Genomic DNA, 56196 nt, shown 5'->3' with positions numbered 1-56196 from the left:
GGCTGGACGGCAGTGTGATGTCACGCGGACGCATGGATGCAGGGGTCCGCAACTCTATCAAGACCGGGATCGGGTATCTCGGTGTGGCGATTGCCGGCCTTATCGGCGTATCGGCGGCCGGTATAGATATGTCCAACCTCGCGCTCGTGGCGGGCGCGCTGTCGCTGGGCATCGGTTTCGGATTGCAGAACATCGTCAGCAATTTCGTGTCCGGGCTGATCCTGCTGGTTGAACGGCCTTTCAAGGTTGGTGACTGGGTCTCGACCAGCACGACCGAAGGGTTTGTTAAAAAGATCTCGGTGCGGGCAACGGAGATCGAGACCTTCACCCGGCAGTCGATCATTGTGCCGAATTCCGAGTTGATCAATTCTCCGGTGGGCAACTGGACCCACCGCAACAAGCTTGGCCGCGTCGATGTGCCGATCGGGGTGAGCTACGATACCGATGCACGGAAGCTCATCGAGATCCTGACTGAAATCGCGCAGGGGCATGATTTGGTCTTGCGGGTGCCGGAACCGGTCGTTCACTTCTCGGGCTTCGGCGAATCCTCGCTCGATTTCGTGCTCAAATGTCACATTTCCGACGTGCTCAACGGAATCACGGTCCGCACGGAACTCAGTCTGCGCATTCTGGAGCGTCTGAACGCCGAAAACATCGAGATTCCGTTCCCGCAACGCGACCTGAACATCAAGCTCGGCGAAGACGGCGAAGTTCTTGCCGTCTTGAAGGAAAAGACCGGTGGAGGCCCCGCTGCGGCTGTGAAGGCTTCGAGGGCAAAATCAGCATCCAAACTGGTGCCGGCGCCTGAAACGCAGGCCGGGACCCAGCGCCGCAGGCGTCCTTCAAAAGCAAAAGCGGACAGCATGGATGTCGACGATGGTGGCGGCGAGGGGGAAAAGTAGTGCCATCTGTTCAGCCGCCATTCAGTTTCGCAGTGCTAGACATCAATCCAAGCCGGGCCATCATGTGTCCGGGTTCGCGTCAACAAGGAGCGGCGGTTTAACCGCCGAAGGCTGATGAAAACACCAGTTCTGACACTTGCCGCCAGTTTAACGATGCTCGGTGTGTGCTCTGCGGCCACCGTCACCAACAAGGATGGCCAGTCGCATATTCTCATCGTGACAGAGGGAAGCGACAAGGTTGAACTCGTGGTCGAGGCTGGAGCGACGAGTGTCTTCTGCCCGTCCGGTTGTTTTGTGACCATGCCTTCCGGTGACCGGGAAACCCTGTCGGGTGACGAGACCATCGAGATCGTCAACGGAAGTGCGATTATCAAATAGTTGATTGACATATCCGCCGCGGAGCACCCGACCCGGGATTGGCCGCTCCGTGGTGATTTTGTTGGTACCAACGGCAGCTCAATGTCAGGCATTCCACGAATGGACAAGATTCTCGTCAGTGCATGTCTGCTGGGGCGTCCGGTGCGCTACAATGGCTCCGACAAGCTGGTTGAAAGCGGGTTGATTGCCCTCTGGCGCAAACAAGGGCGCATCGTGGCCCTTTGTCCCGAGGTTGCGGCCGGGTTTCCGACACCACGACCTCCCGCTGAAATCGAACCGGGAAAACAGGGGCATGATGTGCTGACCGGCACAGCGCGGATCTTTGAGCAGACAGGCGCAGATGTGACAAGCCAGTTTTGTTCGGGGGCCCACATCGCTCTTGAAACGGCACGTTCCCATGATTGCCGGTTTGCACTTCTGACCGATGGAAGCCCGTCCTGCGGAACCTCCTATGTCTACAGCGGGGAGTTCGACGGGGTCTCGCGGACAGGCCAAGGCGTGGTCGCCGCGCTGCTGTCGGAAAACGGCATAGCCGTCTTCGCTGAAAACCAGATCGAATTGCTTGCCGAGGCCCTTGACCGTGATGGATGAGTGATCTCTGGTGCTGCTATCCGCGGCTGGTTCCGCCTCTTCTGGTGCAAAACAACTGCCCAAGCCAATGCGGTTGCATCGCTTTCCAGCGGTTCCCCGCGAGGCCGAAACCCTGTGGTCATTGAAGCCCGAAAACGCTGTCTGCCTGTGCTGCTGGTCGTGCAGCATGGCGATAATGTCGTAGACAGGCTCTAGTTTTGATGTGGCAGCTTCTAAATTCTGCGCAAAGCGCAATCAGGGCAGACTAAAATGGCAGAGTTTCCGAAGCAGGCTAAGGTCGTCATCATTGGCGTGGGGGGCATTGTTGGTGCGTCCATCGCGCATCATCTGATCGAACGCGGATGGGACGATATTGTCGGCATCGACAAGTCGGGCGTGCCGACCGATATCGGCTCGACGGCGCATGCGTCTGACTTCTGCTACACCACCAGCCACGACTACCTGTCGGTCTGGACGACGCAGTATTCGATCGATTTCTTCGAAAAGATGGGCCACTACGCCCGCATCGGCGGCCTTGAGATTGTTCGCGCCGGTGACGAGGCCTGGATGGAAGAGGTCAAGCGCAAGATCTCGTCCGGCAAGGCTTTCGGGACGCGCGCCAGCTTTATCGGTCCTGCCGAGGTGAAGGAAAAATTCCCGCTTGTCGAAGAGGAAATGGTTGCAGGCGCCTTGTGGGATCCGGATGCAGGTCTGGTGATCCCGCGCTCGCAGACGGTTGCCGGCAAGCTGGTCGATCTCGGTGAGAAGTCCGGCAAACTCAAAGCCTTTGCCAACACACCCGCACAGTCGCTGATTGTTGAAGGCGGCCGCATCAAGGGCGTTGTCACCCATCGCGGCACGATCATGGCGGATCATGTGGTGGTCTGCGCCGGATTGTGGGGGCGCCTGATTGCGGAGATGGTCGGCGAAGACCTGCCGGTGATGCCGGTCGATCACCCGCTGACCTTCTTCGGGCCGTATAACGAGTTTGAAGGAACCGGCAAGGACATCGGCTTTCCGCTGATGCGGGATCAGGGCAACTCGGCCTATATGCGCGACACCGGTGATCCGAAAACCGCCGAAGGCGGCCAGATCGAATGGGGCTACTACGAAACCGACGAACCGCGGCTTTGCCATCCGCGCGACATTCTGGAGAAGAATGAAGCCCGTCTCTCGCCCTCGCAGCGCGACCTCGAGATGGAGCAGATCCTCGAGCCGCTGGAACGCGCCATGGAACTGACCCCGATCCTCGGCGAGATCGGCTACAATGAAAGCTATTCCTTCAACGGGCTGTTGCAGGTGTCCGCCGGCGGCGGCGCGTCCTGCGGTGAAAGCCAGAAGGTCCGCGGTCTGTGGTACTGCGTCGCCATCTGGGTCAAGGATGGTCCCGGTTACGGCAAGCTGATCGCCGACTGGATGACCGACGGGCGCACCGAAATCGATCACAACTCGATCGATTACGCGCGGTTCTACCCGCACCAGATGACCGAGGAATTCATTGAAAACCGCTGCTACGAGGCGGCACAGAAAATCTATTTCCCGGCAATCCATCCGCGCGAGCCCTATGCAACCAGCCGCGGCATCAAGCATTCGCCGTTTTATGAACGCGAAGTCGAGCTTGGAGGTCACTTCATGGAACTGGGCGGCTGGGAGCGGGCGCATGGCTATGCGTCCAATGCGCATCTGCTCGAGAAGTTCGGCGACCGCATTCCTGTTCGTGAGAACGAGTGGGATAACCGCCATTTCTGGCGGGTCTCAAATGCCGAGCATCTGCAGCTTTCCGAAGATTGCGGCATCATCAACCTGTCGCATTTCCACATGGTCGACATCGAGGGTCCCGACCATGTTGCCATGATGGAATGGCTGTGTGCCGCCAAGATCGGCGGCGACAACATGATCGGCAAGGGCATCTACACCCACTTCCTCGATGACGAGGGCATGGTCCGCGCTGACTTCACCGTCATCCGCATGGAAGACCGCTGCCGGCTGATCAACGGCGCCGACGCCGGCCCGCGCGATTTCCACTACATGCGCCGCGTCGCCGAGGACAAGGGTTACGACGTCACCATCACCGATGTGACCGAGGCCTTCACCACCATCGGCATCTGGGGCCCGAATGCCCGCGAGACGCTGAAGAAGGTGGTTGCCGATCCAGCGGGCCTCGACATCGAGAACTTCCCCTTTGCCGCGATCAAGCCGATCAAGATCGCCGGCAAGACGGTTTCCGCGTTCCGGCTCTCCTATGTCGGAGAGCAGGGCTGGGAGCTGCACATGAAGTACGAGGACGGCCTGGCCGTCTGGGACGCGCTGAGGTCGACTGGGGTGACGCCGGTCGGTGTCGAGACCTACGCCAACTCCCGTCGCATGGAAAAGAGCCTGCGGCTGCAGAACGCCGATCTTTTAACCCAGTACAATTTGATTGAAAGCGATCTGGCGCGTCCGAAGGTCAAGGAAGCCGATTTCCGCGGCAAGGAAAAACACCTGGAGTACAAGGCGCGCGAGCACCAGCCCGCCATGCTGTGCACGCTGGTGATGACTGACAATGTCGATGCCAAGGGCGTGGCGCGCTATCCTGTCGGCATCCTGCCGGTGATGGATCCCGAAACCGGCGAGACGCTTGTCGATGAACTCGGCCGCCGGTCCTACACGACGTCAATCGCTTATGGTCCGACCATCGGCAAGAACATCGCGCTGGCCTATCTGCCATGGGCGTATTGCCAGCTGGGGCGGAAGCTGACCGTCGAGTATTTCAGCGAAACCTATCCGGTTGAAGTGGCAGCCGTCGGCTATACGCCGCTATACGATCCGGAGAACCTCAAGCCGCGGAGCTGATCAGGCTTAAAAGGACTGGTTTGATCTGTTTCATCTGGGCTTTGGGCATAGGTCATACTGGATCTGGTTCTTTGCCGGTTTGATTGATAAGTTCTGCTGCTGTTCGCAGCATGCTAGACTGCGGCATGGCGGAATGGATTCGTACTCTCTTCGTAGCTCTTGGCCTGGCACTCTTTGTCACGCCCGCACAAGCGCGGGAACCGGTCGATGTGGCGCTTGTCCTGGCGGTTGATGTGTCGCGGTCAATGTCGCCGCGCGAGCTGGAAATCCAGCGTGACGGTTACGCTGCGGCGCTTGCCCATCCCGATGTCATCCGTGCAATCGCACAGGGGGCCTATGGCCGGATTGCGGTGACCATGTTCGAATGGGCCGGCAACGGCTCGGTTCGCCTCGTGCTTGACTGGACCCTGGTCGAGAGTGCGGCGGATGCCCAGCGGGTGGCTGACACTGTGGGGCGTTCACAGCCGTTTCCGCAACGCCGGACCTCGATTTCAGGCGCGATCGAACATGCGCTGGCAAGGCTTGAAGCGGTGCCCTATGAGGGGTTCCGCAAGGTGATCGACATATCCGGTGACGGGCCCAACAACCAGGGCGGCCCAGTGCTTGAGGCTCGTGCCAAGGCGCTCGAGCGTCGTATTGTCATCAACGGCTTGCCACTGATGACCCGCGAAGGGCCCGGCGGCGGCTTCAACATTGACGATCTGGATGTCTATTATGCCAATTGCGTGATTGGCGGTCCTGGCAGTTTCCTGGTTCCGGTCACGCATTGGGATCAGTTCCCGGAAGCGATCCGGCGCAAACTCATTCTCGAGATCGGCGGAATTGTGCCATTGCAGCCCAATGTCCGTCTCGCCCAGGCCTTTGGGGCGCAGGGGCTGAGGTCCGCAACCGAGCCCTATGATTGCCTGGTCGGCGAGAAGATCTGGCAACAGCGGCAGTGGATGTTCGATGACAGGTAGCGAGGATCTTGTGCTGCCTGTTTCGGTGCTGAAGCAATCCGCTTTTCGGCCAATGCCGCACTGCCGGCAGACCCGATGACGCGATGTTGCCCCGGCGCTTTCGCCAAGACTTCTACCTGCAAAATCTGATCCAAGGTTTTACGGGTATTTTCTCAAGTTTTTCCAAAACCACTGTTAACCGAAATTCAATTCAGTGATTGCTAAGTTAAGGCGACTAAAAAAGGGGCGCTCATGTTTATTGGAATTTCGGGTATGCAGTACTCCGGTGGGTCTCTCGCAGATCATCGGATTGTGGTGGTTGAAGACTCGAATGTCTTCACCTCGATGATTGGCCAGAAGCTTAAGGAAGAATTCGACATTGACATCGAAGTTTGCCGCAACTTTGAAGAGCTGCAGCTTGCCTTCGAATATGCCGAAAAACCCATCACGCTGGCAATCTCGAACGTGAACCTGCCCGGTGCGGAAAACGGTGAAGCACTGAGCTATCTGGCCGAGCTTTCGATTCCGATCATCGTGTTCACGGGGACATTCCACGAAAAGACGCGTGAAGGCATTCTGGCCCGCGACATTGTGGATTATGTGATCAAGGACAATATCCTGGCTATCGATCTGCTGGCGGAATCTGTTTGCCGGTTTTTAACCAACCATCGCCACCATGTACTCATTGTTGATGACAGCGCCACGGCGCGCGCTTTGTTGCGTGGCCGGCTGGAGCGCTTCAACTTCCGGGTCAGCGTGGCCGAGAATGGTGCCCAGGCTCTCGAGATCCTGAAAAAGACGCCGGATATCGGACTGATCATCACCGATTACAATATGCCCGACATTGACGGTTTTGAGTTGACGCGACGTTTGCGGGCCGTGCGCGGCAGCCATGAGTTACGGATCATCGGTGTGTCATCTTCGGACAATCGGCTACTTTCTGCCCGTTTTCTTAAAGCTGGTGGTAACGACTTTATGTTAAGACCGTTTGTGGACGAGGAGTTCTACTGCCGGGTTAATCAAAATCTTGATACACTTGACCAGATCAAAACGGCACGTCGGATGTACGCCGGCCAGAAGAAGCCAAAAGTCGCGTAGCGGCGCAGACCACATCTGTGGTGAAGCGGGTTGATGCGCATATCGTTGGAGTGAGTGAAATGCTTGGACATTCGACCACACTCGGGAAGCACAGCAACACGCTGCCAATGGCCGAACGCCTGCGGGTTCTGCTGGTTGAAGATTCCAGGATGTTCACATCCGCCCTCAAGTACCGGTTCGAAGCGGAACTCGGTGTGGATGTCGTGACCTGCAGCTCGCTTGCCGAAATGCGTGGGTTGGCCGGTGACGAAAATCATGGCTTTTTCCTCGCGGTCACAGATCTCAACCTTCCGGATTCACCGCATTGTGAAGCTCTCGATTATGCTTTGGAAATAGATCTCCCGGCGATTGTTTTCACCGGGAAATTCGATTTCAACATGCGCGAAAAGATCCTGAAAAAGAATGTGCTCGACTATGTGATCAAGGACACTGACAGGGCCTTTGATGAGATCGTTCAGGCCGTCAGGCGGATCGTCACTAACCGTAACTACCGGATTCTGGTGGTCGATGACACCAAGACACAGCGCAGCATTTTGTGTTCTATGTTGCGGGCGCAGAAATTTGATGTGATCGAGGCTTCTTCCGGCGCCGAAGCGTTGGAAATGATTGACCTCAACCCGGATATCCAGCTGGTTCTGACCGATTACCACATGGGTGACATGGACGGCTATCAGCTTACCCGCAAGCTTCGTCGCAGTTATTCCGATGATGTCCTGCGTGTTATTGGGATTTCCAATTCGGCCGATCCGCAGCTTTCGGCAAGTTTTCTCAAGGCCGGCGCGAGTGATTTTCTCTACCGTCCCTTTGTTCAGGAAGAGTTTCAGTGCCGGATCGCACAGAACATCGCAATTTTGAACAAGTTGGATGAACTGAAAAAGGCCGCTTATCCCGCTGCTGCGGTCGTTGCGAACGCGTAGCTGATCGCGCGGCGGTTCATTCAATCCTGCGATTAAAAGCCTGTAGCCCGTGGAGCAAATCTGCGGGCTTTTCGCTTGTTCGGCCAGGGTGAAAGCGATCCGTGGTTTGGGACCTGGACAGTGAGATCACGCAGCGGTCTGGTACTGTTTGCGGTCTGCCCGCTCCTGCTGTGGTGAGCGGTCGTAGAGTTCGCGATAGCATTTGGAGAAATGCGAAGCGGAGACAAATCCGCAGGCGACCGCCACCTCAACCACCGGCATCGGCGACTGGATGAGCAGGTGCCGGGCCCGATCCAGCCGGATTTCAAGATAATAGCGCGCCGGCGAGCGGCCCATTTCCTGCCGGAACAGGCGCTCGATCTGACGCCGCGACAGGCCGGCGCTGTCGGCGATTTCGATCAGAGACAGCGGTTCGGCAAGATGGGCTTCCATCAGTTCGATGATCGAGAGCACCTTGGCGTTCTGGACTCCGAGGCGGGCGCGCAGAGGCAGCCGCTGACGGTCATGGGCATTGCGGACCCGATCGGTGAGCGCCATTTCGCAGATCCGGTTGACCAGCGTGTCGTCGTGATCCTCGCCGATCAGGCTCAGCATCATGTCGAGTGCTGCGGTGCCGCCGGCGCAGGTATGGACCGTGCCGTCGATTTCATAGAGGTCGGCGAAGACATTGGCCTTGGGAAAGGCCTCGGCAAACCCGGGAAGGTTTTCCCAGTGGATGGCGCAGCGGCGACCGGAAAGCAGTCCCGCCTTGGCCAGAATATAGGCGCCGGTACAAAGTCCGCCGACGGCGACCCCGCGATTGTGCTCTTCGCGCAGCCAGGCGAGAACCGACTTGTTGTTGTAGCCCTCGACATTGATCCCCGAGCAGACAAACACCATGGTCGGACGGCCTTCGCCGGACAGGTTGCGGCGCTCGTCGGCGAGTGACGTGGTGGCTGATATCTCAACCCCGTTGGACGCGGTAACGGGGGTTCCCTCGTAGGAGCTGACACGCCAGGTGTAGCATTCGTAGCCCAGCATGAGATTGGCCAGCCGCAAGGGTTCCACCGCCATCGCGAACGCGATCATGGAGAATTCCGGAACCAGGAAGAAGACGATCGAACGCTTTTGTTTGTTATGTGAGGGCATGCCCGAACCCTGTTGCGAACCACCGATGGCCCATGTCGTGATGAGGCCATAAAAAATCTGATTTGTCACTGCGGACAAGTTCATTTTTTTGGAATCTGCGACATGGGCCAAAAGAGGTTACAGGACCGGACGGGCATTGATCTCGCGTTGCAGTCTCGCCGCCTTGCGGCTGGCATTATCGGCTGGCCAGCCAATGTCCTTCTGTAGTTCGATGGGAAGATCGAGAAAGGTCCGCTCCATCAGGGCGCGTTTGTGATTTTCCTGCACGCGGCGGACGTAGCGAGCGAAGCGAAGAATACCGAACATCATGGTGTCTCCTGTTTCCATGTTGACCAGCCTTGCTGGATTGACAACATCATCGTTCCAAGGCATTGTTCAATCAAACGAAATGAATTGATATCTAAGATAAGCGAAATTGATTGATATGAACGCACCGGTCAACCATCCCCTGATCATGCTGGACCCGGATGTCCTGCGCAGTTTCGTGGCCATTGCCGAAACCGGCAGCTTCACGGCCGCCGCGGCGCGGATCTACCGCACGCCGTCAGCTGTCTCGATGCAGATCAAGCGGCTGGAAGAGCAATTGGGCGTATCGGTTTTCCTGCGCGATGCCCGCAATGTTGCGCTGACTCATGATGGCGAAGTGCTGCTTGGTTATGCGCGGCGGTTGATTGCACTGAACCGCGAAACAATTTCGCGGTTTGTGACCTCTGAGGTTTCCGGGGTGGTGCGGATTGGTTCTCCCTCGGACTATGGCGAAGCGGTGCTGCCGGGTGTGCTCAAGCGGTTTGCCAAGTCGCATCCTTCCGTGGTGGTCGATGTTGTTATCGACCAATCCTCCAGCCTGTTGAAGCGGTTTGGATCCGGACATCTCGACATTGCCCTTGTCAGCTGCATGCGCGGGTCCACGTCCGACGCAGGCGAGGTGGTGATGACCGACGATATCGTCTGGGCGGGAGCAAAAGGCGGTCAGGCATGCCTGATGGACCCGCTTCCCGTCTCCATGTGGGACGAAGGTTGCGTCTGGCGCGAAAGCGCGCTTGCGGCACTCGAGAAGGTCGGGAGGTCCTACCGGGTGGCGTTCATGACCTCGCACATGGCCGGGCAGCGGGCCGCGATCCTTGCGGACCTTGCGATCGCTCCGATGGGGCGGCATTTTGTCGGGCCCGATATCCAGATTCTGGACGAGAACTGCGGCCTGCCTGCACCGGGTCAATATCAGCTGCAGCTCAAGGTCGGTTCAGATCCGTCGCCACAGGTTTCCGCGCTCAGCGATCATTTCAGGGCAGGCTTTGAGCGGTTCAATGAAACCGGGTCGTTCGATCTGTAGGTGACTTTGTGCAGGTTGCTCATACCGGCGCGTTCAACAAGGTGCTGGCGAAGCCCGTCATATCTGAGGAGACCAAATCCCAGTCCTGTGAAGGTTCAAGATCGGTCTTCTGCGCCGCGCCGTACTCCTGAGCGCGTGGGAAGAACCCCGTTCTGAGGCCCGCAGCAGCAGCAGCTTCGAGATCGTCATTGTGGGCTGCCACCATCATGACCCGGGAAGGCTCGAGCCCGAGCGCCGCACAGGACGCGAGATAGACTTGGGCGCGTGGCTTGTAGTCCCGCGCAATCTCCGCGCCGAGGATGGCATCCCAGGGCAGGCCGCCGAATTTTGCCAGACGGGTCATCAAGGCGATCGAGCCATTCGAACAGGGGGCGATGATGAAGCGCTGCTTGAGGATTTGAAGCGCTGCGACACTGTCGGCCCAGGGCGGCAATTGCTCCCAGGCATGGTTCAGCGTGTCGCGCTCAGCTGCGTTGAAACGGGGCGCGAGGCCGGTCTTGTCGAGAACACGATCAAGGTTTTCCCGGTGCAGAATGTCCAGCGCCACATAGCCGCGGCCGCCTGAGCGGATGCGCTCCATGGCCGGCTGATACTCGTCGCGCCACAAGTCTGCAAAGCGGTGAGGGTCGTGGTCGATCTGTTTGCGCTCGAAGGCTTCTTTGCAGGCCGCCGCAATCCCGCTGCGCCAGTCGACGATGGTGCCGAACACGTCAAAGATCAGGGCTTCGGGTTGAGCGCTCATGGACGCAGAGTAGAGCCGATCTTTTTCAAATGGAACAAGTTTGACGGGAGAGGCTGTTCCCGCCAGAGACAAGAGTCCCGCAGCCAGACCGGTTTCAGGCAGCGGATCTCTTCTTGCGCATCTGCGCCAGGAACAGATGTGTGGCGATCGCCGCGCTGTAGCTGATGATGATGAACAGCGGCAGCCCGATGCCGTCTCCCAATGCCAGGATTGCCAGCGCGATGGGTGTTCCGATGCCATTGCCGATGTTGCCCATCTGCGCCAGGCCACCATTGGCCAGTGCCCGTTCCGCCAGTCCGGGATTGAGCTGGGGCACGGCTGCGAAGCTTGCGCCCTGGACAAGGCCGAGGCTTGCAAACAGGGCAATGGCCAGCCAGGCGGCGACACCAAATGTCATCAGCACAACAGCCAGCCCGATGGCCAGGACAAAGCCGATGATGATGATGGTGACGGCGGACATCCTGCGCAGCAGCCAGGTGCCGAGCGTGAGTGAGGAGGCGATGCTGGCAAGCGGCATGGCGGCGGTGACCATTGCACGTTGGGCAGGGTCGATCATTGGCGGCAGGATCGCCAGCAGCGAGACGAAGGTCAGCGTGTAGAACAGCCAGCCAAGCGCGGGGGCTGCGATGAAGGGTGATGAATACACGCTGACATGGCGCCGTGCGATGTTGGCGAGGGAGGGCCAGGCCGGTGCGTCGTTGCGGTCCACACGCGGCAACAGGGCGGCCAAGACCATTGCAATACATGCCATGTAAATCGCGTGGGCCAGCGCCAGCGAGCCAATTCCGTAGGCTGCAATCAGTGTTGGCGCGAACAGGGCGACCGTGGCAAAGGCGACGCCGAAGAATGTGCCCCAAAGGGTCAGCGCCGCGCCCTGGTACTTGCCGGTCGACAATTGCGCAATCAACGTCGGGGCCGCCACCACGATGGCGAGGTGCGAAAGGCCCTCGATGAAGCGGCTGAGCATCATCGCCTCGAAGCCGGGCATTGTCGCCTGCCAGGCGGAGATCGCCGCGCCAAGGCTCAGGCCGAGGATCAAAAGCCGCCGCAATCCGATCTGGATGGCAATCACGCCGGCCACCAGCCCCAGCGCCATGCCGACAAACGAGATCAGGGTGACAAGATAGCCCGATGCGGCGCCGGTCTCGCCGTAATAGGCCTGCAGTTCCGGGAATATGACGACGATCTTGGCAAATTGCGCGGCCGCCCCCAGACCGGCGGTCCAGAGCGTGAGTACCAAAAACAGCGGTGAGCGAAAGAGTGAGGTCACCACGAAGCCCTAGTCGCCCAGCCGATTCGGGTAAAGGTCAGTTTTTGCAGTTCCGTTTAGGAGATCTCAACTGCGGTTGCGCCGTCCGCCGCGGCGTCTGGCAGCGCCCGGCTCGACACCATCGGCGGCTGCGGTGTCCATCGAGCGTTCGGGGAGCTTCACCACTTCGGCGAGCCGGGGGAAGGCGTCGATCTTGTTGGGCAGCGCCATGGCGTTGACGAAATGATCCTGGAACTTGCTCTCAAGTGCGGTTTCGATCTTCTCGATACGGGTGACGGTGGCCTCGATCTCGCGGCGATGGCTGCGGTTGAGCAGCGCCATGCGTGCCCCGGTGCCCGCGGCGTTGCCCACGGCCTTGACCCGCTCGAGATCGCAATCGGGCACCAGACCGAGCACCAGCGCATATTTGGGGTCGATGAAGGAGCCGAAGGCCCCGGCGAGGCCGATGCGGTCGACGTGATCGATGCCCTGCTTGTCCATCAACAGCTTGATGCCGGCATAGAGCGCGGCCTTGGCGAGCTGGATGGCGCGGACATCGTTCTGGGTGACCATGAGCCGCTGTTCACCATCGCGCAGCAGATAGGAGAAGGTGCGGCCATTGCCGATGATGCGCGGGCTTCTTGCCGCGAGGTCGCCATTGATCACGCCATCTTCGGTGATAATGCCTGCGAGATACATCTCGGCGATGATCTCGATGATGCCGGAGCCGCAGACGCCGGTGACGCCGACCTTGGCGGCGGCCTCGTCAAAACCGGGTTCATCCGACCAGGGCTCGATACCGATGACACGGTAGCGTGGCTCCAGTGTTTCGGGGTTGATGCGAATGCGCTCGATCGCGCCGGGGGCGGCGCGCTGGCCGCAGGAGATTTCAGCCCCCTCGAAGGCCGGGCCGGTTGGCGAGGAGGCGGCGACGGTACGCGACGAGTTGCCGAGCACGATCTCGGCATTGGTGCCGACATCGACCAGCAGCATCATCTCGTCCTGGCGGTGCGGACCTTCGGTGAGTGTCGCTGCGGCCGCGTCTGCGCCGACATGGCCTGCGATGCAGGGCAGCATATAGACCCGCGCGCCGGGATTGAGCGGCAGGCCGATCTCGGATGATTTGACATTGACCGCGCCGGAGACGGCGAGCGCGAAGGGGGCGCCGCCCAGTTCGGTCGGATCGATGCCAAGAAACAGATGATGCATGATCGGGTTGCCGACGAAGACTGCATCGAGAATGTCGGCACGGTCGACTTCACCCTGGGCACAGACCTTGTCGATCAGCTCGTTGAGCGCCTCGCGCACGGCCTTGGTCATGCCCTCGCGGCCATCGGGGTTCATCATCACGTAGGAGACCCGGCTCATCAGGTCTTCGCCGAAGCGGATCTGCGGATTGGATGCGCCCGAGGAGGCCAGCGTGCGGCCCGACAGCAGCGACGACAGATGCATGGCGATGGTGGTCGAGCCGATGTCGCAGGCAATCCCGTAGGCTTCGTTCTTGAGACCGGGATAGAGTGCCACCAGTGTGGCCGGCCCGCCATGGAGAGGTTCGTGGATTGCGGCGGTGACCTTCCAGTTGCCCTTGCGCAGGATCTGCTGCACCTGGCCGTAGAGATAGGCGTCGACGGTGACGTTCTTGAAGCCCCAGTCGGCCTCGACAGCCTGAAGCAACCGGTCGAGATCGCCGAGCGGCTTGTGCATGTCAGGCTCTTCGACCTCGACATAGCACATCTGGATTGCCGGGTTGCGCTCGATGACGCGGCCATCGGAATCCTTGCGCACCACCTGCGCATTGACCACGGCGTCCTGCGGGATATCGATGACCAGGTCGCCGAGGATTTTTGCCGAGCAGGACAGCCTGCGGCCGGCTTTCAGGTCCCGTTTTTCGGCGTAACGGGTCTCGTTGCCGCCAAAGGCGGAAATGTGCTCGTTGGACGAGGTGATGCCGTGCTTGGCAAAGACGCCCTCCTGAACCTCGACCTGGCAACGGCCACATATGCCACGCCCGCCGCAGACGCTTTCGACATGCACGCCCAGTTGCCGCGCGGCTTCAAGCACCGGCGTGTCGGTGGCAAAGCGGCCGCGCTTGCCCGATGGCATGAACAGGACGAGGTGGTCGGTGGCATCGGTCATTGGGTCACCATTTTGCAATCGAGGTGCGGCGTTTTATACTGTCCCTCATCCTGAGGTGCGAGCTCCGAAGGGGCGAGCCTCGAAGGGCGAGGGGCAGGGCAGGATGGTCGAGGCAACTGTTTACATTCTTCGCTGTGCGGATGGCAGCTATTATACTGGATTGACCAAGCAGGCGGTTGAGGCCCGAGTATGGGAGCATAACAATCTGCCGAGCGAGACCAGCTATACGGCCAAGCGACGACCGGTCGAACTGGTGTTTTCCGAGACCTACGATCTTATTGTCGACGCAATCGCCCGCGAGCGGCAGATCAAGGGGTGGTCGAGGCGCAAAAAGGAAGCCCTGATCGCTCAGAATTATGAAGGATTGCCGGAGCTTTCGCGCCGCGGGCATCTTGTCCCAAAAACATAGCCTGAAGTGGCCCACACCCTCGCCCTTCGAGGCTCGCCCCTTCGGAGCTCGCACCTCAGGGTGAGGGAGTGGGAGCGACCTTGTCTCAATCGCCGTTTGGAAACAATGGTTTGCCAGATTCATGATCCAATGGTTTGGCTTACGCCCCGCCCGATCTTCCGGCGCGACCGCCGCGGCGGCGTCCGCCATCGCCGCCGGAGGGGGCTGTGGACTGCGGGGCGGGGGCGGAGCCGGCCACATGGGGCTGGTAGTCCTTGTAGGTCTTGATCCAGTTCATGCAATTGGGGTCGGTGCCGTTCAAGACATTGGCGGCGCGCACGGCTTCCATTTCCTGCGGGCGGCAGGGGTTCATGATCGCCGACGTCATGCCGGCGCCGATCACCATGGGGATGAAACCGGCGTTGATGCCGTGGCGGTGGGGCAGGCCAAAGGAGACGTTGGAAAGGCCGCAGGTGGTGTTGACCTTGAGCTCATGGCGCAGACGGTGCAGCAGTGCGAAGACCTGCTGGCCGGCGGTGCCCATCGCGCCAATCGGCATGACCAGCGGATCAACCACGATGTCGTAAGGCTTGATGCCGAAATCGGCGGCGCGTTCGACAATCTTCTTGGCAACGGCGAAACGCACGTCCGGGTCTTCAGAGATGCCGGTTTCGTCGTTGGAGATTGCCACCACCGGGACGTCGTATTTCTTGCAAAGCGGCAGGATGGCTTCGAGTTTTTCCTCTTCGCCGGTGACGGAATTGACCAGCGGCCGGCCCTTGGCGACCTTCAGCGCGGCTTCGATCGCAGCGGTGACCGAGCTGTCGATCGAAAGTGGTACGTCGACCAGATCCTGAACGATTTCAAGTGTTTGGACCAGAAGCCCGGGCTCGGTCTCGTTCGGGTTGACCGAGGTCACGCCGGCATTGACGTCGAGCATGGTTGCGCCTGCGGCAACCTGGGCCAGGGCATCCTTGATGACCGTTTCGAAATTGCCTTCCACCATTTCGGCTGCCAGTTTCTTGCGGCCGGTCGGGTTGATGCGTTCGCCGATCACGCAGAAGGGCTGATCAAAACCGATGATCACTTCTTTAGTGGCGGAGGCGACGATGGTGCGGGTCATGTTTGATCCTTGCAGTGAAGACATAAAGAATTGTTTATGTGGTTATACGAATTTCCGCGGCGATGCAAGTCACGGTGCTATTCCTGCGTGTCCGGCTCGCTTGCGGCACCGGCCATTTCATGGAGCAGATGCTTGGGCTCTTCAAGGATTTCCTCCATCCGTGCCGCGACCATTTCATCCATGGATGTGGGCTCCTTGGTCCAGGGCCGCCGACCCTTGAGCACACCTGACTCGTGGACGATCTCGGCAACGAATTCCTCCTGCCGGTAGGCCATGACATGGATCCCGGACACGCCTTCGATTTCCTTGACCTCATTGATGATGTCAATGCAGATGCGCTTGCCTTCGGCCTTCTGGTCCTTGGCGCCTTCGAGGCGCTCGATGATCGTGTCGGGGATGTGAACACCGGGAACATTCGAGCGCATCCAGCGCGCGGTGCGGGCCGAGGCGAGCGGACCGACGCCACACAGAATGAAGCATTCCTTGTCGAGGCCCATGTCGCGCACCTGCTGCATGTAGTTCCTGATGTTCCCATGTTCAGGAACTACCTGCTGCATGTAGTTCCTGAACATGGGAACATCGTAGCAATATTGGCTTTGCACGAACTGCGCGCCGGCGGCGATCTTCTTGGCGAGGCGATGAACACGGAAATCCTGGGGGGGCGCAAATGGATTGATGGCAGCACCCAGAAACACCGTCGGTGGGCTGGTCAGTTTACGGCCCGAAAGGAATTTCGAATTGTCGCGCATAATGCGGATGGTTTCGAGCAGCGACATGCAGTCGAGATCGAACACCGGCTTGGCGCCAGGTTGGTCACCGGCCTGCACACCGTCGCCGGTCAAGCACAGGATGTTCTGCACGCCCATGGCCGAGGCCCCAAGAACGTCACCCTGAATGGCGATGCGGTTCTTGTCGCGGCAGGAAATCTGCATGATCGGGGCGTAGCCCATGCGGGTCAGCAATGCACAGATGCCGACCGAGGACATGTGCGCGTTGGCACCGGAGGCATCGACGGCGTTGATACCGTCAACCCAGCCATCAAAAATCGCCGCGCGTTCGTAGACATCCTGCGGGTTGGCGCTGTCGGGCGGATTGAGTTCGGCGGTGACAGCGAATTCGCCACGGCGCAGAATCCGTTCCAGGCGTCCGAGGGACGAATGTCCCGGCAAAGGTTCGAGCAGGGCACTGGGATCGTTGGGGTTGGTGTCCGCCTGATTCATTGGACTGTTTCCGGCTGGGCAACTGCGTCGCGCTCAGCTGCGGCGTTGGCGGTGACACGCAGCCAGGACGAGGTTTCGCGCAGCGACTGATCGACAGGCTTCTGTACGGCCAGGATCTTGTCGCGCCCTTCCATCTTCTGGGCGCCGGACCAGGCCTGCACCCAGACGCAGGGCATATCAGGCTCGACTTCGCAATTGCCATTGGCACGAACCCCGCCGCAGGGGCCGTTGCGCAACTGCTTGGGGCAGTTCATCGGACACGACATGCCGGTCGAGGACAGCACGCACTGGCCGCACATCCGGCAATCGAACAGGAAGCCCTTGACGTGCTTCTCGATGAATTTGACCGGCGCTTCGGCGCGCTGGTAGCCGACCGCTTTCCACATCGGGTGCAGCATCAGAAAGACATTGGCAAAGCGCTCGTAGAACCATTCGAGCGCACGCGATTGCCGCACGGCCCAAAGCCGCACTGCAAATCTGCGCGAATTTCGGCCGGTGGCGGACACCCCGGAGGGTTTGTAGGCCGTCTTCGGTGCGGTTTTCCGGTTGAGTACGGCCTGGGTAAACCGTGGTGGAACGTCAGTCATCGCTCTCCTTGCCGCCACCCTTGACCAGGGCAACGAGGCGCTCCTTGTCATAGGTTGCTTCCAATTCGGCTGCGGCCTTCTCGGCCTCGCCCTCCAGGTCATCGGAGACTTCCACCGGATCGGCCCGGCGCCAGTCGTCCAGGTAGTCATCGGTTTCGGCGGCGCCGGTCCGCATGGCGCACATGTCGATCGCTTCGGTGAAGCGCAAGGACAGTTCGCGCTTTGCTGTCGCGCGTCCTTTCTTGACGATCACCTGAGCGGGAATGTCGCGCCAATAGACGATGATGAGGTTGGCCATGAAGTTCTCCTTGGAAGATACAATGCGCATGGTGATTTCCGGCCGCTTCGCTCACGACGACGCGCGGCGCGTCAAAAGCGACCTGACTTGAACCCCGAAGGGTATGGCGATGATATAGCGTGTTTGAGATGAGCTGTGCGGGCTACCAGATGCGTTTGGTCAGCCCGGTCCACAGGTAAGTCCAGATTGGCGGGTGAAACCGCTGAACCGATGGCAGCTCGCTGTTCCTCGGGGCGAGCTTGCCGCCAAGAGCGTCTTCGACCGCCTGGACGGCGATCTCGCGGGAACCGGCGGCCATCGCCATGGCGTCGCTCAGCAAGGTGTCACGCTGATCCGGCTTGAGGAAGGCCTGATAGAGAATGTCACCGGTGTCGACACCTGCGTCGACCAGATGCACGGTGGTGCCGTAATTGGCGTCGTCGCCGCTGGCGCGGGCCCACCAGCCGCCGGCAAGGCCGCGATATTTGGGGTTGATGCCCGAATGGTAGTTCAGCACCGGGCAGGTGATGGCTGCAAGTGTCTTGCGGCCGAGCATGCGGCAACTGGCCAGGAACACCACATCGGGCTTGGTTTCAGCAATCAGGGCCAGGCAATCCTCCCCATTGGCGGAGGAGATCTCTGTGAGCTTCACATCCTTTGACGGTTTGGTCTCCAGCTTGTGAGCGGAGATGAGCTCGGCCTCGCGGGCGCGGACAAAGCGTTTGCCGAAGCGGGACACTGTCATGGTGAGAAACTGACCGCCGGTCTGCCACCAGCCGATCTTGCGTGCGCGTCGCTTGAGGAACAGCGCCTTGGATTCGGGCTGTTCAAGGGCCACTTCGACGCCGCCGAAATGTGCCGACAAAGCGTTGATGATGATCCAGGGGTAGGGGCCACCTGCGGTGATCACGAGAATTCGGGGGGGCTTTGCCATTCGAGCTCCTTGCGGTTCAAGCGCCTACTGTAAGCGTGAGCCGGTTAAGAAGCGGCTATTGCCTCGTCAAAACAGCATTGTGAGCAAGGCGCCTGTGGCGGTGATGACCAGTGTCGCCACCGCAATGGACACGAACCCGATCAGCACGCCGACCGCCAGGCAATTGCCGTCGCGCTCTGTATGGGCGACGCCCAAGACTGCAACGGCGAAGGCGGGGAGCCAGTTGCCAAAGGGGATCGGCAGAACGCAGATGATTGCGAGAAGCAGGGCAAAAATGCCGAAGAGGCGTTCGCGCACCGCACCATCCAGCGGCCAGTTGCGTGGTCTGACCCAGTTTTCCGCGCTGCGCAGCCATGGGGAAACCTTTGCCACCATGCGCTGGAACGTGGCGCGGTCAATGGCGTAATCGGCAATGGCGCGCGGCAGCCAGACTTTCTGGTAGCCGATCACCACCTGCCAGGCGACGAAGATCATCGGAAGGCCGAGCACCATGGTGGCACCGGGCGGCAGGGGGATCAGATTGGGAAGCGCAAAGACCAGCAGAAATGCGCCGAAAGAGCGGTCATCCAGTGCCGTGGCGATCTCGCGCATGGTGATCCGCTCCTGCGACTCGCGTGCCAGACGCTCAAGCAGTTCGGAGAGCTTTTCGGGATGCTTGGTGCCGCTGGCGGCGACTGACGGAACGGCGGATGCGGTGGATTGCGGACTCACTGAGAAATACCCTAGCTGCGACTGGATCTTATCTAAGCACGGATTGCTGAAAATTTATGGCAGGCTGGGATTATATTTTCTGGGTGGCTCCTAGCTGACGTCTTCGTCGGCCAAGATCGGAGTCAAAGCTCCGAAAGCGCGATGGCCAGATCTCCATAGCCCGTCAGGCGGCGCTCATAGGGCAAGCCCAACCGGTTGGCGGCATCCCGGGCCTTATGTTCAAGCTCCGGATCGTCGGTCTGGGCGAGATAGAGCGCGCGTTCATAATGTCCGAAATAGGTGTCGCGCAGTTCAGGAAAACGATCAAGGCCCAATGGTCTGATCAGGAACGCCTCGAAATGCCGGGCCAGGAAATCGGTGATGAAGAAGGTGGTCATCATTGCATCGCCTTCAGCTTTGAAAGCTTCGTTGCCGACATAGAATGAAAAGCAATGGGGGCCCTCGATCCGCTCGACCCCATGGTCCTTGCAGACCCGGTCGAGTGCGCCGCCCGTGCCGCAATCGGCATAGCCGATAAAGATGTTGTCAAAACCCTCCTGCCTGGCCTGAAGAATGGCGCGTTCGACCGCGGGGGCAATTCGCTCCGGATGATGATGAAAATTCGCATCGACGCATTTGAGATCGATGTGGTCCTGGCCGAGCTGGGCGTTCACAGCCAGAACCTCGCGCGCGATCATGCCACAGGCGATGACCCGCACTCGCCGGGAGGATCTGGCACGTTTCGGGGCTTGCTGCTTCATGGGTGCAACCCTTCGCAGTCCGCAATGACACCGGTCGCGCCTGCGCTCGCAATCTCAGCGAGCAAGCGCAGGCGGTAATCGGCTTGACCGGCCGGTCTGTTGATCAGGCGCCGGCCGCGAGCTGGTTGTGACGGCGCTTGATCAGGTCCTTGGCGGTTTCCACAGCAACGGCGGCATCGCGGCAATAGGCATCTGCACCGACGGCCTTGCCGAATTCCTCATTGAGCGGCGCGCCGCCCACGAGAACGATATAATCGTCGCGGATGCCCTTTTCCTTCATGGTGTCGATGACGACCTTCATGTAGGGCATGGTGGTGGTCAGAAGCGCCGACATGCCGAGAATATCGGGCTTTTCGCGCTCGATCGCCTCGATGTAGTTTTCGACCGGATTGTTGATCCCCAGATCGATCACGTCGAAGCCAGCGCCTTCCATCATCATGCCGACAAGGTTCTTGCCGATGTCGTGGATGTCGCCCTTGACAGTGCCGATGACCATCTTGCCAAGCTTTGGTGCGCCGGTTTCGGCGAGCAGCGGACGCAGGATGAACATGCCGGCCTTCATCGCGTTGGCGCTCATCAGCACCTCGGGGACAAAGAGGATACCGTCGCGGAAGTCTTCGCCGACAATGCGCATTCCTTCGACCAGCGCCTGGGTCAGGACCTCGTAGGGCGTCCAGCCGCGCTCGAGAAGAATTTTCGTGCCTTCCTCGATTTCTTCCTTGAGCCCGTCATACAGATCATCGTGCATCTGTTGGACAAGTTCATCATCGGAAAGCTCGGAAAGGATGATTTCATCGTCAGACATGGGTTTCTCCCTCGTTATCCTGACCAGCCGTCCAGCGCACCAGACCTAGTCTGCATAGCGATATAGACGTTTGTTTGCAAAAAGTTCCTTGATAGCGACGTGCGAAACATAAATTGCGACGGGGACGACATGCCGGGTATTCCTTGAGCGCCAAGGCTTGGCGCATAGAGGCAGGTGCGTCGATTGGTTTTGGATAGCATGTCGTTATGGGCGCGATTGGGCGCAAAACCAGATCATGCAGGCATTTCATGGAAGATTCAGACACGATGTCCCTCACCGAATCAGCCCCGGAAGCACAGCCGGAGGCCACTTCCGGGCGGCGTGGCCGCGGCGCCGCGGCACGGCGCGCGCAGCGTTCAGGCGGCGGTCCTGGCATTTCGATGCCATTCATCACGCGCAAGCTGGGCGTCTACGAGGTTCTTGACGAGGAAGGGCTCAGCCTGATCGAGCGCAATGCCGACAAGATCCTCGAGGAGATCGGCATCGAGTTTCGCGACGATGCGGAAGCGCTGGCCCTGTGGCGCGAGGCGGGTGCGGATGTGAAGGGTGAGCGGGTGCGCTTTCCCAAGGGCCTGTGCCGCGAGCTGCTCAAGACCGCGCCCGAGGTGTTCACCCAGCATGCGCGAAATCCGGCACGCTCGGTGCAGATCGGCGGCAAGGCGACCGTGTTCGCGCCGGTCTATGGTCCGCCCTTCGTTCGCGATCTTGACGGCGAGCGCCGCTACGCGACGATCGAGGATTTCCGCAATTTCGTGAAGCTGGCCTATATGGCGCCGTCGCTGCATCACTCGGGCGGCACCGTGTGCGAGCCGGTCGATGTGCCAGTCAACAAGCGCCACTTCGATATGGTCTACAGCCATATGAAATACAGCGACAAGCCGTTCATGGGATCCGTGACCGCGCCCGAGCGGGCCGAAGATACGATCGAGATGTGCAAGATCCTGTTCGGTGCGGATTTTGTTGACCAGAACTGCGTGACGCTCAACCTGATCAATGCCAACTCGCCGATGGTGTTTGACGAAACCATGGTGGGCGCGCTCAAGGTCTATGCGCGCAACAACCAGGCCTGCGTCGTGTCGCCGTTCATCCTGGCCGGTGCGATGAGCCCGGTGACCGTGACCGGCACACTGACACAGATTCTGGCGGAAGTGCTGGCGGGGGCTGCGTTCACGCAGTTGATCCGGCCCGGTGCGCCGGTGCTGTTCGGCACCTTTGCCGCCTCGATTTCAATGCAGTCGGGTGCGCCGACCTTCGGAACTCCCGAGCCTGCGCTGGTGTCTTACGGCGCTGCGCAACTGGCGCGGCGGCTGAAGATTCCGTTCCGGACCGGCGGATCGCTCTGCGGCTCCAAGGTGCCTGACGCACAGGCCGCGCATGAGAGTGCGTCTACGATCAGCATGACGCTTCTGGCAGGCACGAACTTCGCGCTGCATTCGGCCGGCTGGCTCGAAGGCGGGCTGGTCAGCTCCTATGAGAAGTTCATGATCGATGTCGATCAGCTGGGCATGCAGCAGCGCTTTGCCGAAGGCATTGATCTTTCGGAAACCGGCCAGGCGCTGGATGCCATTGCCGAAGTGGGCCCGGGCAATCACTATCTCGGCTGCGCCCATACCCAGGCCAACTTTCAACAGGCGTTTTACCGGTCCGCGCTGGCGGACAACAATTCCTACGAACAATGGCTTGCGGAAGGTGAAAAGCGGATCGAGGAACGCGCACGTGCGCTTTGCCGGTCCTGGCTCGACAGCTATGTCGCCCCGGAACTCGATCCGGCGATTGACGAGGCATTGCTTGCCTATATCACTGAACGCAAGGACTCGATGCCCGACGCATTCACCTGAACACAGCCCGATAAAGCCAGGGAGACAGGCGCACGGGACCAGGTAGCGGGCCTCATCCACAAAGAGGTCTGGCGCTCTGCGTTTCGTGACGGGGGCAAGAGTGGATAGGCCGCATCCGGGCGCCGCTGTTGCGGCTGCGCTGGAACCAAGCGGGCTGGTGCTGCGCGGATGGCTGGTTGCCGAGGCCGGCGCTGAACCTCTGCTGGCAAATGGAAAGCCTGCAAAGGCGATCTGTCTCATCGGCCATTTGGGCGGCGGGTTCTGGCCTGTTTTCTCGGCGTGGTGGCGCGAGCACCCGCGAGTTTCTGACCCGCTGGATAGCTGGTCCAAGGCGGTCATCGAACCGGTCGCCGCAGAGGCAGGCGGGCAGGCGGTGTTCCCGTCGGACCGGCCATGGCATCCGTTTCAGGCCTGGGCTATGAAGGCGGAGGCGCTGCGGTCCTCACCGCTTGGATTGCTCATTCATCCCGAGTTTGGCCTGTGGCACGGGTATCGCGGTGCGATCCTGTTTGCGGAGTCAGCGCTTGGGGATCGCGTCAGCGCCAAGAGCGCGATGGTGGGCCAAGCTTTCGTTCATCCCTGCGATGTCTGCTCAGACAAGCCTTGCTTGTCGGCATGCCCGGTCGGCGCGTTCAGTCCGGACGGGTTTGCTGTCAGCAACTGCCGCTCATACCTCAGGACAGAGGATGGGCAACAAGGCTGTATGGCATCGGGATGCCTTGCGCGTGAGGCCTGTCCTGTCGGGCGGTCGCACCGCTACAGTTCAGCCCAGCTTCAGTTCCATATGGCATCTTATTCATAATTTTGTGGCACAGCACCCAAGGATTGGCGGAGTTGTGCCGTCAAAGTTTCTATGATGGAGACGCGTGCCTGCATGAAACCACGGACCGGGACCGAAGAGCCGACGGATCAGGATTTGGCCGACCGAGCGTCTATTGGCGATCGGAATGCCTTTGCAATGCTGGTTGAGCGCCACTACGATTTTATTCATGGCGTGGCGTGGAAATGGTGCCGCGACCGGTCTGCTGCGGAAGATATTGCGCAGGATGTCTGTCTCAGACTTGGATTTGCGATCCGCACATGGCGCAAGGAGAGCGCGTTCACAACGTGGCTCTATCGCCTGATCATCAATGCGGCTCATGACCATGCCCGGTTCCTTGCCCGTGAGTTGCGCAAAGCGCAGGCTCTGGCGGTTCATGCCAATGCTCTGGGAGAGGAACTCGAGACCTATCAGCCCAGCCATAGCGATGCCGTCTGGGCAGCGGTCGGCACTTTGCCCGAGAAGCAGCGCGATGCGATGCTGCTGGTCTATGGCGAGGAGTTGAACCACGCCGATGCTGCCGCTGTCATGGGCTGCGCTGAATCCACGGTATCCTACCATCTGCACACTGCGCGGAAGCGGTTGAAAACGCTGCTGCAAACGTCTGGAGACGAGCAATGATGGACGACGATCTCAAAAGACTGGCGCGCAGTGCGCCACCCCCGCTGGAAGACGCAAAGCGCCAAGCGCTGCAAGCTGCGCTTCAGGCCTATGACAAATCAGGCGCAGAAAAAGCAATGGCGCCCAAAGGATCGCAAGCAGGCGGACGTCTCACTTCTATTGCAACCTCGATATGGAGTGGACTTATGAAACAGCGCTATATGGCGGGCACGGCCCTTGCCACGTTGATGATCCTGCCTGCGGCAGCCTATTTAACCTGGCAGTTTGCCCAGGATCAGAACGGCTTTGAGCCCAAGCTTCTGGCGCCTCTGGACTCAAGCAGATCCACCGATCCTGAATTGGCAATGGACAAACCATTGCCGCTCGCACCGCAGCAGGAGGAGCAGGAGCTGGTGGCGGCAGCGCCATTGCCCGAGGTTGCTGTTTCGCCGGCGCTGAAGTCTTCCCGCCAAGCCAATGACGCAGCGCGGCAGCGCTTTACCGGCCAGCCTGTTGGCGGTCTTGCGGGGCAGGGCCTGGCAGGACAGATCGATGGAGAATCCCTTCGTGGTGCGGACGGCGCCAATCCCGCGCCGGGGGCCGAAGCTGAGCGCGACCGGGTGGAGGGTTTCGACAGCAACGGCGTCAGGTCGGTGGCTGAATACCCGGTTTCCACCTTTTCCGCCGATGTCGACACGGCGTCCTACGCGATGGTGCGCCGGGCGCTTAAGCAGGGTGTGATGCCCGATCCGCGGACGGTCCGGATCGAGGAAATGGTCAATTACTTCAACTATGATTACCCTGCTCCGGAGAGTGTGGAGACGCCGTTCCGGGCAACTGTAACGGTTACGCCGACGCCGTGGAATGCCAACACCAGGCTTTTGCATATCGGTGTCAAAGGCTACGATGTTAAGCCCGCCGCGCGTCCGCAGGCCAATCTGGTGTTGCTTGTCGATGTTTCCGGTTCGATGCAGGAAACCGACAAGCTGCCCTTGCTCAAATCGGCGTTCCGGCTGCTGATCCAGAAGCTCGAGCCGGAAGACACCGTCTCAATCGTGACCTATGCAGGCGACGCGGGCACCGTGCTTGAGCCGACACCGGCCTCTGACAAGGCCAAGATCCTTGATGCGCTGGATGATCTGCGTCCCGGCGGGTCGACGGCAGGAGCTGCCGGAATCGAGGAGGCCTACCGGCTGGCTGAAAAGGCCCGCGTGAATGGTGGAGTCAACCGTGTGCTGCTTGCCACCGATGGCGATTTCAATGTCGGCGCCAGCGATGATGATGCGCTCAAAAGCCTGATCGAAGAGAAACGCGAGAGTGGGGTGTTCCTGTCGATCTTCGGCTTTGGGCAGGGCAACTACAATGATCAGCTGATGCAGACGCTGGCCCAGAACGGCAATGGCGTTGCCGCCTATATCGATACCCTGGCTGAAGCCGAGAAAACACTCGCGCAGGAAGCCACGGCGTCGCTGTTTCCGATTGCGTCGGATGTGAAGTTCCAGATCGAGTTCAATCCCGAGACAATCGCCGAATATCGCCAGATTGGGTTTGAGACGCGTGCGCTCTCCCGCGAGGATTTCAACAATGACCAGGTCGACGCCGGTGAGATCGGGTCTGGTCACACCGTGACCGCGATTTATGAGGTCACGCCGGTTGGCAGTCCCGCGATCCTCAACAGCGATCTGCGTTATGGTGCTGAGACGCCTGTTTCGGACGTGGCGCATGGCGACGAATTTGCGTTTCTCAAGATCAGAGCCAAGGTGCCCGGAGAAGAGGAAAGTTCGCTCACCGAAATCCCGGTGATGAAAGATGCCGAATTGACAAGTTTCTCCGCTGCGCCCCAGGATGTGCGGTTTTCCATCGCTGTTGCCGCTTTCGCACAGAAATTGCGCCGAATTCAGCAGGTCAACGGCTTCGGGTTCGATGCCATCGAAAGCATCGCATCGGATGCGCGCGGCGAGGATCCCTTCGGCTACCGCTCAGAGTTCCTGCAACTGGTGCGGCTGGCCAATGGTCTTGGCCGCTGATACATGCCGCGCTCTATTGGATGTGAGGCGCAGAAGATAGAAAAAGGCCGGAGCGTGAGCCCCGGCCATTTTCGATGTCTGCAGATTTCAAGCAATCAGCCCCGGCGGCCGCGACGCTCGCGCTTGGGGGCTGCGTTGTCGGTGGCAACCGTATTGCGCATCGGGCCGATGCGTTCGACGATTTCCTCAACTGTCGGGCGCGAAGCCTTTGAGTGGCTGTCGATGGCCTGGCGCATGGCGGCCAGATGTTCGCATGAGGTGCCGCAACAGCCGCCGATGATCTTGGCACCGCTGTCCATGGCCAGTCTCGCATAGTCAGCCATCAGCGGCGGTGTGCCGGAATAATGGATCTCGGTGCCGCGGAATTCGGGGATGCCGCAATTGCCCTTGACGATGACTATGGCTTCGGGATCGGCAGTGGTCATGTCGAGCAGCGAAGAGAGAATGTCGGACGCGCCGACGCCGCAATTGGCCCCGACCGCGAAGGGTCCCTGTTCAAGGTCCTTGGTGACGCCGTGAATGTCGCGCGGATGCAGGCCCATCATGGTCTTGCCAGCGGTGTCAAATGAGCCGGTGTAGGTGTAGGGCATGCCAATGCGGGTCGCGGCCTCTGCGGCTGCGCGGATTTCATCGACGGCGGACATGGTTTCAATCCAGATCACATCGACGCCGCCGGCCTTCAGGCCTTCGATCTGCTCAACAAAGGACGAAATGGCTTCGTCATAGGTGAGGGCGCCGAGAGGCACCAGAAGATCGCCGGTCGGGCCAACCGAGCCGGCGACGATCACCTTGCGCGGCGCCTTGTCGGCGACGGCGCGGGCGATTTCGCCTGCCTTCTTGTTGAGTTCGTGAACCCGGTCCTGTGCGTGATGCAGCTTGAGCCGGTTGCGGGTGCCGCCGAAGCTGTTGGTCAGGATGATGTCGGAGCCGGCATCGACAAAATCCTGATGCAGCTTGGTGATCTTGTGCTGTGCGCTCTCGTTCCAAAGTTCCGGCGCGTCGCCGGATTCGAGCCCCATGGCGAACAGGTTGGTGCCGGTGGCGCCATCGGCGAGAAGGACGCCTTTTTCTGCAAGCAGGTCGGCAAGCGGATTTGAAACGGACATGGAGTTCTCCTGTTGGTTGGCGAACGTATAAAGATATCTTTATATCAATGCAACAGGCATGAGGGATCAGCGTTAAAAAAGCCCCGCGGACGAAGGGATCGCTCGCGGGGCTTGTTGATGTCTTTGGTCCGCCGAAAACGGACCGGAGCACTGATCTAGGCCGCTGCTGATTCGTGATCGACCGGGGTCACCATGGCAGCGATCACTTCATTGATCGCCAATGTGCCAATCGGCTTGCCATTGTCATCGAGCACATGGGCTTCCGCCGCATTGCTGTCCGTCATGGTCCGGGCCGCAACTTCAAGCACTGTTCCTGAGGGAATCGGCATGCCCTTCGGTTCACCCTTGAGTTCGGTCATCACCATATCGACCGAGATGACCCGGCCGCGGTTGACCTCGCGCACGAAGCTCGAGATGTACTCGTCAGCGGGATGTAGCACGATTTCCTGCTTGGTGCCCTGCTGGACAACCTCGCCATCACGCAGAATGGCGATGCGGTCGCCCAGGCGCAGCGCCTCATCGAGATCGTGGGTGATGAAGACCACGGTCTTGCGGATTTCCTTCTGCAGATCCAGGAGCACCGACTGCATGTCCATGCGGATCAGCGGATCGAGCGCCGAGAAGGCTTCATCCATCAACAGGATCGGCGCGTCATTGGTCAGTGCGCGGGCAAGGCCGACGCGCTGCTGCATGCCGCCGGACAGCTGGTTGGGGTAGTTGTCCTCAAACCCATCCAGACCAACACGCGAAATCCACCGCCTGGCCTGTTTTTCCTGTTCTTCGCGGGGCACGCCCTGGATCTCCAGTCCGTAGACCGAGTTTTCGAGCACCGTGCGGTGGGGCAGAAGCGCGAACTTCTGAAACACCATCGCGGTCTTGTGGCGACGGAACTCGCGGAGTTCGATTTCGTTCATCTTGACCACATCTTCATCGCCGACGATGACCTCACCGGCGGTGGGATCGATCAACCGGTTGATGTGGCGGATCAGGGTGGATTTGCCGGAACCGGACAGGCCCATCACCACCTGGATGCCGCCACCCGGTATCTCGATGTTGATGTCCTTGAGGCCGAGCACATGATTGTGCTTTTCATTGAGCTCGGTCTTGGTCATGCCGCCTTTGACGGCGTCGATGTAGGCTTCCGGATTGGTTCCGAAAATTTTGTAGAGATTGCGGATGCTGATGCCGCTACCGATGGATTGCTCAGCCATGGACAATCTCCGTATGACGCTGAAGGCGCTTGCCATAGGCCTGACTGGCGCGGTCGAAAATGATGGCGACGCCGACGATGGCCAGGCCGTTGAGAACACCGAGGGTAAAATACTGGTTGTTGATGGCTCTGAGCACCTGTTGTCCCAAGCCCTGAACACCGACCATGGACGCAACCACTACCATGGCAAGCGCCATCATGATGGTCTGGTTGATGCCGGCCATGATTGTGGGCAGCGCAAGCGGCATCTGAACGTTCTTGAGGCGTTGCCAGTTGGATGATCCGAAAGCGTCGGCGGCTTCGAGGACATCCTTGTCGACAAGACGTATACCGAGATTGGTCAGCCGGATGATTGGCGGGATGGCGTAGATAATCACGGCAATCAGCCCGGGAACCTTGCCGATGCCGAACAGCATGATGACCGGGATCAGGTAAACGAAGCTCGGCATTGTCTGCATGATGTCGAGGATCGGGTTGAAAATGCTCTGGACCCGGTTTGACCGGGACATGCCGATGCCGATCGGGATCCCGAAGATGATGGCCAGTACCGTCGCAACAAATGTCATTGCGATGGTTTTCATCGTATCTTCCCACATGCCGAACAGGCCAATGGCTATCAGAACGACAATTGAGCCGACAACGATCTTCCAGGAACGGCTGGCAAGCCAGACCAGCACCGCAACGATGGCCAGGATAATCGGCCAAGGCGTATCGGTCATGAAATTTTCCGAGTTGATCAGAAACCATTTGACCGGTTCGAACAGCAGTTCGATCGACTCACCATACGCACGTGTAAATTCGCGGAATGCGCCATCCACCGTGAGGCGGATGTTGCGCAAGGTACTTGTTCCCAGATCGGGAAACTCAGTTAGCCATTCCATTGGCTACCCCCTGTCAGTTCTTTTCATTGGTTTTGTCGGCGTGTCCGGGGCCGAAAAAGAAGGGGGCGGTCTGAAACCGCCCCCTGGATGTTCAAAGGATCAAAGGGCTGCCTTGATCTTTTCTGCGGCTTCGGGCGAAACCCACTTGCCCCAGACGTCTTCATTGTTTTCCAGGAAGTAGTAAGCGGTATCTTCACCGGTTGCCTGGTTCTTGTCCTTCCAGGCCAGCAGCCCGTTGACGGTCTCGTTGGACCAGGCGCGGCCCTTGAGATAATCGATGGCCGGTCCAGCGCGCTTGGCAAAGTCAGCAGTCACAACTGTGTAGACTTCCGACTTGGGCCAGGCGTTCTTCTGCGGGTCAGCACATTCAGCGTCGACGATGCAGCCGTCCCATGATTCCTTGTCGAACTCGGCGTTGAAGCCCAGCAGGGTCATAGGGTAGTTGCCGAGAATGGCTGTCGGTGCCCAGTAGTAACCAAGCCAGCCTTCTTCCTTGTTGTAGGCATTGGCGATCGAGCCGTCGAGGCCAGCTGCCGAACCGGAGTCAACCAGGACGAAGCCCTTTTCCTCGGCGTCGTGCGCGCGGAAGAAGTTGGCAGTCGAGATCTGGCAGTTCCACCCCGACGGGCAGTTGTAGACGGCGCCCTTGGACGGATCTTCCGGAGCCGGGAAGAGATCCGGACGGGCAAGTGCGTCATCAATGGTCTTGATGTCAGGGTTGGCGTCGGCAATGTATTTGGGGATCCACCAGCCTTCGACACCGCCATCCGAAAGCGATTCGGCCGCATAGACCAGACGGCCTTCTTCAACGGCCTTGTCGAGCGGCTCACGCACCGCGTTGATCCAGGCTTCGGGGGCCACATCAGGCTCCCCTTTTTCCATCATCGAGGTCAGGGTCGGCATGGTGTCGCCCGGAACGAGCTCCACGTCACAGCCGTAACCTTCGGAAAGAATAATGTTGTCGATGTTTGCGAGAACTTCGGCAGATGCCCAGTTCATGTTGGCGACAGTCACGGTGCCGCATTCGCTGTGCGATGCCGCCTGTGCTGCGCCGGCAAAGCCCATTAGGCCTGCGGCGAGGACGGTGGAAGCGAGAAGCTTCTTCATATGTAAGACCTCCCAGTCTCATAGTGCAGTGTCTGTTTGAATGTTCGGTCAGTCCGGTCACTGCGCATTCCGGGTACCGATGGATTTGAAGGCAAGTTGCCACTCTGGCTTTGTTTATGCCGGAGTGCGCGCCGGATTCGACACAGCGGCAACGAAAAATGACTGAAGCTGCCTCGCGGAACTCTGTCGCAAGCCGGCGCCCAGTCGAAATGCCTGCTTGCAGGGTAAGGAGTTAGCGTCAGAAATCAACCGTGATGCCGATTTTTCACATTCCCCGGGGCAATCGGAATGCGCTGCGCTAAGGTAAGGTCTTGCAGTGCAATAATATGCCAGATTCATGATTGCTTAGGGATTCACTAACTCTCCGGTAACGATGTCCGGGTTACACATCTTCTCACGGCGGGGGACAACCGCTGAGCATCCCGGCCAAGGTACTGCGTACCGGGGTGTCGCGAACCTCGCGCGTAAATGTGGGGACGCCAAGCGTATTTTGGCAGGCCGTTCGGATTTCAGGGTCCGGACGGCCTTCGCATTTTGGGCTTTGTTCAGCGATCAACCCCACTGGATCTTGCTCAAAGCGCCACAACGAGAAAAGGCCGAACGGTTTGTCCGTCCGGCCTTGTGTGCAAATGTGGAACGCCGCATGAAATGGGCGTTGATATGTCAGTTCAGCCTGCCGACGAGGTCCGGATAAGGTTGTTGACCAAGCTGCGAAGCGGGCTTTTGGGACCCGTTTTTTCAGAGGGAAGCACGTTGTTCCAAGCGATTTGCACGCCGTTGGCGGAATTGAATACGTAAAGCATCGCGATGTCCTTCCTCTTGTCTGGCCACTGTCTGTCGGTGGGTTCGGTTTGAATGTCTCGATGGTGATCACCATCTGCCGGTGCTCTAGGCTTATTGGGTCTGCTGAGCTGCATTGAATACGCCGCGGCGTGTCGCATTTCAGATGCCGGAGACAAAACTTTCTCCAGTTTTGGGAATGTGATTAAGCGGCGGTTAACAAACGGCCTTTTTGCCCTTTTGCGGGCCGGTTGCGGGTGCTATCGAACAGGATATGACAAGGGCGTTAATGTTTCAGGGGACAGGCTCGGATGTCGGCAAAACCGTGCTGGTTGCGGGGTTTTGCCGGCTTGCGGCGAATCACGGGCTGAAAGTGCGTCCGTTCAAGCCGCAGAACATGTCCAACAATGCAGCAGTGGCCGATGACGGCGGTGAAATCGGGCGGGCGCAATGGTTGCAGGCCATGGCCTGCCGGACGCCAGCGAGCATTCACATGAACCCGGTCCTGCTCAAGCCGCAGTCGGAAACCGGCTCCCAGGTTGTCGTCCAGGGCAAGGTCACCGGCCACGCTCGCGGGCGGGATTACCAGACTCTCAAGCCCAAACTGATGGCGGCGGTAATGGACAGCTTTGGCCGCATAGGCGAGGACGCCGATCTGGTGCTGGTGGAGGGGGCTGGCTCCCCCGCCGAAATCAACCTCAGGGCGGGCGACATCGCCAATATGGGATTTGCGACATTGGCCAAGGTGCCGGTGGTGCTGGTGGGCGACATCGACCGTGGCGGCGTGATTGCATCCATCGTCGGCTCGCACACGATCCTGCCCGATGCCGACCGGGCAATGATTGCGGGCTACCTGATCAACAAGTTCCGCGGCGATGTGAGCCTGTTTGACGACGGCATCTCGGCGATCGAGGGATTTACCGGATGGCCCTGTTTCGGCGTTGTGCCCTGGCTCAAATCCGCAGCCCGTCTGCCGGCAGAGGATTCGGTGGCGCTCGAACGGCTTGTTCGTGGCAAGGCAGGAGCGCTCAAGATCGCGGTGCCGGTGCTGTCGCGGATCGCCAATTTCGATGATTTCGATCCGCTGCGCGCGGAGCCCGATGTGGAGCTGGTGTTTGTCAAACCCGGCGAGCGTCTGCCGGAGGATGCCGGGCTGGTGATTCTGCCCGGTTCGAAATCCACCATCGGAGACCTTGCCGATTTCCGCGGTCAGGGCTGGGATGCGGATCTTCAGGCGCATCATCGCCGTGGCGGGCGGATCATCGGGATTTGCGGCGGCTACCAGATGCTTGGCCGCATGGTGCGTGATCCGCTGGGTATTGAAGGCGCAGAGCCGGCCGCCGAAGGGCTCGGCCTGCTTGATATCTCGACAGAAATGGCGCCTGAGAAAACGGTTCGCAACATCGCCGCACGATCCGCACAAGGCGATCTGCCGCTTGAGGGTTACGAGATCCATCTGGGTGTCAGCCAGGGCCCGGACTGCGCCCGGCCGATGACCATTCTCGACGGACGGCCCGATGGTGCGACCTCGCCGGACGGTCGCGTCTCCGGGACCTATCTTCACGGGCTGTTCGGTTCGGATGCCTATCGCGCCGAATTGCTGAAGAGTTTCGGACTGACCGGTGGATTGCTGAACTACCGCGAAGATGTCGATGCGGCGCTCGACGATATTGCCGCGGAACTGGGCCGTTTGGTTGGATTTGAACGGATCATGGAGGCCAGCGGCGTCATTGGTCGTTGATGGACGATCTGAGGGCGCAATCGAGATTGACACCCGGCGGGCCTGTGCCTATCACTTGGGTCTCGAATGGTTCCAGGGATGCAAGTTGTCTCTCCGGATCAAAAGGGAATGCGACGGGATGGACCCAAGCCGGGCATCCTTATCGCAGCCGACCCCGCGACTGTAGAGCGGTTAGGCAAATGTCACCGGTTCGGGACGCCAGGGTGACGGGGGAACAATGGTGTTTGCCTGTGATCTGAACCAACCAAGCCGGGGAAAGCCACTGACGTGGCGGCATGATCAATCGGCGCGGACGCCTCTTTGTCTACGAATCGTCCCGTTTTCATGACCGCCTCAAACGTCGGGAAGGCTGGCATTTGCTGTTGTGCGACTTATCTGGTTGCACAGAACCCGCGAGCCAGGAGACCTGCCATTCGCACCGGTTGAGAGCCGGACCTTTGGAAGAGGTGTTCTTCCGAAGCCATTCACGGAGGTTGTCATGGCTGTTAAGACTGAAACGCTTTCACTGACCGATCGCATCGGCGCACGTACCGTTGCCGGATTGATGGCACTGGTCATCGGTTCCATTCTGGTGTTCGGAGTTGGCCTGGCCAATTCGCAGACGCTGCACGACGCGGCGCACGACACCCGGCATTCCTACGGCTTTCCCTGCCACTAAGGGATTGATCTCATGATTGTCAGGTTGCTCCTGGCGGCTCTTGCCGCCGGGCTTATCGCCGGTTTGGTGATGACGCCCGCCCAATATGTCAAAACCATTCCGCTTATCATGCAGGCAGAAGCCTATGAGAATGGCGAGGCTGGTCACAGCCATGGCGCTGCTGAAGCAGAGGCCAGCCATTCCCATGATCATGGCGAAGGCGAAGAACAGCTCTGGTTTGGCCGTTTCGGCAATACGATTCTCGCCAATCTGGTCGCCGGTGGCGGCTTTGCCCTGATGCTGGCGGCCGTGGCGCTTCTGACCGGGATCGAGTTTCCCGCCGGACGTGAAGCCTTGATGCGGGGCTTGTTCCTTGGCGCCGGTGCCTGGTTTGCAGTCCAACTCGCCCCCTCCTTCAGCCTGCCGCCTGCGGTGCCCGGGTTTCCCTATGCGGATCTCGGTGATCGCCAGAGCTGGTGGATGATCACGGTCGCTCTGACGGGACTTGGCCTTTGGCTGATCGCGCTGAGACCGGAGATGATTGCCAAGGCGGTTGGCGTTGTGCTGATCGCTGCGCCGCATATGTGGGGCGTGCCCGTGCCGGAAGACATCTACAGCGAAGTTCCCGCCTATATCGCGTCTGCCTATGCCGCGGCATCGTTGGCGACCACACTGTTTTTCTGGCTGTTGCTCGGTGGCCTGCTCGGGGTTTTCCTGTCGCGGGTTCCCCGGGACGCAGAGGCGTGACGGGGGCGTGAGCGGCAAACTGCCAGCGGTGACGCTTGTGCTCGGCGGCGCACGCTCGGGCAAGTCGGCCTTTGCCGAACGGTTGGTCGAGGCGGCCTCGCCAATGCGGTTCTATCTGGCGACCGGTCAGGCCTGGGATGAAGAGATGCGCGCGCGGATCTCAACGCACCAGGACCGGCGCGGGGCCGGATGGGAAACCGTCGAGGCTCCGGTTGAGCTGGCGGAAGCGCTTGCTGACGCGGCGCGCGCCGACCGCCCGGTGCTGGTTGATTGCCTGACGCTGTGGGTGACCAATCTGATGCTCGGCGAACATGACATTGATGCGGCCTTTGAACGGCTCGCCAAAACACTGCCGGGCCTCAAGGGGCCGGTGGTTTTCGTTTCCAACGAGGTTGGCCTCGGCATCGTGCCGGACAATGCCATGGCGCGCGCGTTTCGCGATCATGCCGGCCGCCTCCACCAGACAATCGCGGGTCTGGCCGATGAAGTCCATTTCGTCGCTGCCGGTCTGCCGCTCAAGATGAAGGGTTAGAACCATGAACGGGTCCAAGATTCCCGCCACCGTAATCACCGGGTTTCTCGGTGCCGGCAAGACCACGCTGATCCGCCACATGCTGGCCAATGCCAATGGCAAACGCATTGCGCTGATCATCAACGAGTTTGGCGATCTGGGTGTGGATGGCGATGTGCTCAAGGGTTGCGGCGATGAGGTCTGTTCGGAGGACGACATCGTCGAGCTGACCAATGGCTGCATCTGCTGCACCGTGGCCGATGATTTCATCCCGACGATGGAACAGCTGCTGGCGCGCAAGAACCGGCCTGATCACATCGTCATCGAGACGTCCGGCCTTGCGCTGCCGCAGCCGCTGGTCGCCGCTTTCAACTGGCCCGGGATCAAGACCCAGGTGACAGTCGATGGGGTTGTGACCGTGGTCGACAGCGCTGCGGTGGCGGCCGGACGGTTTGCCCATGATCATGACAAGCTCGACGCACAGCGCCAGGCTGACGAGGGGCTTGATCATGAAAGCCCGCTTGAGGAACTGTTCGAAGACCAGCTCACGGCCGCGGATCTGATCGTGCTCAACAAGGCTGACCTGATCAGTGCGGAAGAGCTGGAAGGCGTGCGCAGCGGGATTTCCGCACACATGTCGCGCAAACCTGCATTCGTGGAATCGCGGCAGGGTGAGGTGGCGCCGGAGGTTCTTCTGGGGCTTGGCATGGGCACGGAAGACGACATCGCCAACCGCAAGTCGCATCACGAGCTTCACCATGAGGACGGCCACGAACACGATCATGATCATGACGAGTTCGAGAGCTTCGTCGTGTCGCTGGGACCGGTCGCCGACCCGGCAGCCTTTACCCAAGGCCTGGTCACGCTGATCCAGACCCACGACATTCTTCGGCTCAAGGGCTTTGCCGATGTTGCCGGCAAGCCGATGCGGCAGGTGATCCAGGCCGTGGGCAGCCGCATCGACACCCATTTCGACCGGCCTTGGGCTGCCGGCGAAACACGCGAGACACGGCTGGTGGTGATCGGGCTTCATGATCTTGATGAAGCCGCAATCCGCGATGGTCTGTCCCAGCTTTCAGGCTGAGGCAATAAGGAGGCTCCGTCCCGATGCATCTGCTGGTCGCGCAAAAAGGGGCGTTGAGCGATGGTGACGAGGCCGTTGACCTCGGCCAGTCTCCCGGCGATATCCTGTTCCTGAGCGCCGCCGACACCGAGCTTGCGAGCATTGCCGGCGCGCGTCAGGCGTCGGGCTCCATGGCCTGGCGGCTTGCCAGCCTGAGTGATCTCAAACACCCGATGTCGGTCGACACCTTCATCGCCCGCATGGCGCCGAAGGCGAGGCTGGTGGTGGTGCGGGCGCTTGGCGGGGCAAGCTATTTCTCCTATGCGCTGGAAAGCCTCCGGGCTGCTGCTTCGACGTACGGCTTCAAGCTTGCGGCGCTGCCGGGCGACGACAAGCCCGATCCGGGGCTGGAGCCGTTCTCGACCCTTGACGAGGCCGACCGGCTGGCACTCTGGGCCTATCTCAACGAGGGTGGGGCGGAGAACGCGCGCGGTTTCATTGACCTGTCCGAGGCCCTGCTGACGGGTGGCGAACGGCCCGGACCTGCGGCGCCCCTGCTCAAGGCCGGTCTGTGGCATCCTGCCAAGGGCAATCCGTCGCTCGATGATCTGAAACGGGACTGGAAGGCTGATGCGCCGGTGGCGGCCATCTGTTTTTACCGGGCGCTGGTTCAAAGCGGGCAGACTGCGCCGGTCTCAGCACTTTGCGATGCGTTGCGCGAACAGGGCGTCAATGCGCTTCCTGTGTTCGTCTCAAGCCTCAAGGATCCGGTCTCGGTCGGTACGGTGGAGGCGATCTTCGCAGGCGCTGCGCCCGATGTGGTGATCAACGCCACCGGGTTCGCGGTTTCGTCGCCTGGTGGCGCGACCAAGGGCACGGTGCTCGAATCGACTGGCGCGCCGGTGTTGCAGGCGGTGTTTGCCGGCGGCGGGCGGGACGCTTGGGCTGCCTCGCAGCAGGGTCTCACCTCGCGGGATCTGGCCATGCATGTGGCTCTGCCGGAGGTGGATGGACGGGTGCTGGCTCGCGCGGTGTCGTTCAAGGCCGCGGCGCGGTTTGATGAGACCGTTGAGGCCAACATTGTTGCCCACCAGCCCGAACCGGACCGGATGGCGTTTGTCGCCGAACTGGCGCGGCGCTGGGCGCGTCTGCGGATGACCTCACCGTCCGAGCGGCGGGTGGCGATCGTGCTGGCCAACTATCCCAACCGCGATGGCCGCATCGCCAATGGCGTCGGGCTCGACACACCGGCCGGCACGGTTGAGGTGATGCGTGCCATGGCTGAAGCCGGGTATCAGACCGGCGATCTGCCTGCCGATGGTGATGCGCTGGTAACCGAGCTGAAGGCCGGGCCGACCAATGCGCTTGGCGGCAGGCGCAAGGAAGGCGTGGTTCTTTCTGCAGAGGCCTACCGGGACTTCTATGACCGGCTTGATCCCGAAATCCGTGAGGCGGTGACTGCGCGCTGGGGTATGCCGGAGGAAGACCCGTTCTTCCGGGGTGGCGCGTTTCATCTCGCGCTTCTGCGTTTTGGCAATGTGGTCATCGGGATCCAGCCTGCACGCGGTTACAACATAGATCCGAAGGCGAGCTACCACGCGCCGGATCTGGTGCCGCCGCACGGCTATCTGGCGTTTTATGCCTGGCTGCGTGAGAGCTTTGACACTCATGCGGTCATCCATATGGGCAAGCATGGCAATCTCGAATGGCTGCCGGGCAAGGCCCTGGCGCTGTCGCGCGGGTGCTATCCGGAGGCGGTGCTTGGAGCGACGCCGCATATCTATCCGTTCATCGTCAATGATCCGGGCGAGGGCACGCAGGCCAAGCGGCGGACCTCGGCGGTGATCATCGACCATCTGACGCCGCCGCTGACCCGCGCCGAGAGCTATGGTCCGCTCAAGGATCTCGAGGCACTGGTCGACGAATTCTACGAGGCTTCCGGCCATGATCCGCGACGGCTGAAGCTGCTCAAGGGCCAGATCCTCGATCTGGTGCGCGACATCGGGCTTGATCATGATGCCGGGATTGCGGCGGGCGATGATGACGATCTGGCGCTCGAAAAGCTCGATGCCTGGCTGTGTGACCTCAAGGAAATGCAGATCCGCGACGGGCTGCACATCTTCGGCAAGTCGCCTGAGGGCTCGCTGCTGACGGATCTGACGGTGGCGCTGGCGCGGATCAAGCGTGGCGAGATGCCGGGTGAGGACAGCCTGCAGCGGGCGATTGCGCGGGATCTTGGGCTTTCGACGGGAAACAAGAACCCCTCCCCAACCCGTCCGGGGCGAGCCACTGGTCTCGCCCGTCCTTTGGACCCCCACAGGGGGGAGGGGCTTGAACCCCCGACACCTGTGGAGGCCTCTGAGCCCACCGCTCGCGCTGAGCCGTCTAGCCCCTCCCCCTTGTGGGGAGGGGTTGGGGAGGGGCCTTTGTTCGATCCTCTCGACTGTGCCATGGCCGAGCCTTGGGCCGGCCCAAAGCCTGCGGAGCTGCAAGCCGTCTCCACCGACCCCTGGCGCAGCAATGGCGATACGGTGGAGCGGATCGAGTTGCTGGCGATTGGGCTTGTGTCGGGACGGACGACTTTGCCCGGAGAGTGGGAAGCGACGCGGGCGGTGATCGAGGAGATCGAAGCCCGGATCAAGCCGGCGGTCGAAGCCTGTGGCAACGCCGAAATCGAAGGCATTCTCACGGCGCTTGATGGGCGCTTTGTTGCGCCTGGACCATCGGGTGCGCCGACACGGGGGCGGCCGGACGTTTTGCCGACGGGACGGAATTTCTACTCGGTCGACAGCCGCGCGGTGCCGACACCTGCGGCTTGGGAACTGGGACAGAAATCTGCGGAACTGCTGGTTACCCGGCATATCCAGGACCATGGCGAATGGCCGACCTCGATGGCGTTGACGGCCTGGGGCACATCGAACATGCGCACCGGCGGCGACGACATCGCCCAGGCGCTGGCGCTGATTGGCGCAAAGCCGGTTTGGGATCCGGCCTCGCGGCGGGTGACCGGCTACGAGATCATTCGGATGGCGATGATGAAGCGGCCGCGCGTGGATGTGACACTTCGGATTTCGGGGTTTTTCCGCGATGCCTTTCCAGACCAGATCGCGCTGTTTGACCGGGCGGTGCGCGCCGTGGCTGCTCTGGACGAAGATGAAGCGGACAATCCGCTCGCAGCCCGCGCAAGGTCAGAGAGTGCGCGGCTGGTCGAGGGCGGGATGGCGGAGGCGGAGGCGGTGCGAAGGGCTTCGTTCAGGGTGTTCGGCTCCAAGCCGGGAGCCTATGGCGCGGGGCTACAGGCGCTGATTGATGAAGGTGGCTGGACCGAGCGTGGCGATCTGGCCGAGGCTTTTGTCGTCTGGGGCGGCTATGCCTATGGGGCAGGTGAAGAGGGCAAGCCAGCACGCGACTTGTTCGAGCAGCGGCTGTCAACAGTGGAGGCGGTGGTGCAGAACCAGGACAACCGCGAGCATGATCTGCTGGATTCCGATGACTACTACCAGTTCGAGGGCGGCATGACGGCGGCTGTGGAAGCTGCGCGTGGGACGCTGCCCGCGATCTACCACAATGATCACTCCCGGCCCGAGCGCCCGGTGATCCGCTCGCTCGAGGAGGAAATCGCGCGGGTGGTGCGTGGCCGGGCGGTCAATCCGAAATGGATCGCTGGCGTCAAGCGGCACGGCTACAAGGGGGCGTTCGAGATGGCGGCGACGGTCGATTATCTGTTTGCCTTCGCTGCGACCACCGGTGCGGTGCGCGACGCGCATTTCGATGCGGTCTACCAGGCCTATCTGATGGATGAGGAAACGCTCGCATTTCTGCGCGACAAGAACCCTGATGCATTGAAGGAAATGGCGGCGAAATTCGAAGAGGCGATCGAGCGCGGGCTGTGGACGCCGAAAAGCAATTCGGCCAAGTTTGCGCTTGGCGATATAACCGGACACGCGCCCGTGCAGGGATGAACCTGCGCGGTCGTGGGTCGCCAGTGTGACTGTGAAACAGTGTGAGTGGATGAGGGCAGTGTATGACAATTGACATCACCGTGGATGAAAGCGGCGATCCCGAATTTGCCGCAACGGTCGAGGCGATTGTCGATGAGCCTGCTGCGCGGATGGGCCATCCGTTTGATCCGGTGCCGCTGCATCTCAAGGCGGTTGATGGCGATGGCCGGTTGGCGGGCGGACTGACAGCCCATTCGGTTCAGCGCTGGCTGTTTGTGAAGCTGCTCGGTGTTGCAGAAAAGCAGCGCGGCAGCGGGATCGGGCGCAAGCTGCTCGCCCGGGCCGAAGAGATTGCCCGGCAGCGGGGGCTTGTCGGCATCTATCTCGATACATTCGAGTTTCAGGCGCCGCGGTTTTATGAAAGTCTGGGATACACAGAATTTGGCCGGTTGCCCGCCCATGGCGGTGCGCCGCAGCGGATCTGGTTGGCCAAGACCTTTGACATTGCAGGATCTGAAGAGACCTAATGAGGGACCCGGTGGCGGTTTGGCCGCTTGCCGGGCGACATGATGGACAGGATGGACACCAGATGAGCGAACGCGAAAAGATCACCGATGGCATGAGCGAGGAAGAGCTCAATGCACGCCACGCCGAGAAGATGAAGAAGAAGAAGGCTGCACGCGACAAGATCATCGCCACCAAGACCATCGAGAAAGGCCTCGTGATCGTTCACACGGGCAAGGGCAAGGGCAAGTCAACGGCCGCATTCGGCATGATTTTCCGCGCCATCGGCAACGGCATGAAGGTCGGCGTGGTGCAGTTCGTCAAGGGCAAATGGTCGACCGGCGAGCGTAAGGTGCTCGAGGCCTTTCCCGACCAGGTGAAGATGGCGACCATGGGTGAGGGCTTCACCTGGGAGACGCAGGACCGGAGCCGCGACATTGCCGCAGCAACCGAGGCCTGGGAGAAAGCGCGCGAGATGATCCTCGATCCCGAGATCGATATGGTGCTTTGCGACGAGCTCAACATCGTGCTCAGATATGACTATCTCGACGTCGCCGATGTGATCGACACGCTCAAGGCGAAGCCGGAGATGAAGCACGTAATCATCACCGGCCGCAACGCCAAGGAAGAGCTGATCGAGTTTGCCGACCTGGTGACCGAGATGGAGATGGTCAAACACCCGTTCCGCTCAGGCGTCAAGGCGCAGATCGGCGTGGAGTTCTAACAGGCGAGGGCAGGCTATGAGCCTTGTGGCAAGCTGGCAGTTCTGGGCCCTGGTGGCGGCGGTGTTCGCTGCGCTCACCGCGATCTTCGCCAAGGTCGGCATCAGCGACATCGACAGCGATCTCGCCACCTTCATCCGCACCTGTGTGATTATCGTGGTTCTGGGCGCGATCCTCACGGCGATGGGGAAATGGCGCGCGCCGCAAACCATTCCCGTCAAGACGTGGGTGTTTCTGACACTTTCGGGGCTCGCCACCGGCGCGTCCTGGCTTGCCTATTTCCGTGCGCTCAAGCTCGGTGATGCCGCACGGGTCGCGCCACTCGACAAGCTATCGATCGTGCTGGTGGCGATCTTCGGGGTGATGTTTCTGGGCGAACATCTCTCGGCAATGAACTGGGTGGGTGTGGCGCTGATTGCGACGGGCGCGATCCTGCTGGCGGTTTTTTAGGGGCGCCGACAAGGCTTGGTTTCGGTCGATGCGATTTCTAAACAAGTGCAGCCGTCCAATGGTTATGCGGGAAAGAAGGCCCCGGCACAAAACCGGAGCCTTATGATTCAGCGGTTGTAGACTGCGGTGATGGTGGAGGACGCCAAACTGTTGGCGTTGACCATAAAGCCTGCAAGCGCATTGCTGACTGAATTGTCGATATCGAGCGTTGTGCTCAGAGCATGCACAGTGAACTGATAACGGTGGACTTTACCCGGAGGTGGACATGCGCCTCCGAAACCTTCCGTGCCATAATCATTTGTCAGTTGCACACCGTTGATTGCATCGCCTGCCGGAAGAGAGGTTATATCGGCTGGGATGTTGAAGGCAAACCAATGCCACCAGCCGGAGCCAGTTGGTGCATCGGGGTCATAGACAGTGACGGCGAAGCTTTCGGTGCCCTTGGGTGCGCCGGACCATTCCAGCGTCGGCGCCATGTTGCCGCCTTCGCAGCCGAAACCCTGGAAAACAAAATAGTTGTTCAGATGCTGGCCCTCTGCGATGTCGGGGCTGGTCAAGGTAAACTCGCCAGCCAGTGCGGGAAATGCCATTGTGGAAGCCATCAGTGCTACAAACAGTATATTGCGCGTCATCTTGAGTGTCCTTTCTTGGATCATGCGTTGTTGATGCGCCAAATCTGGCCCATCCGACGCGAGGCTGCTTCCGGCTTCCAGTCAAGGAATGTCGAATTCCGATCAAACTGCTGCTGATCGAATGTCTCTTGGTTTAATTCCGAACCTTTTCCGGAAAGCGTCCGAAAAATGCGACGGTGTTTTGAAGCCGCAATCTAGGGCGATCTGGGATATCTGGGCGTCTGTGGTTTGAAGAAGGCTCAGACCGTGCTCCAGCCGTGTGTGGAGAAGGATCTTTGCGAAACCTTGGCCGGTTTTCGACAGCCAGCGCCGCATAGTGGCTTCGCTCATCGCAAAATGCGCTGCAACCTCCTCTGCCATCCAAGGGTGGCTTAGATCGGTCTCAATCAGACTGCGAACACGGCTCATTGGTTGATCTTCGATGTTTGTCGGCAGGTGGATCCCTTGTTCGCGTAACCAGATCAGTGGCTCGAGAAGTCTGTGCTGTCGAATTGTCTCTGGCAATGTCGTGTCGTTCAAGGTGGCCTGGACCAGTGCGAGTATGCCAGACGGGTGGTGCGTGGCAGCGGGCACGATCTGCACGCCGTTTGCCGTCGACGGGGTCGGGAGATCGCCATATACGGCATCGATCAGATCGTGGGTAAAACACACACCTAGAGCACGGTAGTCCTTCTCCAGGGTCGGCCGGTTTACCATCGTAACCATTGACCCTGGTGGAAATATCATCAGATCGCCCTCTTCCCCCAGGATCTTTCCTTGCATGGGTGTCTCGACCTGCTTGCTGCCATGCTCAATAAAGAAAAGGAAAGTCAGACGAAAATAAAGGTCTGCAAAGGTCGCGGTGGTCGCCTGGGAAATTGAAAAAATGGAGACTTTGCTGTCCACAGGGCGTCCAAAATTCTATGGGCTCAATTCTAGGGCCTGTGGACAATCATCTTGACGCAATCAGGGTCGCGGCAAGGTTCCAACTGGCTGTGTAGCTACAGTCCGTTTTGTCATAGCGTGTTGCTATGCCTCTGAATTCCTTGATCTTCGCGAAGTAGTTTTCAACCAGATGCCGCCACTTGTAGGCTTCGACATCGTAGTCACGCTGTTGCTTTCGGTTTGATTTCGGTGGGATCACGGCGCTTGCGCCACGCTCATCCAACTCCTCTAGAAGCCAGTTCGCGTCGAATGCTTTATCCGCCATTAGCGCGCCGAAGGAGACATCCCGGATCAGCGGCGCAACGCCTTTCATGTCGTGCGCATGACCCGGCAGCAGCAGAAAGCGGACCAAGTTGCCAAGAGCATCGACGAGTGCAACGATTTTGGTCGTCAGGCCGCCGCGTGAGCGCCCGATGGCCTGAGCCTGAGTCCCCCTTTTGCGCCAGCTGCCTTCTGGTGAACCTGAACAATGGTGCCGTCGATGAGCGCATATTCGAGGTCGGGGTCACCGCTCATGGCTTTGAAAAGACCCTCGAATACTCCCGCCTTCGCCCAGCGGCGAAACCGCCGAAACTGACTGTTCCAATTCCCGAAAGCTGGCGGCAGGTCGCGCCATGGTGAGCCGGTCCGAACGCGCCAAAAAACTGATTCAAGAAACAGCCGATTGTCTCTTGCCGTGGCTCCCGCATCGCTGGCCTTTCCACGCAAATGCGGCTCAAGTCGCTGCCATACATCATCCGTCACCACAAAGCGCTGCTCGTTCATTCAAACCTCCGTTTGGAAAGTTTGAATCAGAAATCAAACCCGATGGGAATCCTGAATGTCCACAGGCCCTAGTGCAAGTCTGCAGCGTAGCCTCACTGTTGTCCAGTTTGGGCGTAACGTTGTGATTGGATATCGAGAGCTTGCCGGGCCTTAGAGTGAGCGAACCGCAATCAATCCAACAGCAATTTCGCCGCCAGCGCGACGCAGGTGACCACCAATAGAGGCTTGATGATCCGTGCGCCGTTTTTCATGGCGAATCGGGAGCCCGCCTGGGCGCCAGCGAACTGGGCGGCGCCCATCATCAGCCCGATCTTCCAGGAAACCGCGCCGACAAAGGCGAAGACGGCAAAGGCGCCGAGATTTGATGCGAAGTTCAAGAGCTTCGTGTGGGCGGTTGCCTTGAGCAGGCCGTAACCGGCGAGCGTGACGAAGGCGAGCATGAAGAAGGATCCGGCGCCCGGTCCGAAAACTCCATCATACAAACCTATCATTGGAACGACGAGCAGGCCGAACAGGAAGGGGGACAGGCGACGGGCCCGGTCGAGATCGTTCATATTGGGTTTGAACGCGAAATAGAGCGCGATGGCGATCAGCAGGAAGGGCAGGACCGCGCGAAAGACATCGCCGGGTACGACCGTTGCCAGAAGCGCCCCGATGGCCGCACCCGCTGCCGAAAGCACTGCAGGTGCAAGCTGGCTCCTGAGATCGACATGGCCCTTTCGGGCATAGGCGATTGTGGCCGAGCCTGAGCCGAACAGGCCCTGGACCTTGTTGGTTCCAAGCGCCTCGACCGGTGTGAAGCCTGCCAGCAGAAGCGCAGGGACAGCAATCAGGCCGCCGCCACCGGCAATCGAATCAACAAAACCCGCCATGAAACCCGCCGCGAGCAGCAGCAGGATGAGCGTCAGTGTAAGGTCTTCCATGAGATTGCCTGGGGAAAATGGAGCTTCTGGAACGGGCGGGAGCTATGACACAGCCCGGCGATCTGGACAATTGCTCTATCGCCCATAAGCTCTTGTTGCTGGATCAACGGCCATCGCCGGAGGGGGCATGAGCACGAGTGTTTTGCACTACATCGCGCAGATGTTCTCGCGCGAGCCACACTGGCATGGTGCGCTCGGCGAGCTTGCGGCCGACCCGGTGGCGCTTGCGGAAGTGCTTTTGCTGTTTCGCATGGTGCTGGCCGATGGCGTGATCCGCCCTTCGCAGCTTTGTGCGTTCGAGCAGGTCTGCCAGCAGCAGTTTGGCCTGAAAGCCGAGGACATGGAGCAACTTCATTCGCTGCTTGATTCGCCGCAAGGCCAGAGTTCAGAGGCCGAGGCCTTCTCGCTGATCCGGCAGCTTGACACGGACAAGCGAAGCGCTCTTCTTGGTGAAATGATGCGGATTGCCCGGGCCAATGCCGAGTTTGACGCCAGCGAAGAGAAGCTGATCCGCAGGATGGCGGATTTGCTGGAGCTGGAGCCCGCCTCTCTCACCAGGTTCGAGACCAAAAAGGATGAGCCATGACCAACGATGCTGACAAGTCTCCCACTTGGGCCGAGCGTGTGCGCGGTCTGGTCGGCATGCATTCGTCGATGAACAAGGTGGCGCATGATCCGGCGCTGACCGCCGAACTGCTGCTTCTGGTGCGCATGTCCTTTGCGGACAAGAACGTCGAGCCGGCGGAAGCAGACGCTTTTGCCGCAATCTGCACCCGGCTTTTGGGACTCAATGCAGACGAACTGGGCGATATTCTCAAATATCTCCATGAGTTCGGCTATGAGACCAGCAATGCGCAGGCTGCCGAGATGCTGGCCGGGCTGAGTGAGGCGCGCCGCCGCGAGATTCTCGATCATCTTGCCATCGTGGCCAAGGCGGATGGTGAAATTGATGCGCGCGAGCGGCGTTTACTCGAGGCGACGGCGAACCGGCTGGGCTTTTCGGGCTAAAACATGTGGCAAATCCGCGATTGGCGCAGATCGGCGGGGACGTGGCGCAATCCGGGTTTGACGTCCAAATCCAGACCCCCTAAGACACCATCCCATGTGCGACGGCGCCTGATGACAGGCTGAGAGAAATTCCGGTGCGGCTGACTTAATCCAAGGGCCAAATCCGGAGCTGTCCGGTTCGGTAGATGCAAGGCGCTCGTTGCGGGCGTCCGGCGTCCATCCGGCGTATCGTGCTGAAACTGTCACGTTGTCGGGAGACCGCCATGAATCTCGTCCATTTCCCTGTTCTTGCCATCACGACACTGTTGTCGTTGCTGGTTCCATCGCTCGCGCTCGCCCATGCCGGCCATGTCGGCGATCTGGCGGGCCATTCTCACTGGGTTGGCTGGGCCGCAGCCGCGGCAGCTGCGGCGGTGACGGCCTGGGCGGTCAAGCGTGGCACCAAGGCCAAGGCGGATGATGAGACTGCGGATGAAGCCACTGAGGACGAAGACCAACCAGAAGCGTCAAAGGCCTGAGCCATGAGCAATTCGGGAATTCCAGAGAAGACCGGCATCATGGTCTGTGGCCATGGCAGCCGCAACCAGAACGCGGCGCGTGAATTCGCGACGGTTGCCGAAGGGCTGAGAGCCCGCTACCCGGACGCACCGGTGGAGTATGGATATCTCGAATTCTGCAATCCGGTGATCTCGGACGGTCTCGACCGGCTGCGCGACAAGGGCGTGACCCGGGTTCTGGCGGTGCCGGGCATGCTGTTTGCAGCCGGCCATGCCAAGAATGACATTCCCTCGGTGCTCAACACCTATCAGGCGCAAAATCCAGGCATGGTGATCAATTACGGGCGCGAGCTCGGCATTGATCTGAAGATGATCCGGGCGGCTGGCGCACGGATCCAGGCAGCGCTCGACAAGGCCAATGCTGAAGAGGGCGAGGTGGCGCTGCATGACACATTGCTGATGGTGGTTGGCCGCGGCTCATCCGATCCCGATGCCAATTCCAATGTCTCCAAGGTAATGCGGATGTTGTGGGAAGGCTTTGGCTTCGGCTGGGGCGAGACCTGCTATTCCGGTGTCACTTTCCCGCTGGTCGGGCCGGGGCTGAGCCATGCGGCCAAGCTCGGTTACAAGCGGGTGATCGTGTTCCCCTATTTCCTGTTCACCGGGGTGCTGATCAAACGGATCTATTCGCAGACCGATGAGGTGGCCGCCAACCATCCCGGCATCCAGTTCGTCAAAGCGTCCTATCTTAGCGATCATCCGCTGGTGATCGATACGTTTCAGGACCGGGTGCAGGAGATCCTCGACGGTCAGGCGCTGATGAATTGCCAGATGTGCAAGTACCGCGAGCAGGTGCTTGGCTTCGAGGGCGAAGTAGGGCTGCCGCAGGAAAGCCATCACCACCATGTCGAGGGCATTGGCGGCGGGCTCGAGGACTGTCCCTGCAAGGGCGACTGCGATGCATCCTGTCGGGACGAGGATTTCTGCAAGCTGCACGGACTGCCCTGGACCCCGGTGCACAGCCATGCAAGCCCAGCGCCGCTGGAGCCGGTGCACGATCACTCGCACGACCACGGGCATGATCATCACCACGATCACGACCATGGTCATAGCCATGATCACCCGCATGGGCACAGCCACGAGCATGGCCATTCGCATGATCACGACCACAGCCATGGGCATGGCCACGATCATCATCACCATCCCTATCCCCATGCCGACCATCCGCACGGGCCGCGGTCGATGGACAAGAAGAAGAGCTGAGGCGTGTGCATGTCCGCCCCGATCCGTGATCCCGCGGAAATCTACCGGCGCTCCTTTGCCATCATCCGGAGTGAGGCGGACCTGGCGCGCTTTGATGCGGGCGCGCAGGAGGTGGTGGTTCGGATGATCCACGCCTGCGGCATGGTCGATCTCGCCGATGACATCGTCGTTTCACCCGGCTTTGCGGAGGCTGCACGGGCGGCGTTGGTTGCCGGTGCGCCGGTGCTTTGTGATGTCGAGATGGTCCGCCATGGCGTGATCGGGCGGTTGATGCCTTCTGACAACAAGGTGCTGTGCCTCCTCAATGATCCGCAGGTCCGCGAGATTGCCAGCCGCGATGCGACCACGCGTTCGGCGGCGCAGGTCGATCTCTGGGCGGCGCGCATGGAAGGTGCGGTGATAGCCATCGGCAATGCGCCGACAGCCTTGTTCCGGCTGCTGGAGCTGATCGATGCGGGTGCGCCGAAGCCTGCGGCCATCATCGGGGTGCCTGTCGGCTTTGTCGGCGCGGTGGAGAGCAAGGACGCGCTTGCGGCGGATTCGCGTGGTGTGGAGTTCCTGACGGTCAAGGGGCGGCGGGGCGGCAGCGCGATGGCAAGCTCTGCGGTCAATGCGATTGCCGGAGGCCTTGAAGGTCATGGGTGAGATCGGCACGGCGGGCGCAACGCCATGGCTCACTCTGATCGGCATTGGTGACAATGGCCTCGACAGCCTGACGCAGCCGGCGCGGGCGCTGTTCGAAAGTGCGCGCACCATCATCGCGCCGCAGCGGGTGCTCGACCGGATCGATTGCGGCGAGCGCGAGGTGATCGCCTGGACCTTCGGGATCAGACAGACGCTCGAATTGCTGATGGCGCGCCGGGGGACGCCGACAACCATTCTGGCCACCGGCGACCCGATGCATTTCGGCATTGGCGCGACGCTGATGCGCGATCTCGATGCGTCTGAGATGCGGGTGATTCCTTCGCCGTCTGCGTTCTCGTTGGCCGCGAGCCGGCTCGGTTGGGGGCTGCAGGACGTGACGCAGATCTCGCTGCATGGCCGCTCGGTTCATGGCCTGGCCTCGCATGTTCAACCCGGTGCGCGGATCATCGCGTTGACCTCGACCGGGCGCACTGTGATCGAGGCTGCCGAGATCCTCAACGCCCGCGGCTATGGCCGCTCCGGGATGTGGGTGCTCGAACATATGGGCGGGCCGGATGAACGCGTTCGCGTGATGCGGGCCGAGCAGGTGGTCGCTGAAAAACCGGCGATCGCCGATTTCAACACGCTGGCGATTGCCTGTGAGCCGACACCTGGTGCGGCGCTGCTTTCGGCCGTTCCCGGATTGCCGGATGCCGCTTTCGAGCATGACGGGCAACTGACCAAGCGTGAGGTCCGGGCGGTGACGCTGGCGCGTTTGGGACCGGTGCCCGGAGGCTTGTTGTGGGATGTCGGCGCGGGCTGTGGTTCGGTCGGGATCGAATGGATGCGTGCGGCGCGCGGTGCCCACGCTATTGCCATCGAGCCGGTCGAGAAACGTCGGACAATGATTGCTCAAAACGCGATTGATCTTGGCGCGCCGGGTCTCGAGATTGTTGCGGGAAATGCGCCGGACGCGCTCGCCAATCTCAAGCGGCCCGATGCCGTTTTCATCGGCGGTGGCATCTCCCATGCCGGCGTGTTCGAGGCAGTCTGGGACGCACTCAAACCAATGGGCCGATTGGTTGCCAACGCCGTCACGGTGGAAGGCGAAGCGCGGCTGTTCGCATTGCAGGCTGAGCACGGCGGCGAGCTTGTGCGGCTGCAAACAAGCCGTGCCGAGCCGGTTGGCCGCTATCTCGGATGGAAGCCTCTGATGCCTGTGACGATCTGGTCCGTGACCAAGGAAGGCTCATGATGAGTGGCAAACTCTACGGGCTGGGTCTCGGTCCTGGCGACCCTGAACTGGTGACCTTGAAGGCCTACCGGATCCTGCGCGAGGCGCCGGTGATCGCCTGGCCGGCACCCGATACGGGTCCGAGCTTCGCGCGCTCGATTGCGGCACCGCATCTTCCCGGCGGGCAGACCGAGATCCCGATCGTGGTGCCGATGCGCACCGAGCGGTTTCCCGCCCGTGATGTCTATGACAAGGCATCCGTGGAGATCGCGGCGCATCTTGATGCCGGCCGTGATGTCGCGGTTCTGTGCGAGGGAGATCCGTTTTTCTACGGATCCTTCATGTATCTGTTCGAGCGCCTGGTGCCGCATTACGACACCGAAGTGGTGCCGGGCGTGTCTTCGATGATGGCGGCGGCAAGTGCCGCGGGGCGGCCGCTGGCGGCGCGCAACGATGTTCTCACGGTTGTGCCGGGGCCGCTTGACGATGCAGAGCTCACAAATCGATTCAACGCGGCAGATGCATTAGCGATCATTAAAATAGGCAGACATTTCAAGCGGTTAAGAAGCCTGATTGAAAAGATGAATCTGCTGCCTCATGCAATCTATGCGGAACGTGTGTCGCTTGGTTCGGAACGGTTGATGCCGCTTGCCGATGTGCCTGAAGACACCGCGCCGTATTTTTCGATGATCCTGATCTACAAGGGCGGCGAGGACTGGATCCACGCGCTGCCCGGGAGCAAGCCATGACCCAATCTCCGGCAATCGTCATTCTCTCCGAGGCGGCCAAACCGATGGCGCGGCGTATAGCCGAGGCCCTGGGTGGAGAGGTGCATGGTCTGGCGCGGCGGGTGACGGACGGTGTTGATACCGGGTTTGCCGACACCGGTGCGCATCTGTCCGCGCTGTTTCTGCAGGGGCGTCCGGTCGTCGGAGTGATGGCATCCGGTGCTCTGATCCGGCTGCTTGCGCTGCATCTTGCGGACAAGGTGAGCGAGCCGCCGGTGATCGCTGTGGCCGAGGACGGTTCGGTGATTGTGCCGCTGTTGGGCGGCCATCATGGCGCCAACGATCTGGCCCGCGAGATCGCGACGATTGTCGACGGGGTTGCCGCGATCACCACTGCGGGCGATCTGAAATTCGGGGTCGCGCTGGATCAGCCGCCAGAGGGTTGGGTGCTTGCCAATCCGGCTGCGGCCAAGCAGGTGATGGCCGATCTTGTGGCCGGCGGCACTGCGCGGCTTGAGGGGGAGGCCGGGTGGCTTTCGGAAACCACGTTGCCTTTTTCATCTGACGGCGAGATCGTGCTTTCTGTCTCGGACGCGTCGGAAGAGCCGCCTGCAAATGGTTTGCTTTATCGTCCGCAGAGTCTGGTGCTGGGCATCGGATGCGAGCGCGGGGCGGATGGTGAGGAGGTGCTTGCCTTGGCGGTCGAGAGCCTCTCTCAGGCGGGCCTGTCCTCAGCATCGGTCGGGCTGGTAGCATCGATTGATGTGAAGGCCGACGAGGTGGCGGTGCATCATGTGGCCAGGCATTTCGGTTGCCCGGTGCGGGTTTTCGATGCTGCAACACTGGAGGCTGAAACGCCGCGATTGAAAAAACCTTCCGACATTGTGTTTGCCGAAGTGGGGTGTCATGGCGTGGCCGAGGGGGCGGCACTGGCTGCTGCGGGAGCCGGGGGCGAACTGGTTACTGAGAAGCGCAAGAGCCGCCGCGCGACCTGTGCCATTGCGCGGGCTCCCACGCCCTTCACCGCAAGGACCCTGCCGGGCCGGGCGCGCGGGCATTTGATGGTGGTGGGCATCGGGCCGGGATCGGAGGGTTGGCGCTCGCCGGAGGTCTCTTCGATGGTGGCCGCCTCGACGGATCTGGTTGGCTATTCGCTCTATCTCGATCTGCTCGGCCCGCTGGCCAAGGGCAAGGCGCGGCATGATTTTGATCTCGGCAAGGAAGAGGCGCGGGTGCGCCATGCCATGGAACTTGCGGGCGAGGGCAAATCGGTGGCGCTGGTCTGTTCCGGTGACGCCGGGATCTATGCCATGGCGACGCTGGTGTTCGAACTGCTCGACAAGGCCGACGGGCCCGACGGTCTGACGGATGCGGCGCGGCGGATCGAGATCGCGGTCTCGCCGGGCATCTCGGCGCTGCAGGCGGCGGCCGCGCGTGCCGGGGCTCCGCTGGGTCACGATTTCTGCACCATCTCGCTGTCTGATCTGCTTACTCCCTGGGAAGACATCAAGCGCCGGGTCTGGGCGGCGGGCGAGGGGGACTTTGTGATCGCCTTCTACAATCCGGTGTCCAAGAAGCGCCGGACCCAACTCGCCTGGGCGCGCGATGCGCTGCTCGAGCATAGGCCGGCCTCGACACCGGTGATCCTCGCTACCAATCTGGGGCGTGAGGGCGAGCTGATCCGGGTGGTGCCTCTGGTCGCGCTCAATGTGGATGATGTCGACATGCTGACCGTGGTCGTGGTGGGGTCGTCCAACTCCTCGACGGTTGCCACCGGCGACGGCCGGACCTGGGTGTACACGCCGCGCGGCTATGCTCGGAAGGAAGGCACCGCCATGACCAATTCAGTTGCAGGAGACGCGGCATGACCGTCTATTTCATCGGCGCCGGACCGGGCGCGCCGGATCTGATCACCGTGCGCGGACTCAAGCTGATCGAACGCTGTCCGGTGTGCCTTTATGCGGGATCGCTGGTGCCCGAGGAGATCGTCAAGGCCGCGCCTGAAGATGCGCTGGTCAAAGACACGGCGCCGATGCATCTTGATGAGATCATCGAAGAGATGAAAACCGCGCATGCCCGGGGCCAGGATGTGGCGCGGGTGCATTCGGGCGATCCGGCGATCTACGGCGCGGTGGCCGAGCAGATGCGCCGGCTCGATGCGCTCGAGATCGACTACGAGGTGGTGCCGGGTGTGCCGGCTTTTGCGGGTGCTGCCGCGAAGCTCGCGACCGAACTGACGCTGCCGGAAATCGCCCAGACGGTGATCATCACCCGCACGGGGATGAAGGCGTCCTCGATGCCCGAGGGCGAGCAGCTCGAGGTGCTGGGCCAGTCGCGCGCGACGCTCGCCATCCATCTGTCGATCCGCAATCTCGATTACATCAAGCGCGCGCTTGAGCCCTATTACGGCGCCGATTGCCCGGTGGTGATCGCCTATCGCGCCACCTGGCCGGACGAGCTCTACATCCGCACCACGCTGGAAGGCATGAAGGAAGAGGTACGCAAGAACAAGATCACCCGCACGGCGCTTGTTCTGGTGGGCAAGGTGTTTGGCGAGAACAATTTCCGCGACAGCGATCTGTACAATTCCGAGTACTCGCATGTGCTCAGGAATGCCGGGAAAAAGAAGAAGGCGAAGGCCGTCTAGGGCTTTCAATCCTGCCGTGACACGATGATCACCGGCAGCCCCAAATCCCGCGCGGCCTCGATCTTGGCGTAGGCGGCGGTGCCGCCGGAGTTTCGGCAGACGATGTGGGTGATCGAATGGGCGATCAGCAGCATGGTTTCGATGGCGGCTGTGTCGCCGGGGCGGCCGAGCACCAGCGCATGATCGGGCAGATCCAGTGGGGTTTCCGGGGGATCGATCATCCTGACGACGAAATGCACGTCGCCGCGGGAGGCGAACAGGCCGATATGCTGGGAGCCGAGCGCCAGCAGCACCCGGGCGCGGGGCGGGATAACATCGCGGGCTTGTTCAAGGCTCTCCACCTCGGTCCAGATGTCGCCGGGCTGCCGGGTCCAGGGCTTGCGGGTTCTGATCTCCAGTGGAACGCCGGTCAGCCGTGCTGCTTCAACCGCATTGACGCTGATCTGCCGGGCGAAGGGGTGGGTGGCATCGATCAGCTGGGTGATGCCGGTGTTGCGGATGTAGCCTGCCAATCCCTCCACGCCGCCGAAGCCGCCGGTGCGGACCTCGCCTGCGAGCGGGGCGGGCTCCTTGGTGCGTCCGGCAAGCGAGGTGATGATGCGGGCCTGAGGCTTTGCGGCGACCAGATCCCGCGCCAGTTTCGCGGCTTCCCGGGTGCCGCCCAGAATCAGAATGGTTTCTTGCGCTCCTGCACTATCGGGCATGGGCGAGCAGCGCTCCGGCGCGATCGGTGACCATGACATCGACCTCGACAGGCGCACCGCGCAGAGTTTCAAGTGCCGTGTCACGCGCCATGGCAGCGATCACCATGGGCAGATCGAGGTTTGCTTCGCGGGTCATTTCCAGCACTTCAAGCGCGGTGTTGGCCGCGAGAATGCGGTTTTGCAGTTGCGGATCCGCGCGGAGTTCCGCGGCCCGTTCGGCAAGCCAGTTCATGCTGACCTGGCTGCGCCCGGAATGCAGATCCAGCGCGCCCTGGGCAAGCTTGGTGAGTTTGGCGAAGCCGCCGGCAATGGTCAGTCTCGGCACCGGATGGACACGCAGATATTTGAGCAACCCGCCCGCAAAATCGCCCATGTCGAGGCAGGCTATGTCCGGAAGCCCGTAGAACTCTTGCGCGGTTTTCTCCGAGGTCGAGCCGGTGGCGCCGAGCACATGCGGCAGTTTCTCGGCGCGGGCGACATCGATGCCGCGGTGTATAGAGTGGATCCACGCCGAGCAGGAGAAGGGATGAACCACGCCGGTGGTGCCAAGCACCGACAGCCCGCCGATGATGCCGAGCCGCGGATTCCAGGTCTTGAGTGCGAGATCGGCACCGTTTTCGATGGATATCTCGATCTCGATGTCAGGCGAGATGCCATGGGCCAAGCAAATTTCGCGGGTGACGTCGGACATCATCTGACGTGGCACCGGGTTGATGGCCGGTTCGCCGACCGGGATCGGCAGACCCGCCTTGGTGACGGTGCCGACGCCATCGCCCGCCTTGAAGCAGATGCCCGCACCCTGATCGAGGCGGCGCACACGCGCCATCACCAGCGCGCCGTGAGTTACGTCGGGATCGTCGCCCGCATCCTTGATCAGGCCAGCCATGGCCCAGCGGTCGCCGATCTTCTCGCGTGCCAGCGGAAAAGATGGCTGTTCGCCCTTGGGCAGGGTAATGGTGACCGGATCGGCAAATTCACCTGTGAACAACGCCATGAGCGCCGATTTGGTGGCGGCGGTCGCGCAGGCGCCGGTGGTCCAGCCCCGGCGCAGGGCCGTGGCGGGTTTTTCCACGCGTATTTCGTTTTCGCCAGCGTCCATGTCGCAGTTCTTCACCCGTCTTTGCTGTTGCCGTTATAGAGTGCGATTGGTACGGGTGTAAGCCTATTCGAGGGAACGGAATTCGCATGGTCGACTGGCGCGACAATCTGCCTGAAATGAAACCCGGCGAGGTGTGGCTTGTGGGTGCGGGTCCTGGTGATCCGGGTCTGCTGACGCTGCACGCGGCAAATGCGCTGAGTCAGGCGGATGTGATCGTGCATGACGCCCTCGTCAACCGTGATTGTCTCAATCTCGCCCGCACCGGCGCGGTGTTGGAGTTTGCCGGCAAACGTGGTGGCAAGCCATCTCCCAAACAGCGCGACATTTCGCTCAGGCTGGTCGAACTGGCGCGGTCTGGCCAGCGGGTGCTCAGGCTGAAGGGCGGCGATCCGTTTGTCTTCGGCCGTGGTGGTGAAGAGGCGCTGACGCTGGTTGAGAATCACATTCCCTTCCGTATTGTGCCGGGCGTGACCGTCGGCATCGGCGGGCTTGCCTATGCCGGCATTCCGGTCACCCATCGCGATACCAATCACACGGTGACATTCCTCACAGGCCATGATGCAACCGGCCTGGTGCCGGACCGGATCGACTGGGACGGGGTGGCGCGTGGGAGCCAGGTGATCGTGATGTATATGGCGATGAAGCACATCGCTACCATCACCTCGCGGCTGATTTCCGCCGGGCGCGCGCCCGATGAACCCATGGCATTCGTGACCGATGCCTCCACAGACCAGCAGAAGGTGCTCGAGACGACGCTCGCGCGCGCTGCAGAAGATGTTGCCGCCTCGGGGCTGCAACCTCCGGCGATCGTTGTGGTCGGGCAGGTGGTGCGGCTCAGGTCGGCGCTTGATTGGCTGGGGGCCGCCTCGGGCCGGGTGCTGACCGCCGATCCGCTTGGGCATCGATCCAATCCGCAAAAGGACAGTGCATGACCGGTTTCATGATTGCCGCTCCACAATCCGGCTCTGGCAAGACCACGGCGACACTCGGATTGTTGCGCGCGCTCAAGCGGCGCGGGGTCGCACTGGCGCCTGGAAAGGCCGGACCGGATTACATCGATCCGGCGTTTCATGCGGCAGCGAGCGGCGAAACCTGTCTTAACTACGATCCCTGGGCGATGCGCGAGGAATTGCTTCTGGCCAATGCGTCCCTGCAATCGCAAGGCGGGCGGATGCTGGTGATTGAAGCGATGATGGGGTTGTTTGACGGCGCAGCCGACGGCTCCGGCTCTGCAGGAGATCTTGCCGGCCTTCTGGGCCTTCCAGTGATTCTCGTGATCGATTGCTCGAGCATGTCGCAATCGGTGGCGGCGCTGGCTCAGGGCTTTTCGAACTTTCACCCGGATGTACTGGTGGCGGGCGTCATTCTCAACCGGGTTGCCAGCGCACGGCATGAGGGCATGCTGCGCCAGGCGCTCGACAAATCGCGGATCAACGTGATCGGGGCCGTGCCGCGCGA

General features: G+C 60.7%; 55 protein-coding genes, 1 pseudogene and 1 riboswitch (2 of these 57 running past the window's edge). Of the genes and pseudogenes, 33 read left to right on the top strand and 23 right to left on the bottom strand.

Annotated features, from left to right (window positions below; all coding sequences use genetic code 11):
- From HPDFL43_RS15465 to HPDFL43_RS15435, 7 genes are all read left to right on the top strand, one after another.
- Window positions 1–902, top strand: the 3' end of a protein-coding gene (locus HPDFL43_RS15465; RefSeq protein ID WP_007198321.1) for a mechanosensitive ion channel domain-containing protein. It extends 1813 nt beyond the left edge of the window; the window shows 902 of its 2715 coding nt (coding positions 1814–2715); its start codon lies off the left edge, out of view; it ends in the stop codon at window positions 900–902.
- A 114-nt stretch (window positions 903–1016) separates the two neighbouring features.
- Entirely contained in the window at window positions 1017–1280 is a 264-nt protein-coding gene (locus HPDFL43_RS15460; RefSeq protein ID WP_040449277.1) for a hypothetical protein, read from the top strand.
- A 99-nt stretch (window positions 1281–1379) separates the two neighbouring features.
- Entirely contained in the window at window positions 1380–1871 is a 492-nt protein-coding gene (locus HPDFL43_RS15455; RefSeq protein ID WP_007198319.1) for a 2-thiouracil desulfurase family protein, read from the top strand.
- A 249-nt stretch (window positions 1872–2120) separates the two neighbouring features.
- Window positions 2121–4682 carry a GcvT family protein gene (locus HPDFL43_RS15450; protein ID WP_007198318.1) on the top strand — a complete coding sequence of 854 codons (2562 nt, stop codon included), beginning with the start codon at window positions 2121–2123 and terminating at the stop codon, window positions 4680–4682.
- Window positions 4683–4807: 125 nt separating this feature from the next.
- Window positions 4808–5641 (top strand): DUF1194 domain-containing protein, encoded by an 834-nt coding sequence (locus HPDFL43_RS15445; RefSeq protein WP_007198317.1) that lies wholly within the window; start codon window positions 4808–4810, stop codon window positions 5639–5641.
- Between the two features lie 252 nt (window positions 5642–5893).
- Window positions 5894–6718, top strand: a complete 825-nt coding sequence (locus HPDFL43_RS15440; protein WP_007198316.1) for a response regulator — start codon at window positions 5894–5896, stop codon at window positions 6716–6718.
- 59 nt (window positions 6719–6777) lie between these two features.
- Window positions 6778–7635 (top strand): response regulator, encoded by an 858-nt coding sequence (locus HPDFL43_RS15435; RefSeq protein WP_007198315.1) that lies wholly within the window; start codon window positions 6778–6780, stop codon window positions 7633–7635.
- Between the two features lie 126 nt (window positions 7636–7761).
- On the opposite strand, the gene HPDFL43_RS15430 is transcribed toward HPDFL43_RS15435, so the two are convergent.
- Both HPDFL43_RS15430 and HPDFL43_RS15425 read right to left on the bottom strand, forming a co-directional pair.
- Window positions 7762–8763, bottom strand: a complete 1002-nt coding sequence (locus tag HPDFL43_RS15430) for a GlxA family transcriptional regulator (protein ID WP_040450324.1) — start codon at window positions 8761–8763, stop codon at window positions 7762–7764.
- A gap of 117 nt (window positions 8764–8880) precedes the next feature.
- Complete coding sequence (locus tag HPDFL43_RS15425; protein ID WP_156970295.1) at window positions 8881–9072, bottom strand: hypothetical protein; 192 nt, start codon at window positions 9070–9072, stop codon at window positions 8881–8883.
- Window positions 9073–9187: 115 nt separating this feature from the next.
- On the opposite strand from HPDFL43_RS15425, the gene HPDFL43_RS15420 reads away from it, so the two are divergent.
- Window positions 9188–10093, top strand: coding sequence for a LysR family transcriptional regulator (locus tag HPDFL43_RS15420; protein WP_007198312.1), 906 nt, complete (start codon window positions 9188–9190; stop codon window positions 10091–10093).
- 19 nt (window positions 10094–10112) lie between these two features.
- On the opposite strand, the gene HPDFL43_RS15415 is transcribed toward HPDFL43_RS15420, so the two are convergent.
- From HPDFL43_RS15415 to HPDFL43_RS15405, 3 genes are all read right to left on the bottom strand, one after another.
- Window positions 10113–10835 carry a haloacid dehalogenase type II gene (locus tag HPDFL43_RS15415; protein WP_007198311.1) on the bottom strand — a complete coding sequence of 241 codons (723 nt, stop codon included), beginning with the start codon at window positions 10833–10835 and terminating at the stop codon, window positions 10113–10115.
- A gap of 94 nt (window positions 10836–10929) precedes the next feature.
- Window positions 10930–12105 (bottom strand): MFS transporter, encoded by a 1176-nt coding sequence (locus tag HPDFL43_RS15410; protein WP_040450323.1) that lies wholly within the window; start codon window positions 12103–12105, stop codon window positions 10930–10932.
- Between the two features lie 66 nt (window positions 12106–12171).
- On the bottom strand, window positions 12172–14220 hold the full coding sequence (locus tag HPDFL43_RS15405) for an ASKHA domain-containing protein (protein WP_007198309.1): 2049 nt from the start codon (window positions 14218–14220) through the stop codon (window positions 12172–12174).
- 103 nt (window positions 14221–14323) lie between these two features.
- Between HPDFL43_RS15405 and HPDFL43_RS15400 the strand changes: the two genes are divergently transcribed.
- Complete coding sequence (locus HPDFL43_RS15400; RefSeq protein ID WP_007198308.1) at window positions 14324–14629, top strand: GIY-YIG nuclease family protein; 306 nt, start codon at window positions 14324–14326, stop codon at window positions 14627–14629.
- A gap of 139 nt (window positions 14630–14768) precedes the next feature.
- Here the strand turns inward: HPDFL43_RS15400 and HPDFL43_RS15395 are convergent, their stop codons facing one another.
- From HPDFL43_RS15395 to HPDFL43_RS15360, 8 genes are all read right to left on the bottom strand, one after another.
- The gene (locus HPDFL43_RS15395) at window positions 14769–15731 is read right to left on the bottom strand and encodes a methyltetrahydrofolate cobalamin methyltransferase (RefSeq protein ID WP_007198307.1); all 963 of its coding nucleotides are present in this window, start codon (window positions 15729–15731) and stop codon (window positions 14769–14771) included.
- 77 nt (window positions 15732–15808) lie between these two features.
- Complete coding sequence (locus HPDFL43_RS15390) at window positions 15809–16951, bottom strand: methylenetetrahydrofolate reductase (protein WP_040449276.1); 1143 nt, start codon at window positions 16949–16951, stop codon at window positions 15809–15811.
- Complete coding sequence (locus tag HPDFL43_RS15385) at window positions 16948–17538, bottom strand: methylenetetrahydrofolate reductase C-terminal domain-containing protein (protein ID WP_007198305.1); 591 nt, start codon at window positions 17536–17538, stop codon at window positions 16948–16950. Before HPDFL43_RS15385 ends, HPDFL43_RS15390 begins: the two co-directional genes overlap by 4 nt.
- Window positions 17531–17836 carry a virulence factor gene (locus HPDFL43_RS15380; protein WP_040449275.1) on the bottom strand — a complete coding sequence of 102 codons (306 nt, stop codon included), beginning with the start codon at window positions 17834–17836 and terminating at the stop codon, window positions 17531–17533. Before HPDFL43_RS15380 ends, HPDFL43_RS15385 begins: the two co-directional genes overlap by 8 nt.
- A 142-nt stretch (window positions 17837–17978) precedes the next feature.
- Window positions 17979–18749, bottom strand: a complete 771-nt coding sequence (locus HPDFL43_RS15375; RefSeq protein ID WP_007198303.1) for a formyltransferase family protein — start codon at window positions 18747–18749, stop codon at window positions 17979–17981.
- Between the two features lie 66 nt (window positions 18750–18815).
- Window positions 18816–19460 carry an exopolysaccharide biosynthesis protein gene (locus HPDFL43_RS15370; RefSeq protein WP_007198302.1) on the bottom strand — a complete coding sequence of 215 codons (645 nt, stop codon included), beginning with the start codon at window positions 19458–19460 and terminating at the stop codon, window positions 18816–18818.
- Window positions 19461–19582: 122 nt separating this feature from the next.
- The gene (locus HPDFL43_RS15365; protein ID WP_040449274.1) at window positions 19583–20200 is read right to left on the bottom strand and encodes a DUF1638 domain-containing protein; all 618 of its coding nucleotides are present in this window, start codon (window positions 20198–20200) and stop codon (window positions 19583–19585) included.
- Between the two features lie 103 nt (window positions 20201–20303).
- Window positions 20304–21005, bottom strand: a complete 702-nt coding sequence (locus HPDFL43_RS15360) for a corrinoid protein (protein ID WP_007198300.1) — start codon at window positions 21003–21005, stop codon at window positions 20304–20306.
- A 266-nt stretch (window positions 21006–21271) separates the two neighbouring features.
- Between HPDFL43_RS15360 and HPDFL43_RS15355 the strand changes: the two genes are divergently transcribed.
- The 4 genes from HPDFL43_RS15355 (at window position 21272) to HPDFL43_RS15340 (ending at window position 26290) form a co-directional block, all read left to right on the top strand.
- The gene (locus HPDFL43_RS15355; RefSeq protein WP_040450322.1) at window positions 21272–22843 is read left to right on the top strand and encodes a trimethylamine methyltransferase family protein; all 1572 of its coding nucleotides are present in this window, start codon (window positions 21272–21274) and stop codon (window positions 22841–22843) included.
- Between the two features lie 100 nt (window positions 22844–22943).
- Window positions 22944–23645: a 4Fe-4S dicluster domain-containing protein gene (locus tag HPDFL43_RS15350; RefSeq protein ID WP_007198298.1), complete on the top strand. Its 702-nt coding sequence runs from the start codon at window positions 22944–22946 to the stop codon at window positions 23643–23645.
- 72 nt (window positions 23646–23717) lie between these two features.
- Complete coding sequence (locus HPDFL43_RS15345) at window positions 23718–24284, top strand: RNA polymerase sigma factor (RefSeq protein WP_040450321.1); 567 nt, start codon at window positions 23718–23720, stop codon at window positions 24282–24284.
- A complete protein-coding gene (locus HPDFL43_RS15340; RefSeq protein ID WP_007198296.1) occupies window positions 24284–26290 on the top strand; it encodes a vWA domain-containing protein in 2007 nt (668 codons plus the stop codon). The genes HPDFL43_RS15345 and HPDFL43_RS15340 overlap by 1 nt, the downstream gene beginning before the upstream one ends.
- A gap of 95 nt (window positions 26291–26385) precedes the next feature.
- Here HPDFL43_RS15340 and bmt read toward each other — a convergent pair whose 3' ends face one another.
- The 4 genes from bmt to HPDFL43_RS15320 all read right to left on the bottom strand — a co-directional run bounded on the left by bmt (window position 26386) and on the right by HPDFL43_RS15320 (window position 30594).
- Window positions 26386–27396 carry a betaine--homocysteine S-methyltransferase gene (gene bmt / locus HPDFL43_RS15335; RefSeq protein ID WP_007198295.1) on the bottom strand — a complete coding sequence of 337 codons (1011 nt, stop codon included), beginning with the start codon at window positions 27394–27396 and terminating at the stop codon, window positions 26386–26388.
- A 155-nt stretch (window positions 27397–27551) separates the two neighbouring features.
- Complete coding sequence (locus HPDFL43_RS15330; protein ID WP_007198294.1) at window positions 27552–28607, bottom strand: quaternary amine ABC transporter ATP-binding protein; 1056 nt, start codon at window positions 28605–28607, stop codon at window positions 27552–27554.
- A complete protein-coding gene (locus tag HPDFL43_RS15325) occupies window positions 28600–29487 on the bottom strand; it encodes an ABC transporter permease (protein ID WP_040449273.1) in 888 nt (295 codons plus the stop codon). Before HPDFL43_RS15325 ends, HPDFL43_RS15330 begins: the two co-directional genes overlap by 8 nt.
- 99 nt (window positions 29488–29586) lie before the next feature.
- Complete coding sequence (locus HPDFL43_RS15320; RefSeq protein WP_007198292.1) at window positions 29587–30594, bottom strand: ABC transporter substrate-binding protein; 1008 nt, start codon at window positions 30592–30594, stop codon at window positions 29587–29589.
- A 1054-nt stretch (window positions 30595–31648) separates the two neighbouring features.
- On the opposite strand from HPDFL43_RS15320, the gene HPDFL43_RS15310 reads away from it, so the two are divergent.
- From HPDFL43_RS15310 to HPDFL43_RS15270, 9 genes are all read left to right on the top strand, one after another.
- Window positions 31649–33115 carry a cobyric acid synthase gene (locus tag HPDFL43_RS15310; RefSeq protein WP_040449271.1) on the top strand — a complete coding sequence of 489 codons (1467 nt, stop codon included), beginning with the start codon at window positions 31649–31651 and terminating at the stop codon, window positions 33113–33115.
- A 50-nt stretch (window positions 33116–33165) separates the two neighbouring features.
- A riboswitch (cobalamin riboswitch) is annotated at window positions 33166–33543 on the top strand.
- 50 nt (window positions 33544–33593) lie between these two features.
- Window positions 33594–33773: a CbtB domain-containing protein gene (locus HPDFL43_RS15305; RefSeq protein ID WP_007198289.1), complete on the top strand. Its 180-nt coding sequence runs from the start codon at window positions 33594–33596 to the stop codon at window positions 33771–33773.
- Between the two features lie 12 nt (window positions 33774–33785).
- On the top strand, window positions 33786–34499 hold the full coding sequence (locus tag HPDFL43_RS15300; RefSeq protein ID WP_007198288.1) for a CbtA family protein: 714 nt from the start codon (window positions 33786–33788) through the stop codon (window positions 34497–34499).
- 7 nt (window positions 34500–34506) lie between these two features.
- Window positions 34507–35031 (top strand): bifunctional adenosylcobinamide kinase/adenosylcobinamide-phosphate guanylyltransferase, encoded by a 525-nt coding sequence (cobU, locus tag HPDFL43_RS15295; RefSeq protein WP_007198287.1) that lies wholly within the window; start codon window positions 34507–34509, stop codon window positions 35029–35031.
- A 4-nt stretch (window positions 35032–35035) separates the two neighbouring features.
- Entirely contained in the window at window positions 35036–36094 is a 1059-nt protein-coding gene (cobW, locus tag HPDFL43_RS15290) for a cobalamin biosynthesis protein CobW (RefSeq protein ID WP_007198286.1), read from the top strand.
- A 23-nt stretch (window positions 36095–36117) separates the two neighbouring features.
- Complete coding sequence (gene cobN, locus HPDFL43_RS15285) at window positions 36118–40035, top strand: cobaltochelatase subunit CobN (protein ID WP_007198285.1); 3918 nt, start codon at window positions 36118–36120, stop codon at window positions 40033–40035.
- Window positions 40036–40097: 62 nt separating this feature from the next.
- A complete protein-coding gene (locus HPDFL43_RS15280) occupies window positions 40098–40541 on the top strand; it encodes a GNAT family N-acetyltransferase (protein WP_007198284.1) in 444 nt (147 codons plus the stop codon).
- A 62-nt stretch (window positions 40542–40603) separates the two neighbouring features.
- A complete protein-coding gene (gene cobO, locus HPDFL43_RS15275; RefSeq protein WP_040450318.1) occupies window positions 40604–41242 on the top strand; it encodes a cob(I)yrinic acid a,c-diamide adenosyltransferase in 639 nt (212 codons plus the stop codon).
- A gap of 16 nt (window positions 41243–41258) precedes the next feature.
- The gene (locus HPDFL43_RS15270; RefSeq protein ID WP_007198282.1) at window positions 41259–41690 is read left to right on the top strand and encodes an EamA family transporter; all 432 of its coding nucleotides are present in this window, start codon (window positions 41259–41261) and stop codon (window positions 41688–41690) included.
- A 107-nt stretch (window positions 41691–41797) separates the two neighbouring features.
- Here the strand turns inward: HPDFL43_RS15270 and HPDFL43_RS15265 are convergent, their stop codons facing one another.
- The 4 genes and pseudogenes from HPDFL43_RS15265 to HPDFL43_RS15245 all read right to left on the bottom strand — a co-directional run bounded on the left by HPDFL43_RS15265 (window position 41798) and on the right by HPDFL43_RS15245 (window position 44934).
- Window positions 41798–42364 (bottom strand): YbhB/YbcL family Raf kinase inhibitor-like protein, encoded by a 567-nt coding sequence (locus HPDFL43_RS15265; protein WP_280949340.1) that lies wholly within the window; start codon window positions 42362–42364, stop codon window positions 41798–41800.
- A 60-nt stretch (window positions 42365–42424) separates the two neighbouring features.
- Window positions 42425–43207 carry a helix-turn-helix transcriptional regulator gene (locus tag HPDFL43_RS15260; RefSeq protein WP_007198280.1) on the bottom strand — a complete coding sequence of 261 codons (783 nt, stop codon included), beginning with the start codon at window positions 43205–43207 and terminating at the stop codon, window positions 42425–42427.
- A 46-nt stretch (window positions 43208–43253) separates the two neighbouring features.
- Window positions 43254–44011 (bottom strand): annotated as a pseudogene (locus HPDFL43_RS21720) (IS5 family transposase).
- 170 nt (window positions 44012–44181) lie between these two features.
- The gene (locus HPDFL43_RS15245) at window positions 44182–44934 is read right to left on the bottom strand and encodes a TSUP family transporter (RefSeq protein WP_007198279.1); all 753 of its coding nucleotides are present in this window, start codon (window positions 44932–44934) and stop codon (window positions 44182–44184) included.
- Window positions 44935–45061: 127 nt separating this feature from the next.
- Between HPDFL43_RS15245 and HPDFL43_RS15240 the strand changes: the two genes are divergently transcribed.
- From HPDFL43_RS15240 to cobM, 9 genes are all read left to right on the top strand, one after another.
- A complete protein-coding gene (locus HPDFL43_RS15240; RefSeq protein ID WP_040449270.1) occupies window positions 45062–45520 on the top strand; it encodes a tellurite resistance TerB family protein in 459 nt (152 codons plus the stop codon).
- Window positions 45517–45942, top strand: coding sequence for a TerB family tellurite resistance protein (locus tag HPDFL43_RS15235; RefSeq protein ID WP_007198277.1), 426 nt, complete (start codon window positions 45517–45519; stop codon window positions 45940–45942). The genes HPDFL43_RS15240 and HPDFL43_RS15235 overlap by 4 nt, the downstream gene beginning before the upstream one ends.
- A gap of 263 nt (window positions 45943–46205) precedes the next feature.
- Complete coding sequence (locus tag HPDFL43_RS15230; protein WP_007198276.1) at window positions 46206–46460, top strand: DUF6732 family protein; 255 nt, start codon at window positions 46206–46208, stop codon at window positions 46458–46460.
- Window positions 46461–46463: 3 nt separating this feature from the next.
- Window positions 46464–47702, top strand: coding sequence for a sirohydrochlorin chelatase (locus HPDFL43_RS15225; RefSeq protein WP_007198275.1), 1239 nt, complete (start codon window positions 46464–46466; stop codon window positions 47700–47702).
- A 9-nt stretch (window positions 47703–47711) separates the two neighbouring features.
- Window positions 47712–48347, top strand: coding sequence for a precorrin-8X methylmutase (locus HPDFL43_RS15220; protein WP_007198274.1), 636 nt, complete (start codon window positions 47712–47714; stop codon window positions 48345–48347).
- Complete coding sequence (locus HPDFL43_RS15215; protein ID WP_007198273.1) at window positions 48340–49581, top strand: bifunctional cobalt-precorrin-7 (C(5))-methyltransferase/cobalt-precorrin-6B (C(15))-methyltransferase; 1242 nt, start codon at window positions 48340–48342, stop codon at window positions 49579–49581. The genes HPDFL43_RS15220 and HPDFL43_RS15215 overlap by 8 nt, the downstream gene beginning before the upstream one ends.
- Window positions 49581–50309, top strand: coding sequence for a precorrin-2 C(20)-methyltransferase (cobI, locus tag HPDFL43_RS15210; protein WP_040449269.1), 729 nt, complete (start codon window positions 49581–49583; stop codon window positions 50307–50309). The genes HPDFL43_RS15215 and cobI overlap by 1 nt, the downstream gene beginning before the upstream one ends.
- Window positions 50306–52156, top strand: coding sequence for a precorrin-3B C(17)-methyltransferase (gene cobJ, locus HPDFL43_RS15205; RefSeq protein WP_007198271.1), 1851 nt, complete (start codon window positions 50306–50308; stop codon window positions 52154–52156). The genes cobI and cobJ overlap by 4 nt, the downstream gene beginning before the upstream one ends.
- Entirely contained in the window at window positions 52153–52935 is a 783-nt protein-coding gene (gene cobM / locus HPDFL43_RS15200; protein ID WP_007198270.1) for a precorrin-4 C(11)-methyltransferase, read from the top strand. Before cobJ ends, cobM begins: the two co-directional genes overlap by 4 nt.
- 5 nt (window positions 52936–52940) lie before the next feature.
- On the opposite strand, the gene HPDFL43_RS15195 is transcribed toward cobM, so the two are convergent.
- Window positions 52941–53639, bottom strand: coding sequence for a cobalt-precorrin-6A reductase (locus HPDFL43_RS15195; RefSeq protein ID WP_007198269.1), 699 nt, complete (start codon window positions 53637–53639; stop codon window positions 52941–52943).
- On the bottom strand, window positions 53629–54738 hold the full coding sequence (locus tag HPDFL43_RS15190; RefSeq protein ID WP_007198268.1) for a cobalt-precorrin-5B (C(1))-methyltransferase: 1110 nt from the start codon (window positions 54736–54738) through the stop codon (window positions 53629–53631). The genes HPDFL43_RS15195 and HPDFL43_RS15190 overlap by 11 nt, the downstream gene beginning before the upstream one ends.
- Before the next feature lie 86 nt (window positions 54739–54824).
- Between HPDFL43_RS15190 and cobA the strand changes: the two genes are divergently transcribed.
- On the top strand, window positions 54825–55670 hold the full coding sequence (gene cobA / locus HPDFL43_RS15185) for a uroporphyrinogen-III C-methyltransferase (protein WP_007198267.1): 846 nt from the start codon (window positions 54825–54827) through the stop codon (window positions 55668–55670).
- Window positions 55667–56196: the start of a cobyrinic acid a,c-diamide synthase CobB gene (locus HPDFL43_RS15180; RefSeq protein ID WP_007198266.1), read on the top strand. Its footprint extends 769 nt past the window's final position; only the first 530 of its 1299 coding nucleotides appear in the window; it begins with the start codon at window positions 55667–55669; its stop codon lies beyond the right edge, outside the window. Before cobA ends, HPDFL43_RS15180 begins: the two co-directional genes overlap by 4 nt.

It is taken from the genome of Hoeflea phototrophica DFL-43 (assembly GCF_000154705.2).
Classification (GTDB): domain Bacteria; phylum Pseudomonadota; class Alphaproteobacteria; order Rhizobiales; family Rhizobiaceae; genus Hoeflea; species Hoeflea phototrophica.
This window is presented reverse-complemented; position numbering and strand designations above follow the sequence as displayed.

Bases quoted from the DNA above. Each gene is read 5' to 3' on its own strand.
- HPDFL43_RS15460 (WP_040449277.1), top strand. From the start codon at position 1,017: ATGAAAACACCAGTTCTGACACTTGCCGCCAGTTTAACGATGCTCGGT.
- HPDFL43_RS15455 (WP_007198319.1), top strand. From the start codon at position 1,380: ATGGACAAGATTCTCGTCAGTGCATGTCTGCTGGGGCGTCCGGTGCGC.
- HPDFL43_RS15450 (WP_007198318.1), top strand. From the start codon at position 2,121: ATGGCAGAGTTTCCGAAGCAGGCTAAGGTCGTCATCATTGGCGTGGGG.
- HPDFL43_RS15445 (WP_007198317.1), top strand. From the start codon at position 4,808: ATGGCGGAATGGATTCGTACTCTCTTCGTAGCTCTTGGCCTGGCACTC.
- HPDFL43_RS15440 (WP_007198316.1), top strand. From the start codon at position 5,894: ATGCAGTACTCCGGTGGGTCTCTCGCAGATCATCGGATTGTGGTGGTT.
- HPDFL43_RS15435 (WP_007198315.1), top strand. From the start codon at position 6,778: ATGCTTGGACATTCGACCACACTCGGGAAGCACAGCAACACGCTGCCA.
- HPDFL43_RS15430 (WP_040450324.1), bottom strand. From the start codon at position 8,763: ATGCCCTCACATAACAAACAAAAGCGTTCGATCGTCTTCTTCCTGGTT.
- HPDFL43_RS15425 (WP_156970295.1), bottom strand. From the start codon at position 9,072: ATGATGTTCGGTATTCTTCGCTTCGCTCGCTACGTCCGCCGCGTGCAG.
- HPDFL43_RS15420 (WP_007198312.1), top strand. From the start codon at position 9,188: ATGAACGCACCGGTCAACCATCCCCTGATCATGCTGGACCCGGATGTC.
- HPDFL43_RS15415 (WP_007198311.1), bottom strand. From the start codon at position 10,835: ATGAGCGCTCAACCCGAAGCCCTGATCTTTGACGTGTTCGGCACCATC.
- HPDFL43_RS15405 (WP_007198309.1), bottom strand. From the start codon at position 14,220: ATGACCGATGCCACCGACCACCTCGTCCTGTTCATGCCATCGGGCAAG.
- HPDFL43_RS15400 (WP_007198308.1), top strand. From the start codon at position 14,324: ATGGTCGAGGCAACTGTTTACATTCTTCGCTGTGCGGATGGCAGCTAT.
- HPDFL43_RS15395 (WP_007198307.1), bottom strand. From the start codon at position 15,731: ATGACCCGCACCATCGTCGCCTCCGCCACTAAAGAAGTGATCATCGGT.
- HPDFL43_RS15390 (WP_040449276.1), bottom strand. From the start codon at position 16,951: ATGAATCAGGCGGACACCAACCCCAACGATCCCAGTGCCCTGCTCGAA.
- HPDFL43_RS15385 (WP_007198305.1), bottom strand. From the start codon at position 17,538: ATGACTGACGTTCCACCACGGTTTACCCAGGCCGTACTCAACCGGAAA.
- HPDFL43_RS15380 (WP_040449275.1), bottom strand. From the start codon at position 17,836: ATGGCCAACCTCATCATCGTCTATTGGCGCGACATTCCCGCTCAGGTG.
- HPDFL43_RS15375 (WP_007198303.1), bottom strand. From the start codon at position 18,749: ATGGCAAAGCCCCCCCGAATTCTCGTGATCACCGCAGGTGGCCCCTAC.
- HPDFL43_RS15365 (WP_040449274.1), bottom strand. From the start codon at position 20,200: ATGAAGCAGCAAGCCCCGAAACGTGCCAGATCCTCCCGGCGAGTGCGG.
- HPDFL43_RS15360 (WP_007198300.1), bottom strand. From the start codon at position 21,005: ATGTCTGACGATGAAATCATCCTTTCCGAGCTTTCCGATGATGAACTT.
- HPDFL43_RS15355 (WP_040450322.1), top strand. From the start codon at position 21,272: ATGTCCCTCACCGAATCAGCCCCGGAAGCACAGCCGGAGGCCACTTCC.
- HPDFL43_RS15345 (WP_040450321.1), top strand. From the start codon at position 23,718: ATGAAACCACGGACCGGGACCGAAGAGCCGACGGATCAGGATTTGGCC.
- HPDFL43_RS15340 (WP_007198296.1), top strand. From the start codon at position 24,284: ATGGACGACGATCTCAAAAGACTGGCGCGCAGTGCGCCACCCCCGCTG.
- bmt (WP_007198295.1), bottom strand. From the start codon at position 27,396: ATGTCCGTTTCAAATCCGCTTGCCGACCTGCTTGCAGAAAAAGGCGTC.
- HPDFL43_RS15330 (WP_007198294.1), bottom strand. From the start codon at position 28,607: ATGGCTGAGCAATCCATCGGTAGCGGCATCAGCATCCGCAATCTCTAC.
- HPDFL43_RS15325 (WP_040449273.1), bottom strand. From the start codon at position 29,487: ATGGAATGGCTAACTGAGTTTCCCGATCTGGGAACAAGTACCTTGCGC.
- HPDFL43_RS15320 (WP_007198292.1), bottom strand. From the start codon at position 30,594: ATGAAGAAGCTTCTCGCTTCCACCGTCCTCGCCGCAGGCCTAATGGGC.
- HPDFL43_RS15310 (WP_040449271.1), top strand. From the start codon at position 31,649: ATGACAAGGGCGTTAATGTTTCAGGGGACAGGCTCGGATGTCGGCAAA.
- HPDFL43_RS15305 (WP_007198289.1), top strand. From the start codon at position 33,594: ATGGCTGTTAAGACTGAAACGCTTTCACTGACCGATCGCATCGGCGCA.
- HPDFL43_RS15300 (WP_007198288.1), top strand. From the start codon at position 33,786: ATGATTGTCAGGTTGCTCCTGGCGGCTCTTGCCGCCGGGCTTATCGCC.
- cobW (WP_007198286.1), top strand. From the start codon at position 35,036: ATGAACGGGTCCAAGATTCCCGCCACCGTAATCACCGGGTTTCTCGGT.
- cobN (WP_007198285.1), top strand. From the start codon at position 36,118: ATGCATCTGCTGGTCGCGCAAAAAGGGGCGTTGAGCGATGGTGACGAG.
- HPDFL43_RS15280 (WP_007198284.1), top strand. From the start codon at position 40,098: ATGACAATTGACATCACCGTGGATGAAAGCGGCGATCCCGAATTTGCC.
- cobO (WP_040450318.1), top strand. From the start codon at position 40,604: ATGAGCGAACGCGAAAAGATCACCGATGGCATGAGCGAGGAAGAGCTC.
- HPDFL43_RS15270 (WP_007198282.1), top strand. From the start codon at position 41,259: ATGAGCCTTGTGGCAAGCTGGCAGTTCTGGGCCCTGGTGGCGGCGGTG.
- HPDFL43_RS15245 (WP_007198279.1), bottom strand. From the start codon at position 44,934: ATGGAAGACCTTACACTGACGCTCATCCTGCTGCTGCTCGCGGCGGGT.
- HPDFL43_RS15240 (WP_040449270.1), top strand. From the start codon at position 45,062: ATGAGCACGAGTGTTTTGCACTACATCGCGCAGATGTTCTCGCGCGAG.
- HPDFL43_RS15235 (WP_007198277.1), top strand. From the start codon at position 45,517: ATGACCAACGATGCTGACAAGTCTCCCACTTGGGCCGAGCGTGTGCGC.
- HPDFL43_RS15230 (WP_007198276.1), top strand. From the start codon at position 46,206: ATGAATCTCGTCCATTTCCCTGTTCTTGCCATCACGACACTGTTGTCG.
- HPDFL43_RS15225 (WP_007198275.1), top strand. From the start codon at position 46,464: ATGAGCAATTCGGGAATTCCAGAGAAGACCGGCATCATGGTCTGTGGC.
- HPDFL43_RS15220 (WP_007198274.1), top strand. From the start codon at position 47,712: ATGTCCGCCCCGATCCGTGATCCCGCGGAAATCTACCGGCGCTCCTTT.
- HPDFL43_RS15215 (WP_007198273.1), top strand. From the start codon at position 48,340: ATGGGTGAGATCGGCACGGCGGGCGCAACGCCATGGCTCACTCTGATC.
- cobI (WP_040449269.1), top strand. From the start codon at position 49,581: ATGAGTGGCAAACTCTACGGGCTGGGTCTCGGTCCTGGCGACCCTGAA.
- cobJ (WP_007198271.1), top strand. From the start codon at position 50,306: ATGACCCAATCTCCGGCAATCGTCATTCTCTCCGAGGCGGCCAAACCG.
- cobM (WP_007198270.1), top strand. From the start codon at position 52,153: ATGACCGTCTATTTCATCGGCGCCGGACCGGGCGCGCCGGATCTGATC.
- HPDFL43_RS15195 (WP_007198269.1), bottom strand. From the start codon at position 53,639: ATGCCCGATAGTGCAGGAGCGCAAGAAACCATTCTGATTCTGGGCGGC.
- HPDFL43_RS15190 (WP_007198268.1), bottom strand. From the start codon at position 54,738: ATGGACGCTGGCGAAAACGAAATACGCGTGGAAAAACCCGCCACGGCC.
- cobA (WP_007198267.1), top strand. From the start codon at position 54,825: ATGGTCGACTGGCGCGACAATCTGCCTGAAATGAAACCCGGCGAGGTG.